Origin of the sequence: Ramlibacter sp., from assembly GCF_035548915.1 — a bacterium.
GTDB lineage: Bacteria > Pseudomonadota > Gammaproteobacteria > Burkholderiales > Burkholderiaceae_C > Ramlibacter.
The window spans coordinates 1-57,671 of record NZ_DASZSE010000003.1; the positions used below are offsets into that span (position 1 = coordinate 1).

Below are 57,671 nucleotides of genomic sequence, written 5' to 3' on the forward strand. Positions count from 1 at the left end.
GGTGTTGCCCCGCGCGTCGCTGGCCCACAGCAGCCGGCCGTCCACAGCACGATACTTCTCGGTGGCGCCGCTCGCACCGTCGCTCCAGCTGTAGGTGGCGCTCGGCGCGTCGTAGGCGATCGTGTCGTAGGCGCCTGCGCCAGCGGTGCTGCGGTAAAGCTGCGCTGTCGCATCCCACGCGTAGAGCGCCTGCGCGCCGTCGGGGGCGGTGCGCATCACCGTGCTGCCTGCCGTATTGGGGGGGCCGGCGGCTGTGAGGTTGCGCGTGTACGTGCCGGTGGACCAGTTGTCTGCGTTGTCGTCATCCAGCGCCCCCAGGCTGTTGTACGTGCGCAAGGCAACCCCGTCGATCCCCACCCCCTTCAGCCGCTCGTCCTCGTCCTGCACGATGAGGTTGCCGTTGGCCACGTTCACGTACGCCCGCTCGCTGCTCGAGCCCGAGGCCGCCTGCCCCGTCACGCCCGCCTCACCGAGCGTGGCAAGCGATGTCAAGCCCAGGCCGAGCGTGTTGCCGCTGACGATTGCAACCATGTGGGTTCTTCTTCCTGTGGGTCTGTGGCGGCCGCCCGGAATAGGCACCGCTCATAACCAATACATCCCCACGCCAGCGGATTTGTTTAGCGAAAAGCCCGCGTAGGCTTCCAATGTGTAGGGTTATCGACTCGCGTGGGTTTGCACTCACTCGATGACTCATCCGCGTCACACATGTGCCAGACCCGCCGAGACCGCCTCGGCCAACAGCCAGCGAGACAAAGGTCTAGGGCGGCGGCGGCGGCGGCGCGCGGATCGCTGCGAACGAGACGCGCCGAGTGCTGCAGCAGCAAGCACAGGCCAAGGTTGTGCGCGAGCGGAAAGTGAGCTTCGCGCCTAGCCCGTTGCGGGTAACGACTGAAACCAATCGCATCAGGTCGGGTTTCCGTGCAGCAATACCTCGGCGCTTCACGCAAGCATTCGGCCTAATGGCGTCCACGCTGAGCTGCGCCATGCCATTGCCTGCCGTCCTTCACGCATGCTTCGACGACGCCGTCGCGCGCGCGCTCGCCATGGTGCAGCAGGCGAGCGAACATGCCGAGAACGCGCTGGAGGAAGAGCGCCGGCGCCTCGACAACCCCCTCGATCGACAGGAGTACACCGCCGCACTGCATGAACTTGCGCTGCAGCGTCTGAGCTGGGGCGCGCGGTTTCCGCAAGTCCTGCGCGACGCATTGCTGAAGCCCCCGCGCAAATCGCCCGCCACGTTGACGATCCGGCCGTCCTCCCTCAGCCTCGTGGACGACGGCGAGCTGATGCAGTCGATCGAAACGTCGCGGCTCACGCAACAACTGGCGGCCGCCGTGGAGCAGCCGCTCTGCGAACTCGACACGCTCATGAGTAGCGCGCTCGGCCTGGAGGGCGTGCATCCGGAAGAAAATCCGCTGCGTCCCGAAGTGTTCGCACAAGCTCTGCGCACGGTGCTGGGCGAATGCCAGCCGCCGCCACGCTGGCCCGCGATCTGGATGCGCCACATGGCGCGGCCGATCGGCGCGCACCTCGTGGAGCTTTATCGCAGCGCCGCCGCGCGGCTGAAGCAGGCGCGCGTGGAAGCCGCGGCGTATCGCGTCGTGACGGCGCCCGCGCCGCTCGCACGGGCTTCGCAGCCGATGCCGATGCATTCGCAACCGATGCCGCTGGCCGAGCGCTCGCACCCGACGCCCATGCAATCGCATCCGATGCCTTTGCATGTGCAGCCGCATCGAGGTCCGATGCAGTCGCAGCGACAGGTGACAGCGCCCTCACAGAGCCGGCATGACGCGCAAATGGGCGCCGCTTCGCCCGCGCGCCGGTACACCGCCTCCGGCTTCGTGGAGCTCATCACACAAGCCCTGCGCGGCCCGCTCTTCGCCGACTTCCTGTTCCGTGGCTCCGCGCAGGAGCAGCACGCGCTCGAGCCTTCCTACTACCACCGTGTCGAGCACGAGGTGGCCGAGCTCGAACGAAGCTGGGATGAGGCGCCGCCCGACTCGGCCGCACTGCAGGCCCGCGCGGCGTTGCCCGCCGTCGAGCGCCCCGTGCGCGAAGTCGGCACCGACAGCCCGCTTTCGCGCGAGGTCTGGGGCGCCCTCGCCGCGCCGCGGCAACGCAAGCTGGTGCGAGCGCGCCTGAAGCAGCAGGCCAACAACGTCGGACAGGTGTTGGGGCTGGAAGTCGTCCACCAGCTCCTCGATCAGGTCGCCCGAGACGATCGGCTGCTCGCGCCCGTGCGCGAAGCGATCGTCGCGCTCGAGCCCTCGCTCGCGCGCCTCGCGCTGAAGTCGCCCCGCTTCTTCGGTGCGGCGGAGCACCCGGCGCGCAAGCTCGTCGCGCGCGTGGCGCAGCGCAGCTTTCACTACAACGACGAATTCTCGCCGCAGTTCAAGACGTTCTTCGACGAGATCAGCACGAGCTTTCGCGCGCTGAACGAACTGGAGGCGCTCGCCGACGACACGCCGTTCGCCGATCAGCTGCGTTCGCTCGAAACGGCGTGGGACGCGCAGGACCGCGAGCAGGAAGCGCAGCGCGCGAAACTGCTCGAGGCCGTCCAGTTCGCGGAAAGGCGCCAGCAGGAGGCCGGCCAGATCGCCTGGACGCTCGGGCAGCGCAGCGACCTCGAGGGCGCACCGGCGGCCGTGCAGGACTTCCTCTTCGACCGCTGGTCGCTCGTGATGGCGCATGCGCGGCTGAAAGCGGGCGGCCAGGAGATCGATCCGGGCGGGTTCGGTGCGGTCATCACCGATCTGCTGTGGACCGTGAAGCGCGACACCGTGCTGAAGGACCCCGCGCGGGCCTTCGAGCTGATCCCCCCCGTGCTCGCGAAGCTGCGTGCCGGGCTGGACCTGCTTGGGGAAGCGCCGGGCGACAACGACGAATTCTTCGCCGCGCTGGAGCGCCTGCATCGGCCGGTGATGAAGCTGCGTGCGCGGCACCGCAAACAGGCGTTCGAGATCCCGAGCGAAATCCTGCCGGAGCCGGAATTGGCCTGCGGCGAGCCGCAGGCGTCGCCGAGGCAGGGCGACGGGCTATGGCTCACCCGGGGCGAGCTGCAGAATGTCGGCTTCGGAGACACGCTGCCGAGCGATTTCGCGCAGCTGCCGGCGGAAGCGCAGGTGCAACCGGCGCACGCATCGCTCGAGCCCGCAAGGAACGTCGCGCCGGGCCCGCTCGACACGCAGCGCGCCGACGCACTCATCGCGCTGCTGCAGGTGGGCAGCTGGGTCGATCTCTTCTCGCGCCAGGAGTGGCTGCGCGCGCGGCTCACGTGGACGAGCACGAATTCGGCCTTCTTCATGTTCGAAAGCCACGGCGGACTGCCGCACTCCATGACGCGGCGCAGCCTGCAGCGGCTCGTCATGAACCGGCTGCTGCGCCCGATCGAAGGCCACGAAGTCGTGCAGCATGCGATCGATCGTCTCTCCCGCGCCGAGCCGCAGGCGCTCGCGGCCTGAAGTCTTCAAGGGCCTGCAGCGCAGGCGCGCAGTCTACGCGCGCGCGTCCCAAGTGGCGCGACAACGCGGGCTGTGCCGTTGATACGATCGCATCATGAATCCCGATCTCTGCCCCCTGTGCGGCAAGCCCAACCGCTGCGCCATGGAAGTGGAGAAGCAGACCGGCGTGAAGCAGCCACCTTGCTGGTGCACGAAGGTGGATTTCTCCGATGACCTCGTGAATGCCGTGCCGCTCGCCGCGCGCGGGCTCGCGTGCATCTGCGCAGCCTGCCAGGAAAGTGCTCGCAGCCGCGCCTCGGCAAAACCCGGCGCTTCATAGCGCGCCACGCCCTGGGCGGGCACGGTGTCGATCGCTCGCGGGCGGCGCGAGCTTCTATGATGGCAATACTCGTGCAATCGCCCATCCAGGAAAATCCAGACACGCCTGAAGCAGGCGGCATCGCCGCGCTTCGGCAACGGTACGGCGAGCGCTACCGGTGGATACTGCTCGGCTCCGTCATGGTCGGCACCATGGCCTCGATCATGTCGTCCACCATCGTCAACGTCGCCATTCCCGACATGAGCCGCCATTTCGCGCTCGGCCAGGAAAGCGCGCAGTGGGTCAGCTCCGGCTTCATGGTCGCCTCCACTGTCGGCATGCTCACCACGCCGTGGATGCTGGCGCGCTTCGGCTACCGGCGCACCTACGTGATGACGATGCTGCTGCTGATGGCAGGCGGCATCGCGGGCGGCGTCGCGTCCGAGTTCTGGCTGATCCTCGCCGCGCGCGTGGCCGAAGGCCTTTCCGCCGGCATCGTGCAGCCCATCCCCGCCATCATCATGCTGCGCGCGTTCGAGCCGCACGAGCAGGGGCGTGCGAGCAGCCTCTTCGGCATGGGGGTGGTGCTCGCACCGGCCATCGGGCCGAGCATCGGCGGGCTGCTCGTGGACTGGTTCGGCTGGCGCTCGATCTTCTTCATGGTGGTGCCGTTTTGCATCGCTTCGCTCTACCTCGCCTTCCGCTTCGTGCCCGTCACGTCACCGGGTGGCGGCGCGGCCCAGCGCGACGCGCAACTGGATTGGCCGGGCCTTGCGCTCGGCGCGGCGGGGACGCTTTGCCTCCTGAACGGGCTGATCCAGCTGCGCGGGACTTCGCACGGTTCGGCCGTCGCGCTGCTCGCGGGCGCGGCCGCGGCCGTCGTCGCCTTCATCGCGTGGCAGAAACGCCGACAGGCGCGCGGCGGCAGCGCGCTCATGAATCTCAAGCTCTTCACGCACCGCACTTATGCCATGGGCACCATCGTGTCCTTCATCTACGGCACCGCGCTCTTCGGCTCGACGTACCTGCTTCCCATCTACATGCTGCTCGCGCTCGAGCTGCCCGCGGCGCACGTCGGCACGATCATGCTGCCCTCGGGCATCGCGCTTGCGCTCACCATCGGCGCGGTCGGCCGCATCACGCACCGGGTTCCGACCCATGTGCTGGTGAGCGTGGGGCTTGCGATGCTCGGCGCGTCGTTCGTGCTCATGCCCACCGTGCCCCTGCAGGCCCCGCTCGTCTTGCTCGTCACCTGGGTCACGCTCGGGCGCGTGGGTTTCGGCTTCATCCTGCCGTCGCTCAACATCGGCTCGATGCGAACGCTCGACAAGACGCTGATTCCCCACGGCGCGAGCGCCATCAACTTCCTGCGCATGCTGGGCGGCGCGACCGGGGTGAGCCTGTGCGCGATCGTGCTGGAGTGGCGCATCGCCGCGCATGGCGATTCGCTCGCCAACCCCGCCACCAGCGCGGCGCGGCTCGCCGCCTTCGATGAGTCTTTCTGGATGCTGGCCGGCCTCTGCGGGCTCGCGCTGCTCGCGGCCTGGCAGCTGAAGGATCGATCCCCTGCCGCGCGCTCTGCCCAATAATCGTCTCCCATGTGCCAGCTGCTCGGGATGAACTGCAACACGCCGACCGACGTGCAGTTCAGCTTTGCCGGTTTCGCGCAGCGCGGCGGCCGCACGGGCGAACACGTCGACGGCTGGGGCATCGCGTTCTTCGAAGGCCGCGGCCTGCGCCACTTCGTCGATCACCAGCCCGCCTCCGAGTCACCGGTGGCCGATCTCATCCGGCGCTACCCGATCAAGAGCCGCAACGTGATCGCCCACATCCGCAAGGCAACCCAGGGTGGGGTGGCGCTGGAGAACTGCCACCCCTTCGTGCGCGAGCTGTGGGGCCGCTACTGGGTGTTCGCGCACAACGGAGACCTGAAGAATTTCCATCCGCGCCTGCACGCGAGCTTCAGGCCCGTGGGCAGCACCGACAGCGAGCGCGCCTTCTGCTGGATCGTGCAGGAGATGCAGAAGTCGCACGCGGGCGTGCCGAGCGTGGGGGAGCTCACGCTCACGCTGCGCGAGCTGGCCGCACGGATCGCCAGGCACGGGCCGTTCAACTTCATGCTGTCCAACGGCGAGGCGCTGTGGTCGCACTGCTCGACCAATCTCTATTACGTCGAGCGCAAGCACCCCTTCGCGCACGCGAAGCTCGCGGACGACGATCTGTCGATCGACTTCGCCCGCAATACCACGCCGAAGGACAAGGTGGCGGTGGTGGTGACCGCGCCGCTCACCGTGAACGAGGAGTGGATGCGGATGCGGGAGGGAGAGTTGAAGGTGTTCGTGGATGGGGAAGCGGTGGGGTGAGAGACGAGCACGGCGGCATCGCCTTCACTCGTCCTTCTTCAATGCCTCTTGCAGCGCATCGATGAACATCCCCGGCACGTCGAACCCCGACTGCTGCGCGATCTCCTGGAAACACGTCGGGCTCGTCACGTTGATTTCGGTCAGATAGTCGCCGATCACATCCAGCCCGATCAGAAGCAGCCCGCGCGCATGGAGCACCGGCCCGAGCGCTTCGGCGATCTCGCGGTCGCGCGCCGAGATCGGCTGCGCCACGCCCTTGCCGCCCGCCGCGAGATTGCCGCGGATTTCGCTTCCCTGCGGGATGCGCGCGAGGCAGTACGGCACGACCTTGCCCCCGATCACGAGCACGCGCTTGTCGCCCTGCGCGATCTCGGGCACGAAGCGCTGCACCATGATCGTGGTCGCGCCGTGATGGTTCAAAGTCTCGATGATCGAGCCGAGGTTGAGCCCGTCCGCGCCCACGCGGAAGATGCCCATGCCGCCCATGCCGTCGAGCGGCTTCAGGATGATCTCGCCGTGCTCTTCGTGGAAGCGCCGCACCTCCTCGGGATTGCGCGTGACGAGCGTCGGGCTCACGTACTGCGAGAACTCGAGGATCGCGAGTTTCTCGGGGTGGTCGCGCAGCGCCGCGGGCTTGTTGAAGACGCGCGCGCCTTCACGCTCGGCCTGCTCGAGCAGATGCGTGGCATAGAAGTATTCGGAATCGAACGGCGGGTCCTTGCGCATGATCACCGCGGCGAAGTCCGCGAGCGCTCGCGTGCCCGAACGCTCTTCGCGAAACCAGGCGTCCTGCGAGCCGGTGAGCACGATTTCGCGCACCTGCGCGTGCACGAGCTCGCCCGAGCGCCAGCTGATGTCGCGCGGCTCGCAGGCGACGATGCGGTGGCCGCGCCGCTGGGCCTCCCGCATCATCGAAAAGGTAGTGTCCTTGTAGGTCTTGAAGACCTCCAGCGGGTCGGCGACGAAGAGAAGGTCGTGCATCGGAACGGGCGAATGAGAGTCCGCCCGTACTGTTGCACAAATCCGAAGAACCTACCGAACGCCTACTTCGCAGCGGACGCGTGGTTCTCCGCCACCCAGTCGCCGCCCACGAGTTTCCACTTGCCCGGGCCCGCGGCCACCCACTCGTGCTGGCGGTAGTCCATGCCCTCGCGGTCCTGGACCCACTCGCCCTTCTTCCATTCGAAGCGGCCGTCCTTCCACTCGTAGTACCCGGACGACCACACCCACCCCTGGGCTGCGGGCGGCTTGGGTTCCCATTGGCCGGAGGGCGGCTGGACGGTCACGACCACCGCTTCCGCGCGGGGGTGTGCAGGCGCCGCGGCCTTCGCGGCAGGTTTGGCGGGATGCTTCGCCGCCATCGCTTGCACCGTGCCGCCGCTCATGCCGATCGCAAGCACGATCATGGCGCAGGCCTTCGCGGCGCAGACTTTGTGTCCTTGCATTGTCGGTAGTCCTCGAGTTCGATGAAGCCGAGCTTCCCAGGCCCCCGCACCGCGGGCAATCGGCCTCGCGCGGGAGGCAGCGTAGGACTTCGCCCGGCGGCTGCCGATCAGATTTCGATCTTGGAGCCCAGCTCGACCACGGAATTGTTCGGCAGGTTCAGGAATTCGGAGGCCGCGCTCGCGTTGTGGTGCATCTGGGCGAAGAGCTTCTCGCGCCAGGGCGCCATGCCGCTGCCGATGGTGGGCACGACCACGTCGCGCGAAAGGAAGTAGCTGGTCGTCATGGCCTCGAGCTCGCAGCCGCGCGCACGGATGTGTTCGAGCGCTCGGGGCAGGTCCGGGTCGTTCTTGAAGCCGTAGTGCACGATCACCTGCCAGCAGTGGTGGCCGAGCGGCTCGATTTCCACCCGGCGGTCCATGCCGATCCAGGGCGTCTCGTGGTTGCGCACGGTGACGAAGAGGTTGTTCTCGTGCAGCACCTTGTTGTGCTTCAGGTTGTGCAGCAGCGCGTTGGGCACGGTGCCGGTCTCTGCGGTAAGGAACACCGCGGTCCCCGGCACGCGCGTGGGCGGGCTCAGGAAGACGGATTCGAGGAATTCCTTCAGCGGGATCGCGTCCGAGCGAAGCTTCTCGTTCAGCAGCTCCCGGCCGCGCTTCCACGTGACCATGAGGGTGAACACGCCGCCGCCGATCACGAGCGGGAACCAGCCGCCTTGCAGCAGCTTCAGCAGGTTGGACGCGAAGAACGTGAAATCGACGACGAAGAACCACGACGTGGCGAGAATGCACAGCCACAGGGGATAGCGCCACGCGTAGCGGATCACGAAGAACGTGAGCGTGGTCGTGATCGACATGTCCAGCGTCACCGCGATGCCGTAGGCGGCCGCCAGGTTGCTGGAGGAGCGGAACATCACGACCGCGAGCACGATCGCGACGAAGAGCCCCCAGTTCACCGCCGGCATGTAGATCTGCCCCATGTCCTTCACGCTCGTGTGCTGCACGTTCAGGCGCGGCAGGTAGCCGAGCTGGATCACCTGCTTGGTCACGCTGTACGCGCCGGTGATGAGCGCCTGCGACGCGATCACCGTGGCCGCCGTCGCGAGCACCACGAGCGGCAGCGTCACCCATTCGGGCGCGAGCAGGAAAAAGGGGTTCTTCACCGCCTCCGGATGGTCCAGCAGCAGCGCGCCCTGGCCGAAGTAGTTGAGCGTGAGCGCGGGCATCACGACACCGAACCACGCGAGGCGGATCGGCCGCTTGCCGAAGTGGCCGAGGTCCGCGTAGAGCGCCTCCGCGCCCGTCACGCACAGCACCACCGCGCCGAGGATGAAGAACGTGATCTTCGGGTGGTGCCACATGAACCGCACCGCGTGGTGCGGGCTGAGCGCCGCGAGGATTTCCGGATGGTCGACGATGTGGGAGATGCCGAGCAGCGCGATCGTGAAGAACCAGATGAGCGTCACCGGCCCGAAGTAGCGGCCCACGCCGCTCGTGCCGCGCTTCTGGAACGAAAAGAGCCCGAGCAGGATCACGAGCGTGAGCGGGATCACCCACTCCGTGAGCTCCGGCGACACGACCTCGAGGCCCTCCACCGCAGACAGCACCGAGATCGCCGGGGTGATCACGCCGTCGCCGTAGAAAAGGGACGTTCCGAACACACCCACTGCCAGGAGCAGGCGGCGCAGCCGGGGCTTTTCCTTCACGGCTTGCGAGGCAAGCGCAAGCATGGCGACCAGACCGCCTTCTCCCTTGTTGTCCGCTCTGAGCACGAGCACGACGTACTTGATCGAGACGATGACGGTGAGCGTCCAGAAGAAGATGGACAGGATGCCGTAGACGTTGTCCGGGGTGAGCGCCACGTGGCCATGGCCGAACACTTCCTTCACGGCGTAGAGGACGCTCGTGCCGATGTCGCCGTAGACGACACCGAGTGCGGCAAGGGTCAGGGGCGCCAGCGATGATTTCGAATTCTGCACGACGCGTCCCGCGGCCCTTCTCCCGGACCCGGGACCCTTCTTTTGTCTTGGGGAACGCCATTTTGCCCGGCCGGCCGGTCCGGCATGAGGCCGTCCGTTGCAGCCAAGCTGCGTGCCGGGTTCAACCTGCGCGGACCTTTCCTTTCGTGCCGAGCACCGTCGCGATGCGCTGCTCTTGCTCGTGCCTGCGCACCGCGAACTCGTTTTGCCCCACGTGGAACCCTTGCGTGGGCGGCTGCGGCCAGGGCACCGCGCCCGGCGGCGAAAAGCAGCGATCGTGCACGAGGCAGCTCGTGCGCACGTACGACCACACGCGGTCGCGCAGGAACCACTGGTCGACGTTGGGAGTCTCCATCGCCGCGGGGCGGTAGTTCGCAAGCAGGTCGCGCAGGTCCGGCAGCACGCCGGCCACGCCGCCCCACATGCCTGCCAGGAGCAAGTCGGTGTGGGTCCACCAGTCGCGCATCGCGTGGAACCAGCAGTCGGACCGCAGCCATGCATCCACCGCCGAGCGCTCGCGTTCGCTCACCACGGAATCGACGTCGCGTACCAGGAAGCGTCCAACGTCCGGCTCGTTGGCCACCTGGAAGCGCCACGCCAGGCGATCGCGCATCGGCTGGTCCGCGGGCTGCTGGCGCAGCTCGGCGCCCAGGCGCGAGAGCGTCTGCCGCGTCTCCTCCGGTACGCTTTCGTCGACGAAGAAGACAAAAGTCCATCCCGGATAGAGCGTGGGCGCGGCGAGCGCGTTTTCCAGCGCGCCGCGCAGGTAGCGCTGCTTGCGGCCCCAGAGCGAGAACGAGACCACGTCGCGCTTGCCCGCGAGGCCGGGCCACTGCCGGGGAGACGCCGCGGGCAGGCGCCAGTCGGGCGGCGGCGGGGCGATCGCGCTGTCTTTCAGCACGAGCGCGCGGGTGCCCGCTTGCGCCGCCTCCTCGTGACGGCCGAGCTGGTAGAGCGAGGCCGCGAGGCCGTCGTAAGCGACGGGGTCATCCGGGCGCGATCGCAGGCATTCGCGCATGCGCGCGACCGCGGGCTCGTACTGGCCGCTTCGCGAGAGACAGACGGAGAGATTCAGGAGCAGGTCCGCGTCGTCGGGATAGTCCCGCCGCGTGTCCTCGAGGAACACCGCGGCGCCCCGCGGATCGCCGCAGAGGAACACGTAGTAGGCCAGCTGCAGCACGAGCTTCAGCGGCTTCGGGCGCTGGTACTGGTTGATGACGGCCAGCACGCTGTCGATCGCGGCCTGCCGCTCGCCGCGCATCCACTGGGCCTGCGCGCGCTGGTTCCAGCCCAGCGTGCCGGCCGCGCTAGTCGTAGGACTCTGCATCCGGATCGGTCGCTTCCAGCTCGTAGCTGGCCGCGAGCATGGCCAGCCGGCCGATCACGCCATACATGTAGAAGCGGTTGGGCGCACTCGCCCCCGGTTTCTGTCCCGGCTGGGGTAAGCGCGTACTCTCCGCAAAAGCGAGCGGCACGTAATGCGCGCCGGGCGCATTCAGGTTTTCGTCATCGCCGCGTTCCGCATGCACGCGGTAGAAGCCGCCCACCACGTAGCGGTCCATCAGGTACACGACGGGCTCCGCGACGGCTTCGTTGATCCGCTCGGCCGTGAGCACGCCTTCCTGGATGATGACCTGCGAGACCTGCTGGCCGTCCTTCACCACCGACATCTTGTTCTTGGTCTTGCGGCTCACCTGCTCCAGGTCCTTCACGTCGCGCACGGTCATGATGCCCATGCCGTAGGTGCCGTTGTCGGCCTTCACCACCGCGAACGGCTTCTCGTTGATGCCGTATTCCTTGTACTTCTTGCGGATCTTGGCAAGCAGCGCGTCGACGTTGGTCTGCAGGCAATCCATGCCCGCCGCTTCGTTGAAGTCGACCTCGCCGCACTTGTTGAACATCGGATTGATGAGCCACGGGTCGATGCCGAGCATCTTGCCGAAGCGCTTGGCGACTTCCTCGTAGCTCTGGAAGTGGCGGCTCTTGCGCCGCACCGACCAGCCCGCGTGCAGCGGCGGCAGGAGGTACTGCTCGTGCAGGTCTTCGAGGATGCCGGGCGGCCCCGCGGAGAGGTCGTTGTTCAGCAGGATCGTGCAGGGGTCGAAGTCTTTGAGGCCCAGGCGGCGGCGGCTGCGCACCACCGGCTCCAGCACCACCGATTCGCCGTTGGGCAGATCGATCTTCGTCGGCTGCTTGATGTCGGGGTTGATGGAGCCCACGCGCACATTGAGCCCGGCCATGTGGAAGATGCGCTGCAGCTGCACCACGTTGCTCAGGTAGAACGTGTTGCGCGTGTGGTTCTCGGGAATGACGAGCAGGTTCTTCGCCTCGGGGCAGATCTTTTCGATCGCCGCCATGGCCGCCTGCACCGCGAGCGGCAGCATCTCGGGCGTGAGGTTGTTCCAGCCGCCCGGGTAGAGGTTGGTGTCGACCGGCGCGAGCTTGAAGCCCGCGTTGCGGATGTCCACCGACGCATAGAAGGTCGGCGTGTGCTCCATCCACTCGAGCCGGAACCAGCGCTCGATGGCCGGCATCGAGTCGAGGATGCGCTGCTCGAGTTCGTTGGTGGGGCCGGTGAGGGCGGTGATGAGATGGGGGACCATCGGGGTGGACGTGAATTGTAGGGATTTGGGGCCGGACGAGCCGGTTGCAAGCACTACCGGTGCGAGGTCACTGCCGCAGTTCCCCGTTGCCCAGCACCACCCACTTGAGCGACGTGAGGCCCTCGATGCCCACCGGCCCGCGCGCGTGGAACTTGTCGGTGCTGATGCCGATTTCCGCGCCCAGCCCGTACTCGAAGCCGTCGGCAAAGCGCGTGCTCGCGTTCACCATGACGCTCGCCGAATCGACTTCGCGCAGGAACCGCTGCGCGTGCACGTGGTCGCGCGTGAGGATCGCGTCGGTGTGATGCGACGAGTAGCGATTGATGTGCGCGATCGCCGCGTCTACGCCGTCCACGATCTTGATCGCGATCACCGGCGCGAGGTATTCCTCGTACCAGTCCTGCTCGGTGGCATCGACGACCTTCGCGAAGGTCGAGAGGATCGCCTTCGCCTCGGCGTCGCAGCGCATCTCCACCCCCTTGGCCGCGAACACCTCGCCGATCCTCGGCAGGAACTCGCGCGCGACACCGCGTGCGACGAGGAGCCCCTCCGCGGCATTGCAGGGGCTGTACTTCTGCGTCTTCGCGTTGTCCGCGACCCGCACCGCCATGTCGACGTCGCACGGGTCGTCGACGTACACGTAGCAGTTGCCGTCCAGGTGCTTGATGACGGGGACCTTCGCTTCGCGGCTGATGCGCTCGATCAGGCCCTTGCCGCCACGCGGAATGATCACGTCCACGAACTGCGGCATCGCGATCAGCTGGCCCACGGCTTCGCGATCGGTCGTCTGCACAAGCTGCACGGCCTCGGTCGGCAGCCCCCCTTGCGCGAGCGCTTCCTGCACGAGCCGCACGAGCGCCTTGTTCGATTCGATCGCTTCGGAGCCGCCGCGCAGGATGCACGCGTTGCCGCTCTTGATCGAGAGGGACGCGGCTTCGATCGTCACGTTCGGCCGGCTTTCGAAGATCATGCCGAAGACGCCGAGCGGCACGCGCATCTGCCCGACGCGAATGCCCGACGGCTGCTGGCGCATGCCGACGATCTCGCCGATGATGTCGGGCATCGCGGCGAGCTGCTCGCAGCCCTGCGCGAGCGTTTCGATGATCTTCGGCGTGAGTGTGAGGCGGTCGACCATCGGCGCGGCGAGGCCGCCGGCGGCCGCGCGTTCGAGGTCCTTCGCGTTGTCCGAACGCAGCGCCTGCGCGTTCTCGCGCAGGAGGCGCGCGATGCCGCGCAGCACCGCGTTCTTCTCGGCCGCGGTCGCCGACGCCATGCGCGCCGAGGCCTGCCGGGCCTGCAGCCCGAGACCCTGCACGTATTCGGCGACGTTGAGCGCGTTCATGGCGACATTATCGCGTGCGGGGGGTGGCCAGCCCCGCGGCCTGCATGCAAAGCGCCATCGCGAGCCGATGCAGCGCCTGCCATGCATCCCCCGGCCATCCGGGCGCCTTCAGGCCCTTCACGACCCCGTCGACCGCATGCGCGGCCTGCAGCAGGTTCTCCGCCGCGGTGGCCGTGAGGCGCGGCAGCACCCTTTCGTAGAGCCTCTCCTTCACGCCCCACACGCGAGCCTCGCGCAACGCCACCGGCAGCGGTTTGCCATGCGCCATCGCATCCTTCACGCGCTTCAGGGCTCGGATGTCCTCGGCGAGCGTGAAGTGCACGAGCACGGGCGCCTCGCCTTCGGCCTGAAGGCCGTCGAGCATGCGCTGCACGCGCTGCGCCTGGCCCGCCAGCACGGCTTCGGAGAGTTTGAACACGTCGTATCGCGCCACGTTCAGCACGGCGCTTTCGACCTGGTCGAAGGCGAGCTCGCCCTGTGCGTACAGCAGCGCGAGCTTCTGGATCTCCTGGTGGGCGGCCAGCAGGTTGCCTTCGACGCGGTCAGCGAAGAACTGCAGCGTGCGCTGCCCTTCCTCGCCCGGAGCCACTCGCTGACCCTGCCGGGCGAGACGCTGCGCGATCCACTGAGGCAGTGCGGCGCGCTCGACGGGATCGAGCTGCAGCGTCACGCCCGATCCTTCGAGCGCGCGGAACCACGCGCTGTCCTTCGTCATCCGATCGAGCTTCGGCAACTGCACCAGCGTGAGCGTCGAGTCGTTGCCCTGCGCACCTTGCGCGAGCTGCTGCAGTGCGGCGCCGCCGTCCTTGCCGGGCTTGCCGGAGGGGATGCGCACTTCCACGACCTGCTTGTCCGCGAAGAGACTGAGCGAGCCGCCCGCGGCGAGCACTTCGCTCCAGTCGAAATGCGCGCCGGCCACGGTGTGCACCGTGCGTTCGGTGAAGCCCTGCTCGCGCGCCGCGGCGCGGATCGCGTCGCCCGCTTCCTGGACGAGAAGCGGTTCGTCACCGTGCAGGGTGTAGAGGGGCTTGAGGCCCTTGGCGAGGTGCGCCGCGAGCTGGGCAGGCGAAAGCTGCATGCCGGCAAGTGTACCGGTGGGATGCCGCGAGGATGATCCACCGCGCCACGCCGCGCGGGGTGCCCCACCGCGCGACGCCGCGCGGGGTGCCCCACCGCGCCACGCCGCGCTTCAGGCGGACGCTTGCGCCGTATCCGTCCGATGCTCGGGCAATCCGAGCTCCGCCGCCTTCTGCACCACCACCTTGCGCAACGCGGCGACCGCCTTGTCGATCAGCTCGCGCGTGATCGTGAGCGGCGGCGCGAAACGGATCACCGTCTCGTGCGTTTCCTTCGACAGAACACCGGCGTTGGCGAGGCGTTCCACAAGTTCTCGCGCCGTCGCGAGCGACGGTTCCACATCCACCCCCACCCAGAGCCCCCGCCCGCGCACGTCGCGAATGAGCCCGCGCGAGGCGCGCTGCACGTCACGCAGCTGCGCGATGAGGTACTCGCCCATCTGCGCGCTGCGCGCCACGAGCCCTTCTTCCTCCAGCACCTTCAGGCCCTCCAGCGCCACGGCGGCGGCGAGCGCGTTTCCACCGAAAGTGGAACCGTGACTGCCGGGACTGAACACTTCCATCACGTCCTCGCGCGCGAGGAATGCGGACACGGGCAGCAGCCCGCCGCCCAGCGCCTTGCCGAGCACGAGCCCGTCGGGACGGATGCCCTCGTGCTCGAACGCGAACCACTTGCCGGTGCGGCCCAGCCCCGCCTGCACCTCGTCGATGATGAGAAGGACATTGTTGGCCGTGCACCATTCGCGCAGTTCCTTGAAGAAGCCCGCCGGCGGCACGATCACGCCCGCCTCGCCCTGGATCGGCTCGACGAACACGGCACACGTGTTCGGCCCCGCGGCGGCCTTCACGCTTTCCATGTCGCCGAAATCGAAGTGCCCGAAGCCGGTCGCGAGCGGCCCGAAGCCGGCCCGATAGTCGGCCTCGGACGAAAAGCTGATGATGGTGCTGGTGCGGCCGTGGAAGTTGCCGCGCGCCACGAGGATTTCCTGCCTGCCGTCCTCGATGCCCTTGGCCTTCCAGCCCCAGCGCCGCGCGCACTTGATCGCGGTTTCTGCGGCTTCCGCGCCGGTATTCATCGGCAACGCGCGCGGCATGCCGGTGAGCTGGCAGAGCTTCTCGAGAAAGGGGCCGAGCGTCGTGCCGTAGTACGCGCGCGAAGTGACGGCGACCTTGCGCAGCTGCCGTTCGGCCGCGGCGACTAAGCGCGGGTGCAGGTGCCCGTGGCTCACGGCCGAGTAGGCGCTCATCATGTCGATGTACTCGCGGCCCTCGACGTCCCACACGAGGCAATCCTTCGCGTGATCCACGACGACCGCAACGGGCGCATAGTTGCGCGCGCCGAAACGGGCTTCCTTGCCGATGAAAGTCTGCGAGTTCGTGTGGGTCGATGCGTCCATGGTGAGGCTCCGGCGAATACGAAAAGTCTACGGCCGCGGGCAGTGCGGTGAGCGCGAAAACGCGCCTCGACGCGCGGCGGCAACGGCAACTTCCGAGGTATGGCACTTCCGAATCGGAAGCGATGTAGGACGCCTCGTCAGGCGCCTGACGGCGGGCGTCCGGACTTCGGGAGCGGAAAGCCCGCGAACTCCTTGATCGTCTGCAGTTCGATGTTGGTCACGATCTTCTCGATGCCGAGACTCGCGTCGTCGAGCCACGCGCTGATGAGCCGGTGGTAGTGGTCGAGGCCGGGGCAGGCGAGCCGCACCAGGTAGTCGTAGCGGCCGCTGATGACCCAGCACGCGACGACTTCGGCCTGGTGCGCCATGCGCCGCTCGAAGCGCTGCACGTTCGCCTGGCGCTGGTCCTTCAGTGCGACCTCGGCGAAGACCGACACGAGCTCGCCGTGGGCGCCGCGGTCGATGAGTGCGCGATAGCCGCGGATGAGGCCTTCCTTTTCGAGCCGGCGCACGCGGTTGAGCGTGGCGCGCGCGGAGAGGTGGATCGCCTCGGAGAGCGACTGCACGGTCGCGCGGCCGTTCTTCTGCAGAAGGTCCAGCAGGGTGAGGTCGGCGCGATCGAGGTCCATGGGCATGCGGGGTTCACGCGGGAGTCATCCTCGCGAAAAGCGGGGATCCAGCGACTTTACCGAAAGCCGCTGGATTCCCGCTTTCGCGGGAATGACGGGCGGGCGTGGGTTCCCGCTTTCGCTCGAATGACGGGCGTGTGGGTTCCCACCGTCATCCCCGCGAAAGCGGGGATCCAGCGACTTTACGGAAAGCCACTGGATTCCCGCTTTCGCGGGAATGACGGACGGGCGTGGATTCCCGCTTTCGCGGGAATGACGGGCGGGCGTGAATTCCCGCTTTCGCGCGAATGACGGACGGGCGCGTGGATCGCCGCTTTCTCGGGGAAAGACGGCTTGCCGCAACGGCACGGAGGTGAGGCGTGGGAAAACCCTAAAGCGTCTTCACCGCCGCGAGCCGCCGCATCAGCTGCTGCACCAGGTCGGACTGCATGTCGCGATACAGAAGATTCTCCTCCTGCTCCTTCGAGAGCACCGCCGATTCGTTGAAGCTGATGTCGCGCTCCTGGATCAGCTCCGTATCGGGGATGAGCTCCTTGCCCGAGGGCGTGCGCAGCTTGAAATGCAGCCGCGAACGCAGCGTGAATTCACGCACCTGCCCGCTCGCATTCAGCCCCACCACCACCTTCTGCCTGAGCTCGGTCGCGATCTCGAGGATCACGTCGGCTTTCGCGAGCTGCGCCTCGGACAGCACCTGCACCTGCCCGCTCGACTGCATGTCGCGGCGCAGTTCCTGCGCGATCGTCGAGGCCGGTGCCGCCTGGACCACGATCGTGCCGAAAGCGAAATGCGGCGCCTGCCGCAGCTGAAAGCCGCAGCCTCCGAGCGCAAGCGACATCGCCAACGCCAACGCCAACGCCAACGCCACCGCACCCGCGGCCGGAAAGATCGATCGCCGCCGCATGGCCATGCTCACACCACGAGGTTCACGAGGCGTCCGGGCACCACGATGACCTTCTTCGGCGCGTGCCCGCCCGCATGCTTCGTGAAAGCCTCGCTCGCCACCGCGATCTGCTCGATCTGCGACTTGTCCGCGGCCGCGGGAACGAGGATCGAGCCGCGGTGCTTGCCGTTCACCTGCAGCACGAGTTCGATCTCGTCCTGCTTGAGCGCGTCCTCGTCCACGCGCGGCCACGGCGCATCGAGCAGGTCGCCCAGCGTCGCGGCGAATCCGAGCTCGCCCCAGAGCCGATGCGCGATGTGCGGCGTGACGGGGTAGAGCACGCGCAGGAGAATCCCGAAGCCCTCGCAAAGCGCGGCCGAAGCACCGGCTTCGTCAACCCCCCTGAAGTCCTCCAGCGCGTTCAGCATCTTCATCGCGCCGGAGACGACGGTGTTGTACTGCATCCGCTGGTAGTCGTAGTCGACCTGGCGCAGCACGGTGTGGATTTCGCGGCGCAAAGCCTGCGCCTGCCTGCCGTAGCTCGCGGCCGTGCGGTCGGCCGCGGCGATCGTGCTCAGCCTGTGCCCGAAGAGCCATACACGGCGCAAGAACCGGTAGGAGCCTTCGAGCGCCGCGTCGTTCCATTCGAGCGTCGCTTCCGGCGGTGCGGTGAACATCGTGTAGAGACGCGCCGTGTCGGCGCCGTAGCGCTCGATCAGGTCCTGCGGGTCCACGCCGTTGTTCTTGGACTTGGACATCGTGGTCCAGCCCTCGTACGTGACCGGCCGGCCGTCGTCCCTCGCCTTCGCCGAGATCACCTTGGCGTGTTCGTCGCGCTCGATGTCGAGTTCCTCGGCCCAGTAGTAGCGCTTGCCGCCATCCAGGCGGAAGAACGCCTCGTTCAGCACCATGCCCTGCGTGAGCAGGCGCGTGAAGGGCTCGTCGATCTTCACGAGGCCCATGTCGCGCATCACCTTCGTCCAGAATCGTGCATAGAGCAGGTGCAGGATCGCGTGCTCGATGCCGCCGATGTACTGGTCCATCGGCATCCAGTACTGCGTGCCCGCGGCCACCATCGCGTCCTCGTTGCGCGGGTCGCAGTAGCGCATGAAATACCACGACGAATCCACGAACGTGTCCATCGTGTCGGTCTCGCGCCGCGCCGCCTTGCCGCAGACCGGGCACTTGCACGCGAGGAAATCCTCGCGCTTGTTCAGCGGATTGCCCGTGCCGTCGGGCACGCAGTCCTGCGGCAGGATGACGGGCAGGTCCGCGTAGGGCACCGGCACCGCGCCGTGTTCGTCGCAGTGGATGATCGGGATCGGCGTGCCCCAGTAGCGCTGGCGGCTCACGCCCCAGTCGCGCAGGCGCCAATGCACGGTCTTGCCGCCCAGGCCCTTTTGCTGCAGCGCGTGCGCCACGGCATCCACGGCTTCCCGGTAGCTGAAGCCGCTATAGATGTCCGAGTTGATCGTGACGCCGTTTTCGCGGTCGGCGTACCACTCGTGCCACTGCTTGTAGTCGTAGTGTTCGCCGTCCACGTGGATCACCTGCATGATCGGCAGGCGGTACTTCATCGCGAACTCGAAATCGCGCTCGTCGTGGCCCGGCACGCCCATCACCGCGCCGTCGCCGTACTGCATCAGCACGTAGTTGCCGACCCACAGCGGCACTTCCTCGTGCGTGAGCGGATGCATCACCGCAAGGCCCGTGTCCATGCCTTCTTTCTCGCGCAACGCGAGTTCGGCCTCGGTCGTGCCGCCCTTCTTGCACTCTTCGATGAAGGCGGCAAGCTCGGGGTTGGAGCGCGCGGCGTGCTGCGCGAGCGGATGCTCCGGTGCCACCGCCGCGAACGTCACGCCCATGATCGTGTCGGCTCGCGTCGTGAAGACGTACATGCGCCCGTCGCCGATCGGCCGGCCGTCGTCGCCCCGGATGTCGTGCGTGAACGCGAAGCGCACGCCTTCGCTCTTGCCGATCCAGTTTTCCTGCATCAGCTTCACGCGCTCGGGCCAGCCGGGGAGCTTGTGAAGGACATGGTCCAGCAGTTCGTCGGCGTAGTCGGTGATCTTCAGGTAGTAGCCGGGGATCTCGCGCTTTTCCACCGTGGCGCCGGTGCGCCAGCCTTTGCCGTCGATCACCTGTTCGTTCGCGAGCACGGTCTGGTCCACCGGGTCCCAGTTCACGACCTGCGTCTTGCGGTAGGCGATGCCCTTTTCCAGCATCTTGAGGAAAAGCCACTGGTTCCACTTGTAGTAGGCCGGATCGCACGTCGCGACTTCGCGCGACCAGTCGATGGCCAGCCCCATCGCCTGCATCTGGCCCTTCATGTAGGCGATGTTCTCGTAGGTCCACTTCGCGGGCGGCACGCCGTTCCTGAGCGCCGCGTTCTCGGCGGGCAGGCCGAACGCGTCCCACCCCATCGGCATGAGGACGTTGTAGCCGTTCATGCGCAGGTAGCGCGTCAACATGTCGTTGATCGTGTAGTTGCGCACGTGGCCCATGTGGAGCTTGCCCGAAGGGTAGGGCAGCATCGAGCAGGCGTAGAACTTCTTTTTCTTCGGGTCCTCGCTCACGCGGTAGACGTCGCGCGCCGCCCAGTCGGACTGGGCGGCCCGCTCGACTTCGAGGTGTTGGTACTTGTCGTGCATCCGAAGGATTATCTCTTCCGGGGCTGCGTCACGAAGCCGATGCGGTTGAGCCCCGCCTCGTGCACCAGGCCCATCACCTCGACCACCCGTCCGTAAGGCACGCCCTCGTCGGCGCGCAGCTGGACTTCGGTGTCCGGGTTGCGCTTGGCCGCCTGCAGCAGCGCTTCGGCCAGTTGCGGCGGGTTCACCGGCCGGTCGGCGAGGTACATCTGCCCGGCGGCGGTCACCGCCACGCTCACGAAACGGGGCGAATCGCTCGGCGAGCCGGCGTCGGTGCGGGGCAGGTCCAGCCGGATCGAGCTCGCGAGCAGAGGCGCGGTGATGATGAAGATCACCACGAGCACGAGCATCACGTCCACGAGCGGCGTGACGTTGATGTCGCTCATGGGCTGGGGGCCCTGCGTGCGCTCGAGCCGTCCGAAGGGCACGGTCAGCCTTCCGTTTCCAGCGCCTGCGCGGGCGCGGGCGCGCCGTGCGTGAGTAGTTCGCGCAGGTCGCGCGCGAAGCCTTCGAGGTCCGCTTCGATGCGCCCGATCAGGCGGCCGAAGATGTTGTAGCCGAGCACGGCCGGAATCGCCACGGCCAGGCCCGCCGCGGTCATGATGAGTGACTCTCCCACGGGCCCGGAGACCTTGTCGATGGTGATCTGGCCGACGGATGCGATGCCCGTGAGCGCGTGGTAGATGCCCCAGACGGTGCCCAGAAGCCCCACGAAAGGCGCCGTCGAGCCCACGGTGGCGAGCAGCACCTGACCGAACTGCAGCTTGTCGAGCACGCGGTGCAGCGCGTCGCGCAGGAGCCGCGTGAGCTGCTGCGACTTGTCGCCCGCCGAGGCGAGCGAGCCGGGCTCGGGCAAGCGGGTGGCGACGATGAGCGGCAGCACGAGCGCCTCGCGGTCGAAGGCCGTCACGTGCTGCTGCGCAGCCTCGAGCGAAGGCGCCTGCCAGAAGGCGGCGGTGCTGCGCCCCACGTCGAGCGCCGCGCGCCGGAGCAGCCACGCCTTCCAGAGGATCACGACCCAGCTCGATACGGACATTGCAAGCAGCAGCACGGCCACGCTCACCGTGACCGCGTCGCCCTGGGCCAGCAGCTGCAGGAGGTTCATTGCGGCGGTGTCTCCGTCATGCCCGCGAAGGGGGCGATCCCAGGCTTCCCGACGCCCTGGATTGCCGCTTTCGCGGGAATGACGGAAGAAGATTCGTGGATGACTGAGGCGGATTCGGGAGTGCCGCAGCCTCGCTCGGGCATGACGATGGCTCGCTCATTCACTTCAGGCCGAGCACGTCGAACATGTCGTAAAGGCCGCTCGCCTTGTCCGCGAGGAAGCGCACCGCGCGCAGACTGCCCTGCGCGTAAGTCGCGCGGTTCGCGGCTCGATGCGTGATCTCGATGCGTTCTCCGGTGCCCGCGAAAAGCACGGTGTGGTCCCCGACGATGTCGCCGCCGCGCACCGCGGAAAATCCGATCGTGCGTGCGTCGCGCTCCCCCGTCACGCCTTCGCGGCCGTACACGGCCACCTTCTTCAGATCGCGCTCGAGAACCTTCGCGATCACTTCGCCCATCTTCAGCGCCGTGCCCGAAGGCGCGTCCACCTTGTGGCGGTGGTGCGTCTCGACGATTTCGATGTCGTAGCCGTCGTCCAGCACCTTCGCGGCGAGCTCCAGCAGCTTGAAGGTGACGTTCACGCCCACGCTCATGTTGGGGGCGAGCACGATCGCCACGTCGCGCGCCGTGTCGGCGATCAACTCCTTCTGAGCCTCGCTGAACCCCGTGGTGCCGATCACGGCTTTCACGCCCAGTTCGCGGCACAGCTTCAGGTGATTCAGCGTGCCCTCGGGCCGCGTGAAGTCGATCAGCACTTCGGCGTTCTGCAGGCCGGTGCGGATGTCGGCGGTCACGGGCACGCCGCTCGCGTGGCCGAGGAAGGCCGCCGCATCGTTGCCGATCGACGGGCTCGACGGCAGGTCGAGCGCGCCGGCAAGGCGGCAGTCGTGCGCCTCGCGGATCGCTTCGATCAGCATGTGGCCCATGCGCCCGGACGCGCCCGCCACCGCGACGCGGTACTGGGTGGGCGTGCCGCCGCCCACGCCGGGCTGCGTGGCGCCCTCGACCGCCACGTTCTTCAGGGTCTCTCGCGTCCTGGCCATCGCGCGCCCTACCGCGTGGGGGGTTCGAGCGGCGGGTAGCTTGCCACCGGCGGCGGCGCCGGCTGCGGCGAAGCGGGCGTCGCGGGTGCCGCCTTGGCCGGGAATGCCTTCAGCTGCTCCTCGGTGGCTTCGAGCGGCGGGATCTTGTCGATCTTGCGGCGCCGCTCCAGCGTGGCGACGAATTCCGATTCGCTGGGCATGGGGTCGCCCTCCACCCGCTCGAGCGCCTCGCCCTTGAAGAAGACGGTGAGCCGGCGCTCCTGAGGGGCAACGCCGTGGCGCTTGAGCGTGAAGACGTAGTCCCAGCGCGCGGCGTGGAACAGGTCCGCGATGAGGGGGGTGCCCAGGATGTCCCGCACCTGCTGGCGGCTGATGCCCGGCTTCAGCAGTTCGACCTGTTCGCGCGAGACGAAGTTGCCCTGCACCACCTCGACCTTGTAGGGGGTGATGCCGCTCACGAGCCGGTTGCTCACGCTGTCCACCGTGCCGCAGGCGGCCAGGGCGGCGGCGCACGCGAACACGGCGAAAGTCGGTGCAAGGCGCCTCGGGCGCAAGGGGAAATGAGGCATGGCCGAAGGGGTGGCGATATGATCGAATGATTGTAGCGGCAGCCCTGCCGAAGCAGCTCCGCGCTTGCCATGTCCAACATCGACGAACTCAAGAACACAGGCCTGAAGGCCACCCTGCCGCGCCTGAAGATCCTGGACGTGTTTCACACGGGCGCGCAGCGGCACATGACGGCCGAGGACGTGTTCCGCGTGCTGCTGCAGGACCACACGGACATCGGTCTGGCCACGGTGTATCGCGTGCTCACGCAGTTCGAGCAGGCGGGCATCCTCACGCGCAGCCACTTCGAAAGCGGCAAGGCGGTGTACGAGCTGAACGAGGGCACGCACCACGATCACCTGGTGTGCCTCGACTGCGGGCGGGTGGAGGAGTTCTACGACGCCGAAATCGAGCAGCGCCAGCATGCGGTGGCGCAGGCGAAGGGCTTCCAGATCGCCGAGCATGCGCTGTCGCTCTACGCGAACTGCACGAAAAATCCCTGTCCGCATCGGCCGAAGTAGCCGCCCCCCCCGCCCCGTCATTCCCGCGAAGGCGGGAATCCAGGGAGTTGCCCCCGCCCCTCCCTTTTCCGAGCACGCCACAAGTGACACTCGTGCAGGCGGGCGTGCGCTCCACTGAAGCGGCGGGGTGCCCTTCGGCTTTCCCAGCCTACAGGATCAACCGCCCTGCTCCATCGCCCGCCGATGGCGCTCCACGAACTCCTGGTACGTGTCCACCCCGCGCAACTGCAGGATCGTGTTGCGCACCGCGGCTTCCACCAGCACGGCGATGTTGCGGCCGGCAACCACCGGAATCACCGCCTTTCGCACCGGCACGCCCAGCACGTCCTGCGTGAGCGGCTCATAGGGCAGCCGCTCGTACTCGCGCTCCATCGTCTCGCGCCGCACCAGATGCACGATGAGCCGCAGCCGCATCTTCCGCCGCACCGCCGTCTCGCCGAAGATCGCACGGATGTCCAGCAAGCCGATGCCGCGCACCTCCAGCAGGTTCTGCAGCAGCTCCGGGCAGCGGCCCTCGATCGTCGTCTGGTTCACGCGATAGAGATCCACCGCGTCGTCGGCCACCAGGCCGTTGCCGCGCGTGATGAGCTCCAGCCCGAGCTCGCTCTTGCCGAGGCCCGATTCGCCCGTGATCAGCACACCCAGCCCCAGGATGTCCATGAACACGCCGTGCATCGACGTGCGCTCGGCGAAATGCTTGGACAGGTACGCGCGCAGCACGTCGATCACGAAGGCCGAAGGCTCGTGCGTCGCGAACATCGGAATCTGCGCGCGCTCGCACATCGACAGCAACGCTTCGGGCGCGCTTTGTCCATCGGTGAGCACGAGCACCGGCGGCTCGAGCGTCACGATGCGCGCGATGCGCCTCGCGCAATCCTCATGCGTGGCGTTCGTGAGATAGGCGACCTCGCGCTCGCCCAGGATCTGCACGCGATACGGATGGATGTAGTTCAGGTAGCCCACCAGGTCCGCGCCCGAGCGCGCCGCGCGCACCGCGACCTCGTCGAAGCGGCGCTCGGACGCGCCCAGGCCCGCCACCCATTCCCACTTGAGCGTGGCGCGGTGGTCTTCGAAGAGGACGTCGGCACTGACGACGGTCGGTTTCAAGCGCGGGACTTCGCCATCGGGTGACGCGCTACAAGGGCTGCGCGGACTGCCAGTCGGCGATCAGCCGGTGCAGCTGGATCGCATCGGCGCTGCCTTTGATCTTCTCGCGCAGCGGCGCATCCGACAGCAGCTCGGCGATCTCCGACAGTATCTCGAGGTGCTTCTGCGTCGCGGCTTCCGGCACGAGCAGGAAGATGAGCAGGTTCACCGGCTGTTCGTCCGGCGCGTCGAAGCCGATCGGCTGCGCGAGCTGGAAGAGCGCCGCCATCGGTGCCTTGAGCCCCTTGATGCGGCCATGCGGGATCGCCACACCGTGCCCGAGCCCGGTGGAGCCCAGGCGCTCGCGCGCGAACAGGCTGTCCGTGATGAGGGCACGCGACAGTCCGTGGAGGTTCTCGAACAAAAGACCGGCTTCCTCGAAAGCACGCTTCTTGCTCGTGGCGTCGACGCCCACCAGGACCTGGGCAGGCGGAAGAATGGACGCAAGGCGATTCATGGTCGGCAAGGGCGATTATGCATCGGGATATTCCCGCAGCTGATCCTTGGGGGCCCCGTGCGGTGCCCGGGGGTGCAGTCCCGCTACGATCCCGTCCATGAATGCCACCGCCGTGCGCGATGCCGATTCCGAGACCGCGTCCGCGATGCTGCGCCGGGGCGAATACCGCGAAGCCGTCGCGTTCCTCACGTCGCGCAAGTCGCTCTCCCCGATGGGCATGGACTACCTCTGCGACGCGTACTTCCAGCTGAGGGACTGGACGAGCGCGCTGGCCGTGCTCCGGGTGCGCGTGAAGCGCGGGCCGATCGCGCCGTTCCATCGGCGGCTGGAGGCCAAGATCCTCAGCAACATGGGCCGGCACAAGGAAGCGCTCGCCTCGATTCGCGCGTTCCTGAAGACCAACGGGGGCGATGCCGAAGCGCTCGGCGTCGCGAAGATCTGCTGCCACTTCCTCGGCGACGACGCCGGGGCCCGGCTCCACGGGCAAAAGGCGCTCCTCGCGAAGGACCGCGCCGCCGGGCCGCCCCCGCCCGATCTGCCGCCCTGGAAGCCTCGCGTGGCGTCCGGGCGCGTGATCGCGTTCTCCGTCTTCGGCGACCGGAAGATCTACCTGCTCGGCGCGGCCATCAACATTCAGCTCGCGAAGCGGCATTTCCCAGGCTGGACGGTGCGGCTTTACTGCGCATCGAGCCTCGGCCCGGCGTGGCTCGACCTCTACCGCGGCCTCGGCGCGGAGGTGGTGCTCGCCGATCGCGACTTTCCCGACGTGCCCGAATATGTCTGGCGCTTCCTCGTGGCGGACGACCCCGACGTGGGCACCTACATGTGCCGCGATGCCGACTCGCGCATCGGCGCCGAGGAAGCGCAGCTCGTGGCCGCCTGGCAGGCGAGCGGCCTGCCCTTTCACGTGATCCGCGACCACGTGCTCCACGACGACCCGATGCTCGCGGGCCTGTGGGGCGGAACGGGATGGGACGCGCTGCGCATGCGCGAGCTCGTCATCGCGTGGTTTCGCGGCCGCACTTCGGCCAAATACACGCAGGACCAGCAATTCCTCGCCGCGGCGGTGTGGCCGCGCGTGCGCTCGCTCGCCTTCGTGCACGACCCCTTCTACAGCACGCCCGGCGTCATGTCGCACCGCCATGCTTTCCCCGGCCTGCGGCTGGGCCTGGGCCATCAGGGCGAAGCGAAGGTCATCGCGGAGGCGCAGGCCCTGGGAATCGCGGCGCCTTGAAGACGGCGCGCGCCTGAAGCACACGTGAAAAGGCCGCCCCGAAGGCGGCCGGCCGGGCAAAGCGCAAGCGCGCGGGCTACATGAGCCCCTGGCGCTTGGGAGGAGTCTCCGCGTGGTGGTCCTTCATGCGCTTCTTGTAGCTCACGACCTGCTCGTCGAGCTTGTCGACCAGCTGATCGAACGCCGCGTACAGGTCTTCGTGCGAGGACTCCGCGAAGATGTCCTTGCCCTTCACGTGAATCTTGCATTCGGCGCGCTGTCGTCGCTCCTTTTCCTTTTGCTTTTCGACGGTCAACAGGACGTGGATGCCGACGACCTGGTCGAAGTGGCGGATGATGCGATCGAGCTTGGTGGTCACGTGGTTGCGCAAGGCGGGAGTAACTTCGAGATGGTGACCGCTGATCGTCAAATTCATGAGTAGCCTCCTGTGCTGCACTCGGGTTGGACAAGAGCGCCCCGCGCTTCGGGCGCCCCAGAGGGAAGTAAGGTTTCTTTGGTCCGTGAATTCACTATGCCCGTGGCGTCATCGAAATGCAATTGAATTCGGGCTCGGCGGCAAGGCAAATTGAAACCGCGTGACGGCGCGGTTTGCATGTTTGACCTGGCTCAGCTTTTGCTCGCCCGCCCGCCAAATGTGGCAAGGCGGCCACCAGGGCCGCCTTGCGAGCTGGGAGAAAAAGGCGTGCGCGCCTCAGCGCATGCGCCATGCGTCGGCGGCGCTTGCCGTGCGCCAGCCGGCCGCCTTCGGATGCGCCTGCGCGCCCGGGCGTTCCAGGTTGGCATGCTCCACGCGTTCGGCTTGCGGCTTGTCGCGCGGCGTGTCCGCGTGGCGGTTGGATGTCTTGGGTTCCGTGTACATGGTGAGCTCTCTCGTATGCTGTCTGGCTGTGTGCGGTCTGGCTGTGTGCGGTCTGGTGTGTATGTGGTCGGGCTGTTTGCGGTCGAGGCTTTCGGACTCAGCCTTCGAATTCAGCTGCGGCGCCTTCATCGGGCTCCGGGGACAGCTGCGGCACGCCCGGCTTTTCGGCGTAGCGGCTGATGAACGGCCACGCGTGGCCGGTGCGGCCTGCCCGCGCCTGCTGCACCGGCTCCTTGTCGGTCGACTCGGGGCGCCGGCTCATGCGGCTTGCGTTCGGGTCGGACGCCAGCTGGATCATCGGTACTCCTCGTGGGTTCGGACCAATGTAGAGGGGCCTGCCCGCCGCGGCTGTCGGACGGGCTGGCTCTGCTGTGTAGGAGATGTCCTGCGCGTCCTACAGCCGAGCCGGCCGCGTGCCGCCTGCAGGCTTGCAATCGATTCGTCAAGCTCTACCATGCAATCCACGGAACTCGGGCGGGCCTTGCCGGTCGGTCCGGATCAAAGATGAGCCTGGAGACAGTCATCAACGCGGGGCTCGTGCGCCCGAGCCGCATGATCACGGCGCTCGTCCTCATGGGCGGCGGAGCCCGCACGGCCTACCAGGTGGGGGTGCTGCAGGCGATCGCCGCCATGCTGAGGCTGCAGCCCGAGCGGCCGGACCGGTTTCCGTTCCAGGTGCTGGTCGGAACCTCCGCCGGCGCGCTCAACGTCGCCTACCTGGCAAGCGGCGCCTCGCAGGGCATGGCGTCCTTCGACGCGCTCGCGAAGTTCTGGGGCGGCCTGCACTGCGGCTCGGTCTACGACCTGGAAGCGCCGATGTGGGTGCGATTCTCGCGCCTGCTCGCGGCCGTGAAGCTCTGGGGCCACGCGCGGCGGCGCGGCGCGATCCTGGACAACATGCCGCTCGTGGACACCCTGCACCACGCGATTTCGCTGCAGGGCATCGAAGAGTCGCTGCAGGCGAGGGCGATCGACGCGGTCGCCGTCACGGCCTCCAGCTACACCACGGGCGTGCACTGGACGTTTTGCCACACCGCGCGCGACTCCAAGCAGGAAAGCTGGCACCGGCCCGGCCGCCGCGCCGAATTCCAGCCGCTCACGATCGAGCACCTGATGGCTTCGAGCGCCATTCCCTTTCTCTTTCCCGCCACGCCGCTCTGGGTCGACGGACGCCGCGAGTTCTTCGGCGACGGCTCGATGCGGCAGGTGTCGCCGCTCTCGCCCGCCGTGCACCTGGGCGCGCACAAGGTGCTGGTGGTCGGCGTCGGGCAGCCGCAGAGGAGCGGCCTGCTGGGCGAGGCCGGCGCGGGCGCGCCCACCATGGGCGGCATCGCGGGCCACGCGATGGCAAGCGTCTTCCACGACACGCTGCAAGCCGACGTGGAACAGACGCAGCGCATCGCGCGCACGCTCAAGCAGTTGCCGCGCGAAGTGGCCGCCGTGCTGCCGTACCGGCCGATCGAGGTGCTCTCGATCCAGCCCACGCAGTCGCTGGACGAGGTGGCGCAGGCGCATCTCAGGGAAATGCCAAGGACGGTGCGCCGCGCGCTGGGCGGCCTCGGCGCGCTGCGCGCGGGCGGCGGAGCGATCGCAAGCTACCTGCTTTTCGAGCCGGGTTTCGTGCAGGCGCTCATGTCGCTCGGGCAGCAGGATGCCTATGCAAAGAAGGATGAAGTGCTCGCCTTCCTGAGTGCGCAGGCCAAGGTGAGCGCATAATCGCGCCGTCGTCATTTCCCTGCCGAGACACATCCTTGGAAACCTACCCCAGTCGGTAGCTTTCGACGCCCGTGACCCGCGGCGCCGAAAGCGGAGAGCCTCTCGTTTCGCGCCGACCCCATAGACAACGAGTCACGGAGCAGCATGCTCAACATCTTCACGCTCGCCAACGGCAGGCTCGTCCAGGAAGAGATCGAGTCGCTCGAGGAGCTTTCCCGCTTCCAGCCGATCTGGGTGGACCTCGAGGCGCCCTCCATCGAGGAGAAGCGCTGGGTGAAGCAGTACTACGGCCTGTCCATCCCGGCCGACGCGATGGACGAGGACATCGAGGAGTCCGCCCGCTTCTACGAGGAAGACAACGGCGACCTGCACATCCGCAGCGACTTCCTGATCGCCGACGACGAGTCCCCGAGCACGGTGCGCGCGGCCTTCATCCTCAACTTGCGCAACACCGCGCTCAAGAGTCACGGCGTGCTGTTTTCCATCCACGACGAGGACGTGCCGGTGTTTCGCCTGCTGCGCCTGCGCGCGCGCCGCGCGCCTGGACTGATCGAGGATTCGAAGGACGTCCTCCTGAAGCTGTTCGATGCGGACGCCGAATACTCCGCCGACACGCTGGAGGGCATCTACGACGAGCTGGAGAAGGTGAGCAAGCAGGTGCTGGCCGGTGACGTGACCGACGAACTCGCGGGCGAGGTGCTGGGCGCGATCGCGCGCCAGGAGGACATGAACGGGCGCATCCGCCGCAACGTGATGGACACGCGCCGCGCGCTGTCGTTCATGATGCGCAGCCGCATGCTCACTGCGGAGCAGTTCGAGGAGTCGCGCCAGATCCTGCGCGACATCGAGTCGCTCGACAACCACACGGCGTTTCTCTTCGACAAGATCAACTTCCTGATGGACGCGACGGTCGGCTTCATCAACATCAACCAGAACAAGATCATCAAGATCTTCTCGGTGGCGAGCGTGGCGCTTCTGCCGCCGACGCTGGTGGCGAGCGTCTACGGCATGAACCTGCAGTTCCCGGAGCTGAAGCTGCTCGGTACGGCCGCCTACCCGTATGTGCTGGCGCTGATGGCCGCAAGCGCCCTGGGCCCGATGTGGTACTTCCGCCGGCGCGGCTGGTTGAAGTGACGTTCGAGGCGCGCTGGCAGGTGCGCCCTCAGAATCCCACCTTCCAGCCGACTCGCACTGCCCGCGGCAGCGACGGATGCAAGTGCACCGTCGCCGGCGTCACGCCATCGGCGAACGCCGGCTCGCCCGGAAGCCGCGATGCGTACGCATATTCGATGTCGTTCACCTTCCGGCCGAAGACGTTGAACACGTCGATCGACACCTCGTTTCGCGCCGCGAACCGGTAGGCGGCGCGAAGGTTCGCGAGCGTGCTGCCCGGCGCGCGGATCGAGTTGTCCTCGATGAGCGGATGCGGCCCGAAGTGCCGCACGCGCGCACCGAGCGTCCACGGCCCCTGCGCATACGTGACACCGAGCGTCCCCACGCGCGCGAGTGCGCCCGGAATGCGGTCGCCGGCCGGGTCGAAGTCGCGATAGCGCGCGCGCGTGAACGACGCGTCCGCATCGAATTCCCACGCGGGCGCGGGACGCCAGTTGGCGGTGAGTTCGAGTCCGCGCCGCGACGAGGGACGCGACGCTTCGGTCGTGCCGGCGTCGCCCGCGAACACCAGTTCGGAATCGAGCTTGAGCCACCAGAGCGCCGCCGTGGTGACGAGCCGGTCGCTCCATTTCGTCCGCGCGCCGGCTTCGTAGCCCGTCGCCGGCACGAGCAGCGCCGAGCGGTCCACCGGCGTCACGCCGTCGTTCGGGTCCACGCGGATGACCGCGCCGCGCGCGTCGTTGCTGTGATAGCCGCGGCCCCAGTTGGCATAGAAGTCGAGCCGCTCTGTCGGCGTGTAGGCGAGGGAGACCTTCGGGCTCGGCCGCTCGGCATTCGCGGCTCCGCTGTTGGCCGCGATCGAGCTCGCGACCTCGGCCGTGCGATGGTCCCAGCGCAGCCCGAAGACGCCGCGCCACTGCGCGGTGAACTGCGCATCGGCCTGCAGCCAAGCACCGATCGCGTCGAGCATCACGCGATCGCGCCGCACTGTCGCAAGGCGCACGCGCGACTGCGTGTCGTAGAGACCCACCTCGCCGATGTTGTCGCGCCGCACGTCCGCACCCCAGCTCCACACGGTGTCGACACCGCGAATCCGCGCGGAACGTTCCTGCCGCACCGATGCGCCGAGCACGGTGCGGCGATCCACCTGCTCGAACTGATCGAGCGGGACGGTGCCGTCGCAGGCGGGCGCGAGAGGCAGTGCGTCGCAGCCGCGCGTGTAGTAGGTGAAGTCGGAAAAGAGGTCGAACCCATAGCGCAGCGCATACATGCCGACGCTTGTCGCCAGGCCCGCGACACTGCCGTTCCACGTTCCGTTGGCGCCCGTGCGGCGCGTTCGGCCGCCCGACGTCGGATCGAGCGAGCCGAACCGGCCGATCAGGCCCGAGTCGATCGCGCGCTCGGGCACCTGATCGGTCGAAGTCCATGAGGCCTCGTAGTGCGTGAACCCGATGCCGAAGCCCTCGGCGGCGGTGCCGTGCGAGTACTTCGCCGTGAGATTGGTCTTGCGCAGGTTCTGCGGGACGGTCCAGGGGCCGTCGTCGCGCGAGTGCTCCGCCGCCAGCAGCAGATCGCCTTCGCCCGCCTCCCAGGAGCCGGCCGCGAGCGCGCGCCGGAAGCCGAAGCCGCCCGCCGCCACGAGCGCGAACGGCCGCGCGAGGCTTCTCACGGTGCGGATGCGCGCGCTGCCCGCGGTGGCGAAGTCGCCGTCGGGGGCGTAGTAAGGGCCTTTGCGGTATTGCACGGATTCCACGAGCTCGGGAATCAGGAAATACAGGTCCGTGTAGCCCTGGCCGTGCCCGTGCGTCGGGAAGTTCACCGGCACGCCGTCGACGAAGGTCGCGAAGTCGGTGCCGTGATCGAGGTTGAAGCCGCGCAGGAAATACTGGTTGGCCTTGCCCTCGCCCGCGTGCTGCGTCGCGACCAGCCCCGGCACCGACTCCATGATGTCGCCCGCGCGCAGCAGCGGCCGCGTGGCAAGCTGCTTGGAGGTGACGATGCCTTCGCTCGCGCTCGTGGCCGTGCCCTGCAGGTCCTCGCGCGTGCTCTGGATGGTCACGGGCTCGAGTGCCGTGCCCGCCTGCTGCGCAAGCGCGCCGGTGGCTGCTGCGAGCAGCCCGCAGAAGATCGCGGCCCTCACGAGGCCTCATCCCCGAGGAAAGCCTCGACGATCGCCGCCGAGTGGCGGCTCGCCACATCCCGGATGAACTGGACGAAGTCGCCGTGCGCCTCGTCGTCGGCGCGGTCGGACACGGTGCGCACGGCCGCGAACGGCACGCCGTAGTCGCGGCACACCTGCGCGATTGCGGCGCCTTCCATCTCCACCGCGAGCGCCTCGGGAAGCGCGGCCTGCAGCGAGCGGCTTTCGCCGCTCGTGGCGACGAAGCGGTCGCCCGAAATCACGAGCCCGCGGTGCACGCGCGTGCCGGGCAACGCCCGCGCCACCGATTGCGCGACCCGGTCGGTGAGGGCGCGGTCGGTGTCGAAGCGGCTCGTGCCGTAAAGCGGGACCTCGTACTTCGGAAAGATCGGCGAGGCGTCGAGGTCGTGCTGCAGGAAGCCGTCGGCCAGCACGACGTGCCCGCGCTCCACGCCCGGCGCGAGCCCGCCCGCGACGCCCGTGAAGAGAATGCGGTCGACTTCGAAGCGCTCGATGAGCACGGTGGCGGTGGTCGCCGCGGCGACCTTGCCGATGCGCGAGAGCACCGCGACCGCGTCGTGCCCGTGCAGGTGGCCGACCCGGAAGTCGCGCCCCGCGGCCGGCTGCCGCGTCTCGTCGGGCATGAGGGCGAGCACGGCGGCGAGTTCCTCATGCATGGCGGAGACGATGGCGGTTCGCATGGCGCCCGATTGTGTCGCAAGAGTGCGACTACGGTTGTCGATTCGTAACCCGCCGCATATCATGCAAGCTCACCCCCGCCACGGGACCGGCATCGGCCGCGCACGGAGAAGAACTTGAAGTACCTGCTCGCCCTCCTCACATCGATCTTCGCATCGATCCTGCTCACCGCCTGCGGAAGCGGCGACGGCTTCACCAACCCCGTCGTGATCGATCCGGGCGGCCAGACCGTCCGCCTCGACTTCCCGACGGAGTACGGGCTGCAGATTCCGACCTCGGGCAACCGCGTCACGGTGGCGTCCAACAACACGGTGACCTTCGTCACGATGGCGGGCACGAACAACATCCTCAACATCGAGCCGAACGTGCTGGTGCGCTCGATGGAGGTCTCGGGCTCGAACAACACCGTCAACCTCTCGAACAACGACACGGTGCCGACCATCAGCGTGCTCGGCACCAACGCGATCCTGAATGTGGGCGCGGACGATCAGATCAACGAAATCCAGATGCTTGGCAGCAACGGCCTGCTCACCATCACGTCGTTCTCGGCGAACGTCGGGACGATCGGCCTGGGCGGCAGCAACATCGTGCTGCGAATCCCGACGGGCTATACGTCGAAGACGACGATTCACAATACCGGCGCGAACAACCAGATCATCGAGCAGTAGCGGTTACCTGCAAGCTGCAGGAGCGAGGCCGCGCGCCACCGGCGCGCCGCCCCTGCGAAGCCGCATCACGCGATGCCGGTAGCCTTCAGGATCGGCAGCTGCTGCTCGAGAAACAGCGCCGCTTCCTGTTCGAGGTAGGCGAGGTTTTCCGCCTCGGTCTGCAGCGGCTTGCCGTCCTTCACGATCACCTGCCGCTGCTGCGCGAGCACCTGCCAGCACGCGGCGGCCAGGTCCTTCGTCTTGCGCTTGCCCGTCTCGTGGGCTGCCAGGAACAGCTGGTTCCAGCGGGACACCCCCACGCCACCGCCGGTGACCGGGCTGGCCAGCACGCTCAGGTCGCTGCTGAAGCGGGCCTTCTGCATGATCCATTCGTTCAGGGCCTTGCACCGCGGCGCCGCGACGCGCTGCACGCTCTCTTGCTGAACGGCCGCGACGTCCCCGCGCGAAGCGAGCACGAGCATGGCCTGGGCCAGCTGCCCGAAGTTGATCTCCCTCGCCTTCACCGCGGATTCGATTTCGCTCACCGACCGTTCGCGGCCGTCGGCGAGCGCCTCGATGAGCGGCCGGTAGATGTTTTCCATGAGCGCGATCGGCGCGTTCGAGCCCGCGGGCGTGAGGGTCATCGCCACCTTGTCCGCGGGCCGCACGAGCCGGAAGACCTTCTTGCGCAGGCTGTCCTCGATTTCCATCGCGGTACGCCGGCGGGCGCCCCGCACCCAGTAGTCGCGGCGGAACTGCTGGTTCACGAGCAGGTCGCGCACCGTCTCGCGGAATTCCGGATGCGCGACTTCGCGCAGGAACTCCGCGGCCTGGCTGTTCAGGTTCAGGGTGTCGACCAGGCCCAGATAGGTGGCGGTACACGCGAAGGAAAGCTTCGCTTCGCCGAGCCAGTGTCCCATGTCCGCGAACGGCATGGGCTCCCAGTCGCGGTGGAAGTACTCGTGCGCGAGATAGTTCCGGTTCATGCCGCGCACCTGGCTCAGCCGCTCCATCACGGCGGGGTAGGCACGCGGATAGGCGGAACCGGCGGAGAGCAGCTTGCCGCAGAACTCGAGCGCGGCCTCGATGCGGGCCGGCAGCTGCTGGCCCGGCGCGCCGAGCAGGCGCGTGTGTTCGGTGAGCAGATGGCGAATGGGCGCCATCCCGGCCCACCCGGGCATCGTGTTGTAGCTGATGTAGAGAAGGCCGCCCAGCCTCAGCTTGCGGCGGATGAAGTCCACCAGCACGCGGCGGTTCTCGTCGGAGACCCAGCTCCAGACGCCGTGCAAGCCGATGAAATCGAACTCCGGCAGATCCGCGCGCGAACAGAATTGCTCGAAGGATTCGTCGAAGAGCTTCGGCGCCGCGCCGCCGACGCGCGCGAGGTCGCTCGCGAACGCGGCCTGGTCGGGGTTGAAGTCGGTGCCCCACCACTGCGCTTCCCCCGCGGCCGCATGGACGTTGATGCTCACGCCCTGGCCGAACGCGAGCTCGCATGCCGTCTCCCACCGCGCCGGCGGCTCGATGCCGGAAAAAAGCAGCGGCAGTTCCGCGCGAACCGGGTTCAGTTCCTCGTAGTACCCGTACGTGTAGCCGACTTCCGTGAGGTAGCCCTGATTCCACTCCTGCATGGTGTTCCTCCGCACCTTGTCCATTTCGCAAAGCCCCGGCGCCGCGCGGCGCCGGGCGATCACTGGAGAGCGATCACTCCTTGATGTCGACGCCGTAGAACGTGTGGCGGCCGAACGGCGACAGCTTGAAGTCGATCACTTCCTTGCGCACGGGCTTCAGCTGCACCGCGTGCGCGATGGTGAACCACGGCGCCTGCTCCTTGAAGATCACCTGCGCCTGCTTGTAGAGCTTGTCGCGCTCGGCGGGCTTGGTCTCGACCTTCGCTTTCTGGATCAGATCCTCGAACGGCTTGTAGCAGAACTTCGAGACGTTGGAGCCGTTGGTCTTCGCCGAATCGCAGCCGAGCAGCACCGCGAGGAAGTTGTCCGGGTCGCCGTTGTCGCCGGTCCAGCCGAGCATGCCCATCTGGTGCTCGCCGTTTTGCATGCGTTTCCTGTACTCGCCCCACTCGAAGCTCTTGATCTCCGCCTTCACGCCGATCTTCGCGAGGTCCGCCTGCATCAGCTCCGCGATGCGCTTGGCGTTCGGGTTGTAGGGCCGCTGCACCGGCATCGCCCACAGATCGGTCTCGAAGCCGTTCGGGTGGCCGGCCTGCGCGAGCAGCTTCTTCGCCGCTTCTGGGTCGAACGGGTCGTCCTTGATCGCGTCGTTGTAGGCCGACATCGTGGGCGGGATCGGGTTCTTCGCCGCGATCGCGCTGCCGAGGTACACGGCGTCCAGAATCGCCTTCTTGTTGATCGCCATGTTGATGGCCTTGCGAACCCGCACGTCGTCGAACGGCTTCTTCGTCACGTTGTAGGCGAGATAGCCGACGTTGAGCCCCGGCTGCTCGAGGATCTTGACGTTCGGGTCCTTCCTCATCGCCTCCAGGTCCGCCGGATTCGGATAGGGCATCACGTGGCATTCGCCCTTTTGCAGCTTGGCCCAGCGCACCGCGGCGTCCGGCGTGATCGAGTAGACGAGATCGTCGATCTTCGCCTTGCCGCCCCAGTATTGCGGGAAGGCCTTGTAGCGGATCACGGCGTCCTTCTGGTACTGCACGAGGTAGAAGGGGCCGGTGCCGATCGGCTCCTGGTCGAGCTTCTCGGGGGTGCCCGCCTTCAGCATCGCGACCGCGTACTCCTTCGACTGCACCGCCGCATAGGGCATCGCGAGGTCGGAGAGGAACGGCGCCTCGGGCTTGTTCAGCACGATGCGCACCGTGTAGTCGTCCAGCTTGTCCACCGACTTCAGGAGCTTGGGCATGCCCATGTCGTTGAAGTACGAGTGGTTGCTGCTCGTCACCTTGAAGTACGGGTCGTTTTCCTTCCACTGCCGCTCGAACATGAAGAGCACGTCGTCGGCGTTGAAGTCGCGCGACGGCTTGAAGGCGCGCTGGCTGTGCCACTTCACGCCCTTGCGCAGATGGAACGTGTAGGTGAGGCCGTCGGGGGTGATTTCCCATTTCTCGGCGAGGCCGGGGATCACCTTCGTGCCGCCGCGCTCGAAATTGACGATGCGGTCGTAGATCGGCTCGTTGCCGTCGAACGAAGTGCCGGTCGTGTTGACGCCGGGGTAGAAGTTCTCGGGGCTGCCTTCGGAGCAGAACACGAGCGTCTTGGCGCCCGCGCTCGCGGCCGTGAGGGCCAGTGCGGCGAACGCGGCCACGGCCACGTGCTTGCGCGCGAACATCGGTTTCTTCATGCGGACTCCTTGTGAGCGATGGGGTGTTCCGGTGGGGCGCAATTGTTCCGCGCTAACCGGGGAGAGACGCATTATCGGCAGTCCGCTCTTCGGGAAAACCCCGGGCTAACCAGTCCTCGGCGAGGTGGCAGGCCACCAGCCTGTCGCCCACGGGACGCAGCGGCGGCCTTTCGGCGCGGCACCGCTCGACCGCGTACGGGCAGCGCGTGCAAAACACGCACGCCGCGGGCGGATCGAGCGGCGACGGCAGCTCGCCTTGCAGCACGATGCGCTTGCCCTTGCGCGCCGCGCCGATCCCCGGCGTCGAGGCGAGCAGCGCGTGCGTGTAGGGGTGCAGCGGCTGCTCGAAGATGAGCTTCTTCGGCCCCTGCTCCATCGCGAGCCCGAGATACATCACGAGCACGTCGTGCGCGATGTGGCGCACCACCGCCAGGTCGTGCGAGATGAAGAGATAGGCGAGATTGAATTCCTGCTGCAGGTCCGCAAGGAGATTGAGTACCTGCGCCTGGATGGACACGTCGAGCGCCGACACGGGCTCGTCGGCGACGACGACCTTCGGATTCGGCATGAGCGCGCGCGCGATCGCGATGCGCTGCCGCTGGCCGCCGGAGAACATGTGCGGGTAGCGGTTGGCGTATTCGGGCCTGAGGCCCACCTGCTGCAGCATTTTGCGGGCGCGCTCGGCGCGTTCGCTCGCGCCGAGCTCGGTGTTGATCTGAAGCGGCGCTTCCAGCACCTTGGCGATCTTCTTGCGCGGATTGAGCGAGCCGTACGGGTTCTGGAACACGAGCTGCACGGCCTGGCGCAGGCGCCGCCACTCGCTCGCGGCGGGGTGCACGGCGTCGGTGCCGTCCAGCGTGAGCTCGCCCGCGCTCGGCTTTTCGATGAGCGACACCATCCGGGCGAGCGTGGACTTGCCGCAACCCGATTCGCCGACGACCGCGAGCGTCCTGCCCTGCTCGAGCGTGAACGAGATGCCGCCCACGGCCTGCAGTTGCGCAGGTTCGCGAAACATCCCTCGGCGGATCGGATAGACCTTGCGCAGGTCCCGGGCCTCGACCACGGCCGTCATGCCGTCTCCTCGACGTGGATCGGCCCGTCGCGCTCGATGTCGCGCTGCCGCGAGGCGTCTCCGAGCGGATAGTGGCACCGCACGCGCGCGCCCATCCATTCGCGCAGTTCCGGCCGCACCGTGGCCGAGTGCTGCGTCGCATACGCGCAGCGCGGCGCGAAGAGGCACCCGCCCGGCCGGTCGAACACGCCCGGCACCACACCGGCGATCGTGGCGAGCCGCTGCCCGGCCTCGCCTTGCTCCGGCAAGGCCGCGAGCAGCGCCTCGGTGTACGGATGCTGCGGCCGCGCGAAGAGCGACGCGACCGGCTGCTCCTCCATCACCTGGCCCGCGTACATCACGGCGACGCGCTGCGCCATCTCGCTCACCACGCCCATGTTGTGCGTGATGAGCACGAGCGCCATGCCGCGTTCCTGCTGGAGCGTGCGCAGGAGCTCGAGGATCTGCGCCTGGATCGTCACGTCGAGCGCGGTGGTCGGCTCGTCGGCGATCAGAAGGCGCGGATTGCACGAAATCGCCATCGCGATCATGACGCGCTGGTTCATGCCGCCCGAGAGCTGGTGCGGATAGTCGTTCATGCGCGACTCGGCCGCGGGGATGCCCACCTGCTCCAGCAGGCCGACGGCGTGCTTCCACGCGCTTTTCCGGTCGAGCGGCGAATGCTGGCGCAAGGCCTCCACGAGCTGCCAGCCGATGGTGAAGCAGGGGTTCAGGCTGCTCGTGGGCTCCTGGAAGATCATCGCCATGTCACGGCCCACGAGGCGGCGGCGTTGCCTGTCGGAGATGCCCGCCAGGTCGTGGCCGGCGAAGCGCAGCGTCCTTGCGCGCACACGGCCGGGGTAGGCGATGAGGCCCATGAGCGCCATCATCGTCACGCTCTTGCCCGAGCCCGATTCGCCGACGATGCCGAGCACTTCGCCTTCGTCGAGCGTGAGGCTCACGCCCTCCACCGCGTGCATGACGCTGCCTTGCGTCGGGAATTCGACGTGCAGGTCTTCGATTTCGAGGAGGGGCATCATGCGTTCCCCCTGGATATCGAGGGCGCAGGCTTTCTTCTGGACGCAGAGGACGCAAAGATCACGCAGAGAACGCGAAAGAGGAAATCATGGATCATTTTGCCGGTCTCTGTGTTTCTCTGCGTCCTCTGCGTAGCCTTTGCGTCCTCTGCGTCCACGAAAAATCTTGGCGCCCTCAGGCGTCCATTCACCTCTTCAGCTTTGGGTCGAGCGCATCGCGCAGGCCGTCGCCGAGCAGGTTGAAAGCGAGCACCGCAGCGAGGATCATGAGACCGGGGAAAGTCACGACCCACCACGCGCGCAGCACGAATTCGCGCGCGTCCGCGAGCATCGTGCCCCACTCGGGCGAAGGCGGCTGCGCGCCGAGACCGAGAAAGCCGAGCGCCGCCGCATCCAGAATGGCGCTGGAAATGCCGAGCGACGCCTGCACGATGAGCGGGGCCGCGCAGTTGGGGAGGACTTCCGAGAACATGAGCCGAAGCGTCCCCGCGCCGCTCACGCGAGCGGCCGTCACGTAATCCTTCGCCGTTTCGGTGATCACCGACGCGCGCGTGATGCGCACGTAGTGCGGCAGCAGCACGACCGACACGGCGAGCATCGCATTCACGAGTCCCGGCCCGAGGATCGCGACGATCACGATCGCAAGCAGGAGGCTCGGCAGCGTGAGCAGGATGTCCATGAGCCGCATGATCGCGATCTCGGTGACGCCGCGCGCGAACCCGGCGACGAGGCCGAGCGCGACGCCCACCGTGACGGAGATCGCCACCACCCCGAGACCGATGGAAAGCGACAGGCGCGAGCCGTGAATGAGACGCGAGAGGATGTCCCGCCCGATCGCATCGGTGCCGAGGAGGAACTGCGCCGAGCCGCCTTCGGCCCAGGCGGGCGGCTTCAGGAACGCGGCGCTGTTGGTCGCATCCGGATGATGCGGCGCGACCCACGGCGCGAAGACCGCGAGCAGCAGCATGAAGACGACCACGCCGAGCCCGATCACCGCGCCGCGGTTCTGCGAGAACGAAAGCCAGAACTCGCGCAGCGGCCCGGGCGGCGCCGTCTGCGCGCTCGGGGCGGTCATGGGAACGGCGCTCATGGCATTCAATGGCCGCCCAGGCGGATGCGCGGGTTGATGAGCCCGTACGTCACGTCGACGACGAGGTTCACGAGCATCACCATGCCGCCCAGCAGCAGCATGCCGCCTTGCAGCACCGGATAGTCGCGCCGGCTGATGGCCTCGATCAGCCACTTGCCCACGCCCGGCCACGAGAAGATGGTTTCGGTGAGGATCGCCCCCGTGAAGAGCACGCCGACCTGCAGGCCGATCACCGTCACCACCGGGATCAGCGCATTGCGCAGCGCGTGCACGCCCACCACGCGCACGGGCGCGAGGCCTTTGGCGCGCGCGGTGCGGATGTAGTCCTCGCCGAGCACTTCGAGCATCGCCGAGCGCGTCATGCGCGCCACCACCGCCAGCGGATTGGTGCCGAGCACGATGGCCGGCAAGACGAGGTGCGCCGCGGCCGACTTGAAGGCGCCCTTGTCGTCGGCAAGGAGCGAGTCGATGAGCAGGAAGCCGGTCTTCGGCTCGATGAAGTACTGCACCGCGATGCGGCCCGACACGGGTGTCCAGCCGAGCTGCACCGAAAAGAGCAGGATGAGCAGCAGCCCCCACCAGAAGATGGGCATCGAATAGCCGGTGAGCGACGTCGCCATCACGCCGTGGTCGAAGACCGAGTTGCGCTTCACCGCCGCGACGATGCCCGCGGGAATGCCGATCGCGAGCGCGAAGACGATGGCGCACAGCGCGAGCTCGATCGTCGCGGGAAAGAGCGCACCGAATTCGCTGATCACGGGCGCCTGCGTGATCATCGATTTGCCGAGGTCGCCGTGCAGCACGCGCGAGATGTAGATGCCGTACTGCGTGATCACCGGCTGGTCGAACCCGTACTCGTGCACGAGCTGGGCATGGCGCGCGGCGTCGATCCCGCGCTCGCCCGCCATCGTCTCGATCGGGTCGCCCGGCACGAGGCGGATCAGGAAGAAGGCGAGCAGCGTCATCCCGAAGAAAGTCGGGATGACGAGCGAGGCGCGGGTGAGCAGGAAGCGCAGCATCGGGGCGCCAATTGTGCCCTCAAGACCGCGCGTGCACCGCTCTAGGTGATGACGAAGTCGGTCGGATTCAGGTCGCCGAGCGAGACGCCCAGCAGCGTCACCGTGTTCGCCGTGCCGTGCGGCGCGAGCTTGTCGAGGTGGATCACGACGTCGCTGCCGACCTGCTCCATCCGGCTCTGAAGCGCCGTGTAGTTGGCGATGTAGCTCTTCAGGCCCGACAGCACCACCTGGTCGTGGTCCGTGGCATGCCCGTGGAAGTCGTAGATCAGGTCGTGGCCGTTGCCGGTCTTGAACACGAACTGGTCGGCGCCGCCGACGATGTCCTCGCCGCCGTAGGCCGCGTCGCCCCACATGTAGTCGGTGCCCGCGCCGCTCACGAGGGTATCGTTGCCGCCCACTCCGTAGTCGTCCAGGTACTCGGCGTCGCCGTACAGGTAGTTGACCGTTCCGGCGCCGCCGCCGGTGATCGAGTCGTTGCCGCCGTGCGCGGCGTCCGCGTTCGACGGGTTGTAGTTGGAGAACTCGTAGGCGTCGCCATACAGGTAGTTGTGGGTCCCGGTGCCGTTGCCGCCGGCCATGGTGTCGTTGCCGCCGTGCGCTCCGGAGCCGATGTCCTCGCCGAAGAGGCCGTACATGTAGTAGCTGTCACCGTACATCCAGTTTTCGCTGCCGGTGCCGCCACCCGTCATCTTGTCGTCGCCGCCCTGGGACGATTCGTGCATGTCGAAGGCATCGCCGTACATGTCGTTTTCGCTGGAGGCGCCGCCCCCGGTCATGGTATCGCTGCCGCCGTGCGAGCCTTCCCACATGTCCTCGCCGTCGCCATACATGTAGTTTTCGCTGCCCGCGCCGCCGCCGATCATGCTGTCGTTGCCGCCTTGCGAGTGGTAGGCCATGTCCTCGCCGTCGCCCACCATCATGTTCCAGGTGTCGCCGTCGCCGCCCTTCATCGAATCGTTGCCGCCGACCGAGTACACGCCCACGATGACATCGTCGCCGTAGAGATAGTTGTCGACTTCGCCGCCCAGGCTCACGCCGCCGCCGGAGAGCGTGTCGTTGCCGTAGTGCAGGCAGTCGTGACTGCCGCTCGATCCGAACCCGATGCCCGGGCCGCTGCCGTTCAGCGCGTCCTCGAGCAGATAGACGTCGCCGATGTCGCCGTACAGGTCGTTCTCGACGTAGGCACCGTCTCCGCTCGCCCGGCCGCCCACCAGCACGTCGTTGCCGAAACTGACGCCGCCACCGTCGCCGGAGAAGGCCCACGCGTCGCCCGCCATGAAGTTGTAGGCCTCGCTCGAGCCGCAGGTCACGCCGACCGCGAGCGTGGCCGCGCCACCGATGAGCGAATCGTTGCCGTTGTGCGCCTCGCCCGTGACCGTGGCGAACTCGAAGAAGGAATCGCCCGCGATCGCGTTTTGCACGCACGCGGAGCCGCCGTTGGCCGTGACCGACGCCGCGCCTCCCGTCACCACGTCGTTGCCGCCGGTGCCGTAGCCGTCGTAGGCGCCGTCGCCGCCGATCACGTTCGTGGTCGACGCGTCGCCGCCTTGCGTGGTCGCGCCGCCGCCGGTGATCGTGTCGTTGCCGCCGATGCCGCCCTGGTCCTCGCCGAAGTCGCCGAAAACCTCGTTCATGACATCCGCGTAGCCGTTGGTGCTCGTCGCGTTGCCGGCCACCATGATGTCGGCCCCGCCGCGAATGGCGTAGTCATAGCCGTAGGCATACGAGAAGTCGCCGAACATGAGGTTGCTCGCCTCGGTTTCGAACAGCGTCGCGCTGCCGGCCGCGTTGCTGCCCTTCATCGTGTCGTTGCCGCCGATGTCCGGGGCGTCGTCGGCATAGGCGTTTCCGGCATCCCCGACAAACACCGTGTTGGCGTTCGCTCCGCCCGTCATCACGTCCTTGCCGCCGGTGGCGCCGCCATAGAAGTCCTCGCCGTCGCCATAGAAGACCACCGAGTCTTCACCGTAGAAGCCGAGCGGCTCCGACGCGATCGACACCTGCTCGCCGCCGCTCGAGTTGTCGCCGCCCACGAACTTGTCGTTGCCCCCGACCGCGCCGTCCTCGAGGACGGCCGCATCCCCGACGGCGGTCCACCCTGTCGCATTCTTCGCGCCCAGGAACACGTCGTCGCCGCCGATGTAGGCGCCTTGCAGATCGCCCGCCGAATCCCCGTACGTGAACGTACCGGAGCCCAGATTGATGAAAGAGTTGTTAGGCAATTTGGTCGTCATGCTCGCCTCCTGGTTTGAGTGGAATCGTCACCCGCCGAAATGGCTGCCTCGGGGCGCCCCCGATCGCGCTCAAGAATGCACTGTAGCCAAACCTCACGCACTCGTACATAGCGTTGCCCCGGAAAACGCCCATTCGTGGTAGTGGGCGTTGTCCGGGGCGCACTCGGGCGGCTGCTAGACCACCGCGATCTTCGAGCTGTTGTCCCCGATCAGCGAGACGATGCCGGCCGCGTTCACGCCTTCGAGATCGATCAGGATATCGGCCGAGTTGTCGGTGCCGGTGTTGGAGCCCTGGATGTAGACGTAGCTGTGATGCACGGCGTCGATGTCGGCCGAGAACATCACCGTGCCGCCCTTCTGGTAGCCGAGGAAGATCACGTTCGTGTCGATGTTGTTGTTCTGCAGATACTGCACGACCGCCGCCACGTCCGATGCCGAGGTGAGCGCCAGACCCGCCGAATACGTGTCCGCGTCGTCGAAGTGGATCACTCCGTTGCCGTCGATCGCGTGGCTCTTCACGGTCTGGCCGGCGATCGTGAGCGTCGAATCCGTGCCGTTCTTGCCCGACGTGCTCGCCGCCTTGTAGGCGACCCCCTCGAAGTCGATCACGTCGTTGGACGTGCCGAGCTGGAAGCCGTCCTGAATGACGTCGAAGCCGGACAACACCCCGCCGCCGTAGCTGAGCACCGTGTCGCCGTGATCGTAGAAGAACCTGTCGTCCCCGCTGCTGCCGGTGATCGTGTCGGCGCCCTTTCCGCCCGTGATCCAGTCATCGCCGCTGCCGAGGATGAGCCGGTCCGCATAGTCGCTGCCCGTGACGACGAAGCCTTCGGTCTGGGCCGACAGGTCGATCGTCACGCCGGCGCTCGCGTTCTCGGCGGTGATGATTTCCACGCCGTTCACGCCCGCATCGGAGCTCGAGCCGAGCTGGTTCAGCGCCGCCGAGGTCGACGTGATGAACAGTGTGTCGAGCAGCCCGCCGTCCAGGTTGATCACGCCGTCGCCGCGCACGATCGAGTCGAGCTGCTCGCCCGAGAGCGTCACCACGTCCGTGATCACCGAGCCCAGCAGACTGCCGTTTTCCACGCTGCAGACCTGAGGCGTGTCGTTCAGCGTTTCGATGCCGACGACGGAGACGTTCAGCGTGTCCTCGCCGTCGGCGAGATCGATCTTGTTCAACGATTCCCACTGGTCCGCGGACACGGTGACCACGTCTTCGCCGCAGCTGCCCGCAAGCGTCTCGACGTTGGAGAGAACGCCGTGGTCGAAATCCACGGTGACGCCGTAGCCGGTGAGCACCACCTGGTCTTCGCCGTCGCCGCCGTCGATGCGTTCGTTGTTCGAGAAGTCGCCGTCGGCGAGGTAGAAGGTGTCGCAGCCATCGCCGCCCGACATCGTGTCGCGCCCGGTGCCGCCGACCAGGACGTCGTCATCCTCGCCGCCGGTCAGCCGGTCGTTGCCGCCGAATCCCCAGAGGCCGGCCGGATCGCATCCTTCGCTTTCGATGGTGTCGCCCCCGCTCGTTCCGAGGCCGACGAACACGCCGACGTCCGTGGACGTGTAGCCGTCCGTCACGCTGAGCTGCCCGGCAAGCACCTCGTCCTGCTCACAGGGGGCAAGCGTCGTCGGGCAGCCGTTGTCCGGCCCGGGAAGCTCGCAGAAGGGCGCCGAGTACGAGAGCTCCGCGCCATCGTCGGGGTCCACCACGGTGAAATGCACACCATGGGCGTCGATGTAGGGGCCGCAGGTGATTTCGGGGGCGTCGTTCTTGCCGTGGATCGTGACCGTGACGGTCTGATCCTCGGTCGATCCGAGCGGCCCGCCGATCACGCCGTTGTCCACCGCGTGCAGCGTGTACGTGAGCTCCAGCGTTTCGCCGCACGCGAGGAAGTCGAACGCCTCGCAGCCCGAATCGAAGGTCCATTCGATGTTGCTCTGCTCGCCGTCGGCATCGACGTAGCCGCCGGAGGCCGAGAAATACGACAGGAAGTCGTAGTCGCACAGCCCGCCGCTCGGACCGTCGTGCGTGACCGACTCGACGCTCACGTGCACTTCGTCGGTCGGATCGCCGTCGGTCACCGTCACGGTGCCGCTCGCGCTCAGGCCGGAGTTCGTTTCGCACAGGGAGGCGCTCGACGTGTCTTCCCCGCCCAGCGAGAACACGGGATGGAATTCGTCCGCGTCGATCACGTTCAGGTCCAGCACGTCGCTCGTGGTCTGGTTGCCCGCATGGTCGATGGCGATCACGGTGAAGTGATACTTGCCGCCGTCGGACGCTTCGTAGTCGACGTTGTCCTTCAGCGTGACCACGCCGGTCACGGAATTGATGTTGAAGAGGCCCGAGTCCTCGCCTCCGAGCTCGAAGGTCGTCCTCGGGTCGTCGGTGTTCGCGTCGTACACCGTCACGCCCTTGCCGGTGTTCTCGACGATGGGGTTGGTCGCCGGGCCGGGGGTGGTGAAGGTCGGGCCGATGTCGTCCTGGATGATCAGGTGCTGGTAGACCCAGTCGACGCTCAGCCCCTTGCCGACGAAGACCGCGAACTCCGGTTCCACGTCGTTGTCGTTGCTGAGTTGCACGAGCCCGGTGCCGGGGTCGTAGCGCGCCTCGCCGGGCATGTTGGCATGGAAGGAGCTGCTGCCGATCCACGAGAAGCCCGTGTGCGGCCCGCCCGCGCCGTAGTCGTAGATGCCGCCGCTGCCGGCCGAGAAGAAGTTCGGCCCGCCCACGATGTAGCTGCCGTCGACCACGTTCGGGTCGAGCTGCGACACGTCGATGCGGTCGTTCGCGTTCTTGGAAGCGCCGTCGCCCAGGTCGACGATCGTGTCCCACTGGTTGCTGGTCGCGGGCGATTCGTTGTACGAGTAGTACGTGAACGTGTCGTTGCCGCTGCCCCCGGTCAGGCTGTCCACGCCCAGGCCGCCCACGATCATGTCGTTGCCGCCCTTGCCGTCGATGATGTCGTTGCCGGCCAGGCCGTCGAGGAGGTTGGCGCTCGCGTTGCCGTTCATCGTGTTGGCAAGCGAGTTGCCGGTGCCGCTGATGGCGCCGCCCGCGTCCTGCAGCGTCATCGTCTCGACGTTCAGCGGCTGCGTGTAGCTCACGGTCGTGAAGACGACGTCCTTCGTGTCCGAACCCGTCTCCACCACCTTGTCGGCGATATTGTCGACGTAGTACGTGTCGTTGCCGGAGCCGCCCGACATCGAATCGACGCCGGTCCCTCCGATCAGGGTGTCGTCACCGGCGCCCCCCGACAGCGTGTCGTTGCCGGCCTTGCCGTCGATGGTGTCCGCCCCCGACGAGCCGGTGAGATTGTCATTCTTGAGATCGGAACCGTTATAGATGGCCATTCACTGCTCCTCCGCAACGCAAGGTTGCCGGTTACTTCAAACCGCGCCTCGCGGCGCGCCCTTTGCCGTGGCCGCCCTCCCCGATGGGCAGAGCGGCCACGTGATACTTCCAAGGTTTCTCTACACGATCGTCACCGCGTTCAGGACCGCCCCACCGAGCGTGATGCCGTTGACCGCGTTCACCCCCACCAGATCCACGAGCACATCCAGACCGTTGGCGCTGCCATCGTCCGTGCCCTGTGTGAACAGGAACGTGTGATTCGTGGACCCGAACTTCGCGAGGAACACCACGGTCGTTCCCGCATTGCCGATGTCGTTCGCCTGCAGGTAGTCCACCGCGGCGGCCACCGCCGCGGGCGTGGTGAGCGAAAGCGCGGCGGAGAACGTGTTCTGGTCGTCGAACGACATCACGCCGTTGGCCGCCACGCGGTCGCTCATGATGTGGTGGCCGCCCACCGTGAGCGACGAATCCGCTCCGTTGAACCCGCTCGTCGTCGCCGCGAGCGTGATCGAGCCGCTCAGATCGATGCGGTCGGTGCCCCCGAGCTTGAAGTCGGTGATGACGTCGTAGCCCGTGACGGTTCCCGCGTTGCCGCTGCCGCCGAGGGCGAGCGTGGAGTCGCCGGCCGAGAAGTAGAACGTATCGATGCCCGCGTTGCCGGTGAGGATGTCCGCGCCGTTGCCGCCATCGATGAAGTCGCTGCCCGAGCCGCCGGAGAGCGTGTCGTTGCCGCCCGCGCCGTACAGCGCCTGCGGGATGCTGCCCGCCGTGCCGATCGACTCGTCGCCGGGCGTGCCGAACGCGAGGTACAGCCCGAGCGACGTCGAGGTGGTGCCATCCGTCACCTGCAGCAGGCCGCTTTCGACGCTGATCGCCGAATTCGAAAGGCTGGTCGTGCCGCCGTTGGAGACCGGATGCGACGAGAACGCGCCCGTGAGGGTGAGGCCGGACGTGTCCACGTCCGCCACCGCGAACGACACGCCGTAGGGGGTGATCGCAGGCGGGGTGAGAACGATCGGCGCGTCGTCGACCGGGTGCACCGTGATCGTGAGCGTCTGCTGGCTGGACTGGCTGGACCCGTCGGAGGCGACCAGGTTGAAAACGTCCGAGAGGTCGGACCCGGCCGGCAGGCCGTTGATCGTCATCTCGTTGGGATCGTAGAGATACGCGCCGGACATTTCGTTCAGGTACAGCCGGCCGTACGTTCCCGCGAACGACATCGTGTAGCCCGGCAGGAAGCTGTCCGGCGTGGCGCCGACGATCTGGTGGTGGAGCGTTCCCGAATCCACGTCGGTCACGTGCAGCGAGCCGGTCACGTTGGCGAACGCGTCGTTGGCGGCCGTGTCGGAGACCGTGGCGCCCGGCACCGCCGCGAGAATCGGCGTGTCGTTCGCCCCGGTGATGAGGACGGCCAGGTTCTGCGTCTCGCTCGTCGCGCCGTTGTCGGCCCGGATCGGGAAGCTCACCTGCGGGTTGGAGCCGGCCTGCAACGCGTTGATGGTCGCGTCGCTCGGGTCGAACATGTAGGCGCCCGTGCCCGAGTTCAGGTACAGCGTGCCGTAGACGCTCGTCTGCGACCAGTCGTAGTCCTCATCGCCCGTGAAGACGCCATCGGGCAGGGTGAATGTCGTGCCGGGCCCCGCGGTGGCTGTCCCCGTGAAGTCCCCGCTGTCGAACGCGTCGCCGTCGGACGTATCGGCAATGGTGAGCGGACCGCCCACCGAAAGCGTCGGGAAGTCGTTGGCGCCGGTGATGTCGATGACGAGCTGCTTCGTGTCGCTCGCCCCGTGCTCGTCGCTCACGGTCATGTCGAACACGAGCACCGGGTTCTCGCCTGCGTTGAGCGCGTTGATGGCGGCATCGTCCGCGATGAACTGGTAGCTGCCGTCGGACGCGTTCAGGTGCAGCGTGCCGTAAGGCGTCGCCACGGCCTGGTCGAAGCCCTGCAAGGTGTCGTTGTCCGCGTCCGAGACGCTGTAGCTGAGGACGTGCAGCGCATCCGCGTCGCTCGCCACCAGCGTGCCGCTCACGATGCCGAAGACATCGTTGGCGGGCGTGTCGTGCAGGGATGCGGACGCGGGTGCCGTGAGCACCGGCGCGTCGTTGGCGCCCGTGATGGTGACGGTGAGCGTCGCCGACGCCGCGATGGCGCCGTCGTAGGCGGACAGCGTGAACGTTTCGCTCGCGGACTGGCCCTCGCCGAGGCCGTTCATGGCGTCGTCGTTCGCCACGTACGAATAGGCGCCCGTCGACATGTTCACGTGGAGCGTGCCGTAGGTGCCCGTGCGATAGACGTCGCTGCCGCTGGAGCCGCTCGCGCCGCTCAGGGAGTAGCTCTGGATCGTCGAGTCGACGTCGCTCGCGGTGATGGTGCCCCTGGCGTCGTCGAAGTCGTCGTAGGCGCCGGTGTCGCCGTAGGCGAGCGCCTCGACGGTGTCCACGATCGGCGCGTCGTTCACGCCGACCACGTGGATGGCGATCGACTTGGAATCGCTGAACGTGCCGTCGCTCACGGAGACATTGAAGGTCACCGTGTCGAAGACGCTGTTGTGCAGCGCGTTGATCGCCGCCGAATCCGGGGCGAAGAGGTAGTCGCCGTTGGCGGTGTTCAGGTACAGGCGGCCGTACGCGCTCGCCACCGACACGTCGTAGCCCTCGAGCGTATCGCCGCTCGACTGGCCCGCGACGCTGTAGGTGAGCGATGGGTTGTCGACGTCCGTGCCCACGAGCGTGCCCGAGATATCCGCGAACGTGTCGGTGCCCGACGTGTCCGTGAAGGTCGGCGCACTCTCGATGGTCGCGAGCGTCGGCGCGTCGTCGGCGCCGTGGATCGTGATCACGATCGACGCCGTGCCGGAGCCGCCGTGGCCGTCGTCCACGGTGTACGTGAACGTGTCGGTCAGCATGTCTCCGACGTTCAGGGCATCGACGGTTTCGTTGTCGTTGTCGACGCTGTAGGCGTAGCTGCCGTCGGCGTGGATCAGGATCGTGCCGAACGCGCCGTCCACGACCGCGCCCACGAGACTGTCGTCGCCGTCGACGGCGCTCACGAAGAGATCGGAGGCGCCGTTGTCGGGGTCGCTGTCGTTGTCGAGCACGTTGCCCATGGCGCCCATGCCCACCGCGAGCGTGCCGGCTTCGTAGGCATCGCCCGCGTCCGCGACGGCCGTCGGATCGCTGTCGGTGCCGTTGATCGTGATCGTGAGCGTCGCGATGCCGGTGGCGCCGTGCTCGTCGCTCACGACGTACTGGAACAGGTCCTCGATCGAGTCGCCCGAGGTGAGCGACTTCACGATGTCGTTGCCGTTGTCGAGGAGGTAGCTGTACGAGCCGTCCTGGTTGATCGAGAGCGTGCCGTATTCGCCGGCGACCTCGCTGCTGGTCGAGGTCGGGACGGACGAGTCGTTCACGAGGGTGATGGTCAGCGTGTGGCTGTGGTCGATGTCGCTGTCGTTGACAAGCAAGTCGCCGGTGACGGCTGTCGCGCTGCCTTCGGTGACGGCGTTGAAGTCGTCCGCGCCGACGGGCGCGTCGTTGTGGCCCGCGATCGTGATCGTCACGGACTGCGTGACGAAGCCGCCTTCGCCGTCGCTCACGGTCACCGTGTAGATTTCCGTGTGGATTTCGCCTTCGGCGAGGTCCTGGACGATGGAGTCCACGCCGTCGGTGCCGTTGGCGAGCGTGTAGGTCCAGTGGCCGGTGCTCGAGTCGATCGAGAAGGTGCCGTAGGAGCTCGCGCCGCCGCCCAGGTAGGAAAGGCCGCCGCTGTCGGCATCGTGGCCGGTGATCGAGCCGGTGGCGGTGAGGGTGAGGTCCTCCTGGACGAAGCCGGTGGTGTCGGCGGTGAGGATGGTCGGGGCGTCGTTGGCGCCGAAGATCGAGATCGTGAGCGTTGCGCTGTCGAAGCCGCCGTCGCCGTCGCTCACGGTGTAGGTGAACGTGTCGGTCAGCGAATCGCCCGCATTGAGCGCATCCACCAGCGGGTTTTCGTCGTCGACGGAGTAGGTAAAGGTCCCGTCGGCGCCGATCGTCACGACGCCATAGCTGCCCGCGACTTCGCTTCCCACATTCCCGCCCGCGCCGTTGACCGCGCTCACGCTCAGCTCGCTCGCGCTGTTGTCGACGTCGTCGTCGTTGGTGAGCACGTTGCCCGATGCTTCTTGGCCGTCGTTCACTCCGTCTTCGAACGCCGACGCGCCGTCATCGAACGCCACCGGAGCGTCGTTCGCGCCGTGGATGGTGATCGTGAGTTGCGCCGTGTCGCTCGCGCCATCCGCATCGGCCACCGTGTAGGTGAACGTGTCGGTCAGCGTGTCCGTGCTGTGATGCAGCGCATCCACCGCCGCATCGGCGTTGTTCACCACGTAGGTGTAGCTGCCGTCGCTGTTCAAGGTCAGCGTGCCGTGCGAGCCCGCCAGGCCCGTGCCCACGTTGCCGCTGGAGCCCCCCACCGCGCTCACGCTCTTGCTGTCGCCCGTGTCCACATCGGTGTCGTTACCGAGCACGTTGCCGGTCCCATTCGAGCCCGGCGCCACACCCGCTTCGGTCGCGCTACCGCTGTCGTCCACGCCCACCGGTGCATCGTTGGCACCATGGATCGTGATCGTCAGCTGCGCCGTGTCGCTCGCGCCATCCGCATCGGCCACCGTGTAGGTGAACGTGTCGGTCAGCGTATCGGTGCTGTGATGCAGCGCGTCCACCGCGGTGTCCGCGTTGTTCACCACGTAGTCGTAGCTGCCGTCGCTGTTCAGGGTCAGCGTGCCGTGCGTGCCTGCCACGCCGGTGCCCACGTTGCCGCCAGTGCCGTTTACCGCGCTCACGCTCTTGCTGTCGCCCGTGTCCACATCGGTGTCGTTCAGCAGCACGTTGCCCATCGCGTCTTCGCCAGGCACCACGCCCGCTTCGATCGCGCTTCCGCTGTCGTCCACACCTACCGGCGCGTCGTTCGCACCATGGATCGTGATCGTGAGTTGCGCCGTGTCGCTCGCGCCATCCGCATCGGCCACCGTGTAGGTGAACGCGTCGGTCAGCGTGTCCGTGGAGTGGTGCAGCGCATCCACCGCCGCATCCGCGTTGTTCACCGCGTAGTCGTAGCTGCCGTCGCTGTTCAGGGTCAGCGTTCCGTGCAACCCCGTGACCTCCACCCCGACGTCATCGCTGGAGCCGCTGACTGCGCTCACGCTGCGGCTGTCGCCCGCGTCCACGTCCGTGTCGTTGAGCAACACGTTGCCCATCGCGTCTTCGCCCGCCACCGCGCCGTCTTCGGTCGCGCTGCCGCTGTCGTCCACGCCCACCGGCGCATCGTTGGCACCATGGATCGTGATCGTCAGCTGCGCCGTGTCGCTCGCCCCATCGGCATCGGCCACCGTGTAGGTGAAGGTGTCGGTCAGCGTGTCGGTGGAGTGGTGCAGCGCATCCACCGCGGCATCCGCGTTGTTCACCACGTAGGTGTAGCTGCCGTCGCTGTTCAAGGTCAGCGTGCCGTGCGAGCCCGTCAGGCCCGTGCCCAGCGTGCCGCCCGTGACCGCGCTCACGCTCTTGCTGTCGCCCGCGTCCACATCGGTGTCGTTACCGAGCACGTTGCCGGTCGCATCCGAACCCGGCGCCGCCCCAGCTTCGGTCGCGCTGCCGCTGTCGTCCACACCCACCGGCGCATCGTTCGCGCCGTGGATCGTGATCGTGAGTTGCGCCGTGTCGCTCGCGCCATCCGCATCGGCCACCGTGTAGGTGAACGTGTCAGTCAGCGTGTCCGTGGAGTGGTGCAGCGCATCCACCGCCGCATCCGCGTTGTTCACCGCGTAGTCGTAGCTGCCGTCGCTGTTCAGGGTCAGCGTTCCGTGCGTACCCGCCAGGCCCGTGCCAAGCGTGCCGCCCGTGACCGCGCTCACGCTGCGCGTGTCGCCCGTGTCCACGTCCGTGTCGTTCAGCAGCACGTTGCCCATCGCGTCTTCGCCAGGCACCACGCCCGCTTCGATCGCGCTTCCGCTGTCGTCCACACCCACCGGCGCGTCGTTCGCACCGTGGATCGTGATCGTGAGTTGCGCCGTGTCGCTCGCGCCATCCGCATCGGCCACCGTGTAGGTGAAGGTGTCGGTCAGCGTGTCCGTGCTGTGATGCAGCGCATCCACCGCCGCATCCGCGTTGTTTACCGCGTAGTCGTAGCTGCCGTCGCTGTTCAGGGTCAGCGTTCCGTGCAACCCCGTGACCTCCACCCCGACGTCATCGCTGGAGCCACTGACTGCGCTCACGCTGCGGCTGTCGCCCGCGTCCACGTCCGTGTCGTTGAGCAACACGTTGCCCATCGCGTCTTCGCCCGCCACCGCGCCGTCTTCGGTCGCGCTGCCGCTATCGTCCACGCCCACCGGTGCATCGTTCGCACCGTGGATCGTGATCGTGAGCTGCGCCGTGTCGCTCGCTCCATCCGCATCGGCCACCGTGTAGGTGAACGTGTCGGTCAGCGTGTCGGTGCTGTGATGCAGCGCATCCACCGCCGCATCGGCGTCATCCACGACATAGGTGTACGACCCGTCACTGTTGACCGTCACGCTGCCATAGGCAGCCGTGACGGAAGATCCCACATTGTTCGAGACGCCATCGACTTCGGTGACCGAGAGACCGGAATGCGGCGTGTCGGGATCGGTATCGTTGTCCAGCACGTTGCCGATCGCGTCTTCGCCGGGCACCACACCAGCCTCGATAGCGCTGCCGGAGTCGTCCGCGGCCACCGGCCCATCGTTGGCACCCTCGATCGTCACCGTGAGCGTCGCGGAGTCGAATCCACCCAACCCATCGCTCACCTGATAGGTGAACGATTCGATCAGCGTGTCGGACGTGCCGAGCCCCTGCACGGCCGGGTTGTCGTTGTCGACGACGTACGTGTACGAGCCGTCGGATGCGATCGTCACGGCGCCGTAGGAGCCGTCGACGGCCGCGCCTACGTTGCCCGCGAGCTCGTTCACTTCCGTCACCGTGAGGCTCGCGTGGGACGTGTCGACGTCCGTGTCGTTCGCAAGAACGTTGCCCGTGGCGTCGAAGCCATTGCCGGACCCGTTGGCAAGCGCCGTGCCGCTGTCGTCCTGCGCCACAGGCGCGTCGTTCGTGCCGTTGACCGTGATCGTCACCGTCTGCGTCGCGCTCGCGCTGTGCTCGTCCGTCACCGTGACGGTGAAGGTCTCGGTGAAGCTCTGGCCCTGCGCCAGGTCCTGGTGGTTCGCGTTGTCCAGCGTATAGGTCCACGCACCCGTCGTCGCATCGACGGCCAGGCTGCCATAGGAACCCGCGCCGCCGCCGGCGTAGCCGAGCACCGCGCCGTCATCGACGTCGCTGCCCATCACCTGGCCGCTCGCCGTGATCGGCCCGTCCTCCGTCACGCTGCCCGTCTGCGGATCGCTCGTGATCGTCGGCGCGTCGTTGGTCCCCTGGATCGTGATCGTGACCGTCTGGGTTCCGCTCGCGCTCAACTCGTCGTCGATCTCCACCGTGTACGTCTGCACCAGCGTGTCGCCCTGGCCCAGATGCTCGATCTCGCTGTTGTCGACGTCGAAATGCCACACTTGCGAGCCGCCGTAGCCCTCGTCTTCGCTGACAGTCCCGTTCAGGGAGAACGTGCCCACGTAGTCGACCGGCTCCGCGCCCACCACGTGCGCCGTGTGCGACGCGCCGTTGTCCACGTCACGGAACACGAGCGTGCCCAGCGTCCCGACGCTGCCGCCCTCGGTGCCCGTTCCCACCACGCCGTTGTCCTCCTGGACCGTTCCGGCGATGTCGCTCGTGTCCGGATTGATCCACGGCGCGTCGTTGAGGCCTTCCACCGTGACCGTCACCGTCTGGGTGGCGTTGCCGCCGTTGCCGTCGCTCACCGTCACCGTGAAGGTCTCGCTCACGGTCTCCCCCTCGGCGAGGACCTGCACCGGATTGTTCGTGTTGTCCGTGCCGTTTTGCAGGGTATAGGTCCACGCGCCGGTACTGTCGTCGACGGCGAAGATGCCGTAGCTGCCGGTCGCGTTGCCGGTATAGGCCAGCGTGTCGTCGCTGTCGACGTCGCTCGCCGTCACCTGGCCGCTCGCCACGAGCGTGGTGTCTTCCTGAACCTGGCCCGATTGCGCCCCGCTCGTGATCGTCGGCTCGTCGTTCGTGCCGTTGATCGTGATCGTCACCACCTGCGTGGCTTCACCGCCATGGTGGTCGTCCACCGTCACCGTGAAGCTGTCGGTGAGCGTCTCGCCGACACCGAGCGCGTCCACGGCGCCGCTGTCGTTCACGGTGTACTCCCAGTCCGACACGCCGCCGCCCACACCGAACGTGGTGTCGAGCGAGCCGTCCGGATGGAGCCGCGCGAGCGCGAAGTCGTTGTTGGCGCCGGCGTCGCCGGAGCCGGTGAGCACGATCCGCCCTTCGCCGTCCAGCGAGACGGAGAACACGAAGTCGTTGCCGCTTCCGATGTCGATCAGCACCTTGCCCGTGCCATTGAATGACGTGTCGAGCGTGCCGTCCGAATTCAGGCGGATCACGGCCATGTCGTAGTCCGTGCCGTTGAAGCTATGGCCGGCGACGACGATCTTGCCGTCCGGCTGGATCACGGCGCTGGCGCCGAAGTCGTCGCCGCCACCGATCGGCACGATCACCTTGCCCGTGCCGCCGAAGCTGGTGTCGAGCGCGCCGTTCGAATCGAGCCGCACGACGGCGAAGTCGTAGTTGCCGCCGTTGGACGCATACCCGGACAGCACGAGCTTGCCGTTCGTCTGGACGTCGAGCGATGAGAGCACGTCGTCCGACGAGCCCACCGGCACGGTCACCTGGCCGGTGCCGCCGAGCGACGTGTCGGGCGACCCGTCCGAGTTGTAGCGCAGCACCGTGAAATCGCGGCTTGGCCCGTAGCCGGCGTAGCCGCCCACGAGGATGTCGCCGCCGGCGACCAGCACCAGCGACGCGATGTTCGTGGCCGCCACCGAAACGATGCCTCCCGTGCCGAAGTCCGCATCGATCGAGCCGTCGCCGTTCAGCCGCACGAGCTGCGCGTGGCCATGCCCGTTGTCGTAGCCCCCGAGCAGGATCTTGCCGTCCGACTGGATTTCCAGCGTGCTCACGCCGTCGTCCGAGCTCCCCATCGGCAGGGTCACGGTGCCGCTGACGCCGAACGTGTCGTCCACCGACCCGTCCGCATTGAGCCGCGTGACGACGAAGTCGTCGTTGGTGCCGTTGGAGGCCTGGCCGCCCAGCACGATCCTGCCGTCCGACTGGATCGCGAGTGCGTAGGACTCGGCGTCGCCCGATCCCACGGGCAAGAGCACCTTGCCGGTGCCGCCGCCGAACGTCGTATCGAGGCTGCCGTCCGAGTGCAGGCGCACGACGCTGAATTCGTTCGTGCCGCCCACGCTGCTCCATCCGGCCACGACCATGCGGCCGTCGCCATCCGTCACCATCGTGCGGCCGGAATCGTTCTGCGTGCCCACGGGCACGAGCAGCGTGCCGGAAGCGTTGCCCACGAGGCTCGCGGTGCCATACGTGGCCGCGCTCACGCTTACCGTCGGCTCGTCGGTCGCGTCGACATCGCCATAAGTCACGTCGCCGAAGGTCGTGCGCGCGCCCGGGTTGTCGTCGCCTTCGCTCACGGTGCCGGAAGAGTCGGCCGTGAGCGTCGGGTCGTCGTTCGTCCCATGGATGGTCACGGTGACCGTCTCGGTCGTGCTCGCGCCGTGCTCGTCGCTCACCGTCACCGTGAAGGTCTCGATCACGGTCTCGTCCACCGCGAGCTGCTGCACCGGGACGGACTGGCCGTTCACGCCGTTGTCGAGGGTGTAGCTCCACGCGCCCGTGCTCGCGTCCACCGCGAAGCTGCCGTAGGCACCGGCCGCCGTGCCGCTGTAGCCGAGCGTCGCTCCATGGTCCACGTCGCTGCCGGTCACCTGCCCGCTCGCGGTGAGCGTGAGGTCTTCCGTCACGCTGCCCATCTGCGTGCCGCTCGTGATCGTCGGCGCATCGTTCGCGCCGTTCACGGTGACGGTCACCGTCTGCGTCGCGCTCGCACCATGTTCGTCCGTCACGGTCACCGTGAATGACTCGGTGAAGCTCTCGCCTTGCGCGAGGTCCTGGTGGTTCGCGTTGTCGAGCGTGTAGGTCCACGCCCCCGTGCTCGCGTCGATCGCGATGTTGCCGTAGACGCCGCCCGCGCTGCCGCCGTAGCTGAGCGTCGCGCCGTCGTCCACGTCGCTGCCGGTCACCTGCCCGCTCGCGGTGAGCGTGCCATCCTCGGTGACGCTGCCCGTCTGCGGGCCGCTCGTGATCGTCGGCGCATCGTTCGCACCATGAATCGTCACCGTGAGTGTGGCCGTGTCGAATCCGCCCGCCCCGTCGCTCACCTTGTACGTGAACGAATCGGTCAGTGTCTCGCTGCTGTTGAGCGCATCGACCGTGGCGTCGAGGTTGTCCACGACGTACGTGTAAGACCCGTCGCTCTCGAGCGTGATCTGCCCGTAGGAGCCATCGAGACCCGTTCCAACGTTGGCGCCCGCGCCGTCGACCTCGGTCACCGACAGGTTGCCGTGCGGCGTGTCGGGATCGGTGTCGTTGTCCAGCACGTTGCCGATCGCGTCTTCGCCCGGCACCACACCGGCCTCGGTCGCGGAGCCGGCGTCGTCCGCGGCGACCGGCGCGTCGTTGGCGCCCTCGACCGTCACCGTCAGCGTGGCGCTGTCGAATCCACCCACTCCGTCGCTTACCTGGTAGGTGAAGGTTTCGATCAGCGTGTCGGTCGCACCGAGCGCCTGCACGTCCGGGTTCTGGTTGTCGACGACATACGTGAAGGAGCCGTCGGAGGCGATCGTCACGGCGCCGTAGGAGCCGTCGACATCCGCGCCCACATTGCCCGCGAGTTCATTCACTTCCGTGACCGCGAGGCTCGTGTGGGACGTGTCGACGTCCGTGTCGTTCGCGAGCACGTTGCCCGTGGCGTCGAGGCCGTTGCCGGACCCGCCGGCAATCGCCGTGCCGACGTCGTCCTGCGCCACCGGCGCGTCGTTCGTGCCGTTGACGGTGATCGTCACCGTCTGCGTCGCGCTCGCGCTGTGCTCGTCCGTCACGGTGACCGTGAACGTCTCCGTGAAGCTTGCGCCCTGCGCCAGATCCTGATGATTCGCGTTGTCCAGCGTGTAGGTCCACGCGCCCGTGGTCACGTCGACGACGAGGCTGCCATAAATGCCGGTGCCGCCGCCGCTGTAGGCGAGCGTCGCGT

The 57,671-nt window shown here is 67.4% G+C and carries 41 protein-coding genes (1 of these 41 running past the window's edge); 9 read left to right on the top strand and 32 right to left on the bottom strand.

Annotated features, from left to right (window positions below; genetic code table 11):
• A partial coding sequence (locus VHA82_RS00375) for a hypothetical protein (protein WP_325539103.1) occupies window positions 1-531 on the bottom strand: 531 nt, incomplete at its 3' end.
• Between the two features lie 452 nt (window positions 532-983).
• On the opposite strand from VHA82_RS00375, the gene VHA82_RS00380 reads away from it, so the two are divergent.
• The 4 genes from VHA82_RS00380 (at window position 984) to VHA82_RS00395 (ending at window position 6,122) form a co-directional block, all read left to right on the top strand.
• Entirely contained in the window at window positions 984-3,461 is a 2,478-nt protein-coding gene (locus VHA82_RS00380; protein WP_325539105.1) for a DUF1631 family protein, read from the top strand.
• A gap of 94 nt (window positions 3,462-3,555) precedes the next feature.
• Complete coding sequence (locus tag VHA82_RS00385; protein WP_325539107.1) at window positions 3,556-3,780, top strand: cysteine-rich CWC family protein; 225 nt, start codon at window positions 3,556-3,558, stop codon at window positions 3,778-3,780.
• A 71-nt stretch (window positions 3,781-3,851) separates the two neighbouring features.
• Window positions 3,852-5,348 (top strand): MFS transporter, encoded by a 1,497-nt coding sequence (locus VHA82_RS00390; RefSeq protein WP_325539109.1) that lies wholly within the window; start codon window positions 3,852-3,854, stop codon window positions 5,346-5,348.
• A 9-nt stretch (window positions 5,349-5,357) separates the two neighbouring features.
• Window positions 5,358-6,122 (top strand): class II glutamine amidotransferase, encoded by a 765-nt coding sequence (locus VHA82_RS00395; RefSeq protein WP_325539110.1) that lies wholly within the window; start codon window positions 5,358-5,360, stop codon window positions 6,120-6,122.
• A gap of 24 nt (window positions 6,123-6,146) precedes the next feature.
• Here VHA82_RS00395 and gshB read toward each other — a convergent pair whose 3' ends face one another.
• The 15 genes from gshB to VHA82_RS00470 all read right to left on the bottom strand — a co-directional run bounded on the left by gshB (window position 6,147) and on the right by VHA82_RS00470 (window position 22,837).
• A complete protein-coding gene (gene gshB, locus VHA82_RS00400; RefSeq protein ID WP_325539111.1) occupies window positions 6,147-7,103 on the bottom strand; it encodes a glutathione synthase in 957 nt (318 codons plus the stop codon).
• A 62-nt stretch (window positions 7,104-7,165) separates the two neighbouring features.
• Window positions 7,166-7,567, bottom strand: coding sequence for a hypothetical protein (locus VHA82_RS00405; RefSeq protein ID WP_325539113.1), 402 nt, complete (start codon window positions 7,565-7,567; stop codon window positions 7,166-7,168).
• Between the two features lie 107 nt (window positions 7,568-7,674).
• Window positions 7,675-9,543 (bottom strand): potassium transporter Kup, encoded by a 1,869-nt coding sequence (locus VHA82_RS00410; protein ID WP_325539115.1) that lies wholly within the window; start codon window positions 9,541-9,543, stop codon window positions 7,675-7,677.
• A 121-nt stretch (window positions 9,544-9,664) separates the two neighbouring features.
• Complete coding sequence (locus VHA82_RS00415) at window positions 9,665-10,870, bottom strand: tetratricopeptide repeat protein (RefSeq protein WP_325539117.1); 1,206 nt, start codon at window positions 10,868-10,870, stop codon at window positions 9,665-9,667.
• Window positions 10,851-12,146, bottom strand: coding sequence for a glutamate--cysteine ligase (gene gshA, locus VHA82_RS00420; RefSeq protein ID WP_325539119.1), 1,296 nt, complete (start codon window positions 12,144-12,146; stop codon window positions 10,851-10,853). The genes VHA82_RS00415 and gshA overlap by 20 nt, the downstream gene beginning before the upstream one ends.
• 67 nt (window positions 12,147-12,213) lie before the next feature.
• Window positions 12,214-13,488: a glutamate-5-semialdehyde dehydrogenase gene (locus VHA82_RS00425; RefSeq protein ID WP_325539121.1), complete on the bottom strand. Its 1,275-nt coding sequence runs from the start codon at window positions 13,486-13,488 to the stop codon at window positions 12,214-12,216.
• Between the two features lie 7 nt (window positions 13,489-13,495).
• Window positions 13,496-14,566: a DNA polymerase III subunit delta gene (gene holA, locus VHA82_RS00430; RefSeq protein ID WP_325539123.1), complete on the bottom strand. Its 1,071-nt coding sequence runs from the start codon at window positions 14,564-14,566 to the stop codon at window positions 13,496-13,498.
• A 111-nt stretch (window positions 14,567-14,677) separates the two neighbouring features.
• Window positions 14,678-15,961 carry an ornithine--oxo-acid transaminase gene (rocD, locus tag VHA82_RS00435; protein WP_325539125.1) on the bottom strand — a complete coding sequence of 428 codons (1,284 nt, stop codon included), beginning with the start codon at window positions 15,959-15,961 and terminating at the stop codon, window positions 14,678-14,680.
• A 137-nt stretch (window positions 15,962-16,098) separates the two neighbouring features.
• Window positions 16,099-16,590, bottom strand: a complete 492-nt coding sequence (locus tag VHA82_RS00440) for an Lrp/AsnC family transcriptional regulator (protein WP_325539127.1) — start codon at window positions 16,588-16,590, stop codon at window positions 16,099-16,101.
• Between the two features lie 370 nt (window positions 16,591-16,960).
• Entirely contained in the window at window positions 16,961-17,491 is a 531-nt protein-coding gene (gene lptE / locus VHA82_RS00445; RefSeq protein ID WP_325539187.1) for an LPS assembly lipoprotein LptE, read from the bottom strand.
• Window positions 17,492-17,499: 8 nt separating this feature from the next.
• A complete protein-coding gene (leuS, locus tag VHA82_RS00450) occupies window positions 17,500-20,121 on the bottom strand; it encodes a leucine--tRNA ligase (protein ID WP_325539129.1) in 2,622 nt (873 codons plus the stop codon).
• An 8-nt stretch (window positions 20,122-20,129) separates the two neighbouring features.
• Window positions 20,130-20,549, bottom strand: coding sequence for a biopolymer transporter ExbD (locus VHA82_RS00455; RefSeq protein ID WP_325539131.1), 420 nt, complete (start codon window positions 20,547-20,549; stop codon window positions 20,130-20,132).
• A 2-nt stretch (window positions 20,550-20,551) separates the two neighbouring features.
• Window positions 20,552-21,226: a MotA/TolQ/ExbB proton channel family protein gene (locus VHA82_RS00460; protein WP_325539133.1), complete on the bottom strand. Its 675-nt coding sequence runs from the start codon at window positions 21,224-21,226 to the stop codon at window positions 20,552-20,554.
• A gap of 160 nt (window positions 21,227-21,386) precedes the next feature.
• Window positions 21,387-22,268 carry a 4-hydroxy-tetrahydrodipicolinate reductase gene (gene dapB, locus VHA82_RS00465; RefSeq protein WP_325539135.1) on the bottom strand — a complete coding sequence of 294 codons (882 nt, stop codon included), beginning with the start codon at window positions 22,266-22,268 and terminating at the stop codon, window positions 21,387-21,389.
• 8 nt (window positions 22,269-22,276) lie between these two features.
• Window positions 22,277-22,837 carry an outer membrane protein assembly factor BamE gene (locus VHA82_RS00470; protein ID WP_325539137.1) on the bottom strand — a complete coding sequence of 187 codons (561 nt, stop codon included), beginning with the start codon at window positions 22,835-22,837 and terminating at the stop codon, window positions 22,277-22,279.
• Between the two features lie 69 nt (window positions 22,838-22,906).
• Here VHA82_RS00470 and fur point away from each other — a divergent pair, with 69 nt between their 5' ends.
• Complete coding sequence (gene fur / locus VHA82_RS00475; protein WP_325539139.1) at window positions 22,907-23,335, top strand: ferric iron uptake transcriptional regulator; 429 nt, start codon at window positions 22,907-22,909, stop codon at window positions 23,333-23,335.
• Between the two features lie 156 nt (window positions 23,336-23,491).
• On the opposite strand, the gene hprK is transcribed toward fur, so the two are convergent.
• Together hprK and VHA82_RS00485 are read right to left on the bottom strand one after the other, a co-directional pair.
• Window positions 23,492-24,442: an HPr(Ser) kinase/phosphatase gene (hprK, locus tag VHA82_RS00480; RefSeq protein WP_325539141.1), complete on the bottom strand. Its 951-nt coding sequence runs from the start codon at window positions 24,440-24,442 to the stop codon at window positions 23,492-23,494.
• 28 nt (window positions 24,443-24,470) lie between these two features.
• Window positions 24,471-24,938 (bottom strand): PTS sugar transporter subunit IIA, encoded by a 468-nt coding sequence (locus VHA82_RS00485; RefSeq protein WP_325539143.1) that lies wholly within the window; start codon window positions 24,936-24,938, stop codon window positions 24,471-24,473.
• 97 nt (window positions 24,939-25,035) lie between these two features.
• Between VHA82_RS00485 and VHA82_RS00490 the strand changes: the two genes are divergently transcribed.
• On the top strand, window positions 25,036-26,172 hold the full coding sequence (locus tag VHA82_RS00490; protein WP_325539145.1) for a hypothetical protein: 1,137 nt from the start codon (window positions 25,036-25,038) through the stop codon (window positions 26,170-26,172).
• 76 nt (window positions 26,173-26,248) lie between these two features.
• On the opposite strand, the gene hpf is transcribed toward VHA82_RS00490, so the two are convergent.
• From hpf to VHA82_RS00505, 3 genes are all read right to left on the bottom strand, one after another.
• The gene (gene hpf / locus VHA82_RS00495; RefSeq protein ID WP_325539147.1) at window positions 26,249-26,587 is read right to left on the bottom strand and encodes a ribosome hibernation-promoting factor, HPF/YfiA family; all 339 of its coding nucleotides are present in this window, start codon (window positions 26,585-26,587) and stop codon (window positions 26,249-26,251) included.
• A gap of 276 nt (window positions 26,588-26,863) precedes the next feature.
• Window positions 26,864-27,031: a hypothetical protein gene (locus VHA82_RS00500; protein ID WP_325539149.1), complete on the bottom strand. Its 168-nt coding sequence runs from the start codon at window positions 27,029-27,031 to the stop codon at window positions 26,864-26,866.
• Window positions 27,032-27,128: 97 nt separating this feature from the next.
• A complete protein-coding gene (locus tag VHA82_RS00505) occupies window positions 27,129-27,329 on the bottom strand; it encodes a hypothetical protein (RefSeq protein ID WP_325539151.1) in 201 nt (66 codons plus the stop codon).
• 206 nt (window positions 27,330-27,535) lie between these two features.
• Between VHA82_RS00505 and VHA82_RS00510 the strand changes: the two genes are divergently transcribed.
• A complete protein-coding gene (locus VHA82_RS00510) occupies window positions 27,536-28,747 on the top strand; it encodes a patatin-like phospholipase family protein (RefSeq protein ID WP_325539153.1) in 1,212 nt (403 codons plus the stop codon).
• 144 nt (window positions 28,748-28,891) lie between these two features.
• Window positions 28,892-29,881, top strand: a complete 990-nt coding sequence (locus VHA82_RS00515) for a magnesium and cobalt transport protein CorA (RefSeq protein ID WP_325539155.1) — start codon at window positions 28,892-28,894, stop codon at window positions 29,879-29,881.
• A 28-nt stretch (window positions 29,882-29,909) separates the two neighbouring features.
• Here the strand turns inward: VHA82_RS00515 and VHA82_RS00520 are convergent, their stop codons facing one another.
• Together VHA82_RS00520 and VHA82_RS00525 are read right to left on the bottom strand one after the other, a co-directional pair.
• Window positions 29,910-32,000 carry a TonB-dependent receptor gene (locus tag VHA82_RS00520; protein ID WP_325539157.1) on the bottom strand — a complete coding sequence of 697 codons (2,091 nt, stop codon included), beginning with the start codon at window positions 31,998-32,000 and terminating at the stop codon, window positions 29,910-29,912.
• Window positions 31,997-32,701, bottom strand: coding sequence for a 5'-methylthioadenosine/adenosylhomocysteine nucleosidase (locus VHA82_RS00525; protein WP_325539159.1), 705 nt, complete (start codon window positions 32,699-32,701; stop codon window positions 31,997-31,999). The genes VHA82_RS00520 and VHA82_RS00525 overlap by 4 nt, the downstream gene beginning before the upstream one ends.
• A gap of 114 nt (window positions 32,702-32,815) precedes the next feature.
• Here VHA82_RS00525 and VHA82_RS00530 point away from each other — a divergent pair, with 114 nt between their 5' ends.
• On the top strand, window positions 32,816-33,367 hold the full coding sequence (locus tag VHA82_RS00530; RefSeq protein WP_325539161.1) for a hypothetical protein: 552 nt from the start codon (window positions 32,816-32,818) through the stop codon (window positions 33,365-33,367).
• 65 nt (window positions 33,368-33,432) lie between these two features.
• Here VHA82_RS00530 and VHA82_RS00535 read toward each other — a convergent pair whose 3' ends face one another.
• The 9 genes from VHA82_RS00535 to VHA82_RS00575 all read right to left on the bottom strand — a co-directional run.
• Entirely contained in the window at window positions 33,433-34,977 is a 1,545-nt protein-coding gene (locus VHA82_RS00535; protein ID WP_325539163.1) for a class I SAM-dependent methyltransferase, read from the bottom strand.
• 73 nt (window positions 34,978-35,050) lie between these two features.
• A complete protein-coding gene (locus VHA82_RS00540; protein WP_325539165.1) occupies window positions 35,051-36,661 on the bottom strand; it encodes an ABC transporter substrate-binding protein in 1,611 nt (536 codons plus the stop codon).
• A 52-nt stretch (window positions 36,662-36,713) separates the two neighbouring features.
• On the bottom strand, window positions 36,714-37,733 hold the full coding sequence (locus VHA82_RS00545; RefSeq protein WP_325539167.1) for a peptide ABC transporter ATP-binding protein: 1,020 nt from the start codon (window positions 37,731-37,733) through the stop codon (window positions 36,714-36,716).
• On the bottom strand, window positions 37,730-38,749 hold the full coding sequence (locus VHA82_RS00550; protein ID WP_325539169.1) for an ABC transporter ATP-binding protein: 1,020 nt from the start codon (window positions 38,747-38,749) through the stop codon (window positions 37,730-37,732). Before VHA82_RS00550 ends, VHA82_RS00545 begins: the two co-directional genes overlap by 4 nt.
• Before the next feature lie 187 nt (window positions 38,750-38,936).
• On the bottom strand, window positions 38,937-39,839 hold the full coding sequence (locus VHA82_RS00555; RefSeq protein WP_325539171.1) for an ABC transporter permease subunit: 903 nt from the start codon (window positions 39,837-39,839) through the stop codon (window positions 38,937-38,939).
• Between the two features lie 5 nt (window positions 39,840-39,844).
• A complete protein-coding gene (locus VHA82_RS00560; RefSeq protein WP_325539173.1) occupies window positions 39,845-40,858 on the bottom strand; it encodes an ABC transporter permease subunit in 1,014 nt (337 codons plus the stop codon).
• A gap of 41 nt (window positions 40,859-40,899) precedes the next feature.
• Window positions 40,900-43,092 carry a hypothetical protein gene (locus VHA82_RS00565; RefSeq protein WP_325539175.1) on the bottom strand — a complete coding sequence of 731 codons (2,193 nt, stop codon included), beginning with the start codon at window positions 43,090-43,092 and terminating at the stop codon, window positions 40,900-40,902.
• A 174-nt stretch (window positions 43,093-43,266) separates the two neighbouring features.
• A complete protein-coding gene (locus VHA82_RS00570) occupies window positions 43,267-46,440 on the bottom strand; it encodes a cadherin domain-containing protein (RefSeq protein ID WP_325539177.1) in 3,174 nt (1,057 codons plus the stop codon).
• Window positions 46,441-46,560: 120 nt separating this feature from the next.
• On the bottom strand, window positions 46,561-57,671 hold the 3' portion of the coding sequence (locus VHA82_RS00575) for a VCBS domain-containing protein (RefSeq protein ID WP_325539179.1). The gene runs 3,784 nt beyond the window's last position; 11,111 of the gene's 14,895 nt are visible here — the last part of the coding sequence; its start codon lies off the right edge, out of view; its stop codon occupies window positions 46,561-46,563.

Coding starts and splice junctions, on each gene's coding strand:
- VHA82_RS00380 (WP_325539105.1), top strand. CDS start 984: ATGCCATTGCCTGCCGTCCTTCACGCATGCTTCGACGACGCCGTCGCG.
- VHA82_RS00385 (WP_325539107.1), top strand. CDS start 3,556: ATGAATCCCGATCTCTGCCCCCTGTGCGGCAAGCCCAACCGCTGCGCC.
- VHA82_RS00395 (WP_325539110.1), top strand. CDS start 5,358: ATGTGCCAGCTGCTCGGGATGAACTGCAACACGCCGACCGACGTGCAG.
- gshB (WP_325539111.1), bottom strand. CDS start 7,103: ATGCACGACCTTCTCTTCGTCGCCGACCCGCTGGAGGTCTTCAAGACC.
- VHA82_RS00405 (WP_325539113.1), bottom strand. CDS start 7,567: ATGCAAGGACACAAAGTCTGCGCCGCGAAGGCCTGCGCCATGATCGTG.
- VHA82_RS00415 (WP_325539117.1), bottom strand. CDS start 10,870: ATGCAGAGTCCTACGACTAGCGCGGCCGGCACGCTGGGCTGGAACCAG.
- gshA (WP_325539119.1), bottom strand. CDS start 12,146: ATGGTCCCCCATCTCATCACCGCCCTCACCGGCCCCACCAACGAACTC.
- VHA82_RS00425 (WP_325539121.1), bottom strand. CDS start 13,488: ATGAACGCGCTCAACGTCGCCGAATACGTGCAGGGTCTCGGGCTGCAG.
- holA (WP_325539123.1), bottom strand. CDS start 14,566: ATGCAGCTTTCGCCTGCCCAGCTCGCGGCGCACCTCGCCAAGGGCCTC.
- rocD (WP_325539125.1), bottom strand. CDS start 15,961: ATGGACGCATCGACCCACACGAACTCGCAGACTTTCATCGGCAAGGAA.
- VHA82_RS00440 (WP_325539127.1), bottom strand. CDS start 16,590: ATGGACCTCGATCGCGCCGACCTCACCCTGCTGGACCTTCTGCAGAAG.
- lptE (WP_325539187.1), bottom strand. CDS start 17,491: ATGCGGCGGCGATCGATCTTTCCGGCCGCGGGTGCGGTGGCGTTGGCG.
- leuS (WP_325539129.1), bottom strand. CDS start 20,121: ATGCACGACAAGTACCAACACCTCGAAGTCGAGCGGGCCGCCCAGTCC.
- VHA82_RS00460 (WP_325539133.1), bottom strand. CDS start 21,226: ATGAACCTCCTGCAGCTGCTGGCCCAGGGCGACGCGGTCACGGTGAGC.
- dapB (WP_325539135.1), bottom strand. CDS start 22,268: ATGGCCAGGACGCGAGAGACCCTGAAGAACGTGGCGGTCGAGGGCGCC.
- VHA82_RS00470 (WP_325539137.1), bottom strand. CDS start 22,837: ATGCCTCATTTCCCCTTGCGCCCGAGGCGCCTTGCACCGACTTTCGCC.
- fur (WP_325539139.1), top strand. CDS start 22,907: ATGTCCAACATCGACGAACTCAAGAACACAGGCCTGAAGGCCACCCTG.
- VHA82_RS00485 (WP_325539143.1), bottom strand. CDS start 24,938: ATGAATCGCCTTGCGTCCATTCTTCCGCCTGCCCAGGTCCTGGTGGGC.
- VHA82_RS00490 (WP_325539145.1), top strand. CDS start 25,036: ATGAATGCCACCGCCGTGCGCGATGCCGATTCCGAGACCGCGTCCGCG.
- hpf (WP_325539147.1), bottom strand. CDS start 26,587: ATGAATTTGACGATCAGCGGTCACCATCTCGAAGTTACTCCCGCCTTG.
- VHA82_RS00500 (WP_325539149.1), bottom strand. CDS start 27,031: ATGTACACGGAACCCAAGACATCCAACCGCCACGCGGACACGCCGCGC.
- VHA82_RS00505 (WP_325539151.1), bottom strand. CDS start 27,329: ATGATCCAGCTGGCGTCCGACCCGAACGCAAGCCGCATGAGCCGGCGC.
- VHA82_RS00510 (WP_325539153.1), top strand. CDS start 27,536: ATGAGCCTGGAGACAGTCATCAACGCGGGGCTCGTGCGCCCGAGCCGC.
- VHA82_RS00515 (WP_325539155.1), top strand. CDS start 28,892: ATGCTCAACATCTTCACGCTCGCCAACGGCAGGCTCGTCCAGGAAGAG.
- VHA82_RS00525 (WP_325539159.1), bottom strand. CDS start 32,701: ATGCGAACCGCCATCGTCTCCGCCATGCATGAGGAACTCGCCGCCGTG.
- VHA82_RS00535 (WP_325539163.1), bottom strand. CDS start 34,977: ATGCAGGAGTGGAATCAGGGCTACCTCACGGAAGTCGGCTACACGTAC.
- VHA82_RS00540 (WP_325539165.1), bottom strand. CDS start 36,661: ATGAAGAAACCGATGTTCGCGCGCAAGCACGTGGCCGTGGCCGCGTTC.
- VHA82_RS00545 (WP_325539167.1), bottom strand. CDS start 37,733: ATGACGGCCGTGGTCGAGGCCCGGGACCTGCGCAAGGTCTATCCGATC.
- VHA82_RS00550 (WP_325539169.1), bottom strand. CDS start 38,749: ATGCCCCTCCTCGAAATCGAAGACCTGCACGTCGAATTCCCGACGCAA.
- VHA82_RS00555 (WP_325539171.1), bottom strand. CDS start 39,839: ATGAGCGCCGTTCCCATGACCGCCCCGAGCGCGCAGACGGCGCCGCCC.
- VHA82_RS00560 (WP_325539173.1), bottom strand. CDS start 40,858: ATGCTGCGCTTCCTGCTCACCCGCGCCTCGCTCGTCATCCCGACTTTC.
- VHA82_RS00565 (WP_325539175.1), bottom strand. CDS start 43,092: ATGACGACCAAATTGCCTAACAACTCTTTCATCAATCTGGGCTCCGGT.
- VHA82_RS00570 (WP_325539177.1), bottom strand. CDS start 46,440: ATGGCCATCTATAACGGTTCCGATCTCAAGAATGACAATCTCACCGGC.